The organism is Bacillus sp. RHFS10, from assembly GCF_016757475.1.
GTDB lineage: Bacteria > Bacillota > Bacilli > Bacillales > Bacillaceae > Bacillus > Bacillus subtilis_G.
In genome coordinates this window covers 976,862-1,034,532 of sequence record NZ_JAESPO010000001.1, presented here as the reverse complement: position 1 = coordinate 1,034,532, position 57,671 = coordinate 976,862, and the positions used below count along the sequence as shown (strand labels likewise).

Genomic DNA, 57,671 nt, shown 5'->3' with positions numbered 1-57,671 from the left:
TGGCCGATTTCAAATACAAGATTTTCTTTCATTAATGTGTTTACCTGTGATGAAACAGTTGATTTATTTAAACCAGTTCTTTCAGATAATTTAGCTCTTGAAATAGGTGAGTTCTTAAGTATTTCTTTTAATAATAATTTTTGATTTACTTTTTTGACAAAGGTTTGATCTGCGATATCCACTTCATCCACTCCATTTGTATAACCTATAAATTAAGTTGAAATTTTTATGTGTTCAGTATGAAACATGGTACATAGCGAATCTTACCCTTATTATATCTAATGTGTTCATAAAAAACGAAAAAAATATTGAAAATGCGGATGAGGTTATATAAGATGAAAATAAGTTAGTTTGTTTGAACAACAAACTAATAAACAATCTACTTACAATATGGCATAAAATGCGCCTGAATTTATTTTTAAGGGGGAAATCACATGGCTCAATCTCATTCTAGTTCAGTTAACTATTTTGAAAGCGTAAACAAAGTGGTTTACGAAGGGACAGATTCCACTAATCCTTTAGCATTTAAATATTATAATGCTCAAGAAGTAATCGGCGGAAAAACGATGAAAGAGCATTTGCGTTTTTCTATTGCTTATTGGCATACATTTACCGCTGATGGCACAGACGTTTTTGGAGCGGCTACGATGCAAAGGCCGTGGGATCAGTATAAAGGAATGGATCTGGCCAAGGCGAGAGTAGAAGCGGCATTTGAGTTGTTTGAAAAACTGGATGCACCATTTTTTGCTTTTCATGACCGAGATATTGCACCCGAAGGAAGTACATTAAAAGAGACGAATCAAAATTTAGATCGTATCGTGAGCATGATGAAAGAGTACATGAAAACCAGCAACGTTAAGCTATTATGGAATACTGCAAACATGTTCACGAATCCACGTTTCGTCCATGGTGCCGCGACTTCCTGCAATGCAGATGTGTTTGCGTATGCTGCAGCACAAGTAAAAAAAGGGCTAGAAACAGCAAAAGAACTTGGCGCCGAGAATTATGTGTTTTGGGGCGGCCGTGAAGGATACGAAACATTGTTAAATACCGATTTAAAATTTGAACTTGATAATTTGGCCAGATTTATGCATATGGCAGTGGATTATGCGAAGGAAATCGGGTATACAGGGCAGTTTTTGATTGAACCAAAACCAAAGGAGCCGACCACTCATCAATATGATACAGATGCAGCAACAACCATTGCCTTTTTGAAGCAATATGGCTTAGACAATCATTTTAAATTAAATCTCGAAGCCAATCATGCCACATTAGCCGGACATACATTCGAACATGAATTACGCATGGCAAGAGTACACGGTCTGCTTGGCTCTGTTGACGCGAACCAAGGTCATCCTCTTTTAGGCTGGGACACGGATGAATTTCCGACAGATTTATATTCCACGACATTAGCAATGTACGAGATCCTGCAAAATGGCGGCCTTGGAAGCGGCGGATTAAACTTTGACGCAAAGGTCAGTAGATCTTCTTTTGAGCCTGATGATTTAGTATATGCCCATATTGCGGGGATGGATGCATTTGCAAGAGGATTGAAAGTAGCTCACAAATTGATCAAAGAACGTGTGTTTGAAGATGTGATTCAACATCGTTATCGCAGTTTTACTGAAGGGATTGGCCTTGAAATTACAGAAGGAAGAGCTAACTTTAATACACTTGAGCAATATGCGCTAAATAATAAATCAATTAAAAATGAATCTGGAAGACAGGAACAATTAAAAGCAATATTGAACCAATACATTTTAGAAGTATAACAGATGAAAGAGAAGCTCCATACTGCCGTAAAAGATATAGCAGGATAGCCAAGTTACCTGAACTACCCGTCATGATTCCTTACCTCTTGATTATGGATATGACGGGTAATTTCTAAAATTCGGATTTATGTAGAGCGAATGGTTTTTAAAGGGTTAAGGAGTGAAAACATGAAGTATGTCATTGGAATAGATCTTGGAACGAGTGCTGTTAAAACCATTTTAGTTAATCAAAACGGCAAGATTTGTGCAGAAACATCCAAAGAATATCCGCTCATCCAAGAGAAGGCAGGGTATAGTGAGCAAAATCCTGAAGACTGGGTGCAGCAAACAATTGATGCATTGGCTGAATTGGTTTCTATATCTAACGTTCAAGCCAAGGATATTGACGGAATAAGCTATTCAGGACAAATGCATGGGTTAGTACTGCTTGACCAAGACAAACAGGTGTTACGTCGTGCCATTCTTTGGAATGATACCAGAACGACGCCTCAATGTAACAGGATGACCGAGGAATTTGGCGATCATCTTCTTGACATCACAAAAAACCGTGTTCTAGAAGGGTTTACATTACCAAAAATATTATGGGTGAAGGAACATGAACCTGAACTTTTTAAAAAAACTGCTGTTTTTTTGCTTCCGAAGGACTATGTGAGATTCCGTATGACTGGTGCGATTCACACCGAATACTCCGATGCAGCAGGAACTTTACTTTTACATATTACTCACAAGGAGTGGAGTGATGATATTTGCAATCAATTTGGTATTTCTGCAGCTATTTGTCCTCCGCTTGTTGAATCTCATGAATGTGTAGGATCGCTGCTTCCCAATGTTGCGGCGGAGACAGGGCTATTGGAAAAAACAAAAGTGTACGCTGGGGGAGCAGATAACGCTTGTGGTGCTATCGGAGCCGGTATTCTCTCTTCAGAAAAAACACTATGCAGTATTGGGACATCAGGGGTCATACTTTCTTGCGAAGAAGGCAATGAAAGAGATTTTAAAGGGAAAGTGCATTTTTTTAATCATGGAAAAAAGGATTCTTTTTATACGATGGGGGTCACGCTTGCTGCAGGATACAGTTTGGACTGGTTTAAAAGAACGTTTGCACCAAACGTATCGTTTGAGCAATTACTGCAGGGGGTGGAATCTATTCCGATAGGGGCAAATGGACTGTTATACACTCCTTATTTGGTTGGCGAAAGAACGCCGCATGCGGATTCTTCTATTCGGGGAAGCTTGATCGGAATGGATGGAGCTCACAAAAGAGAGCATTTTTTGAGGGCAGTAATGGAAGGCATCACCTTCTCTTTACATGAATCAATTGAGCTATTTCGCGAATCGGGTAAATCAGTTCATACTGTTGTTTCTATCGGTGGGGGAGCTAAAAATGAAACGTGGCTTCAAATGCAGGCAGATATTTTCAATGCGAGGGTGATTCAATTAGAAAATGAACAAGGCCCAGCCATGGGGGCCGCTATGCTAGCTGCCTTTGGGAGTAGGTGGTTTGAATCCCTTGAAGAAGGTGCAGAGCAGTTCATTCGTGAGGCTGCTGTATTTTATCCAAAGGAACAAAATGTTCAAAAGTATAAAACACTATTTGATTTGTATAAGAACATTTACACTCACACAAAGGATCTTAATTCGGCTTTGAAGAGCTTTCGAAAAGCCGAATGAAAAGTGCGGGACGTAAATAGTGTATTATGTTTACACACAACACCCCTCACGTTAACGCAAGGGGTGTTTTCGCTGTTTCTATATCATCCAACAAGCTTAAAAAGCACAATTGACTCTATCTATAAGGAGTTACTAGAACAGATAAAAAAATAGAATTTTATAAAACATCTACTAATCCCTTTTGATCATGAGACGCTGTATGTCTTAAATAAATTCAAGAAGATAAGCGTGCAGAAGCAGAAAAAACACACAACTAGGCAAGAGATCAGACAAGGAGAGCGGTTTACTTGGCGGAAACATTCCCTCATGATGAAGAGAACTTAGTTCTGGGTTAAGTGTTTTTTCCTTTGGATATTAAACTTTGTGATCGGTTTTGTGTACAAATTCATGCTGGAAACAAAGGGGCGTACATGTAAAGACCGCAAAGAGCATTTTCTTTCTCGACACGATAAAAATACCATGAAAAATCAGTTCTTAAGGTATAATCAATCATTAATTTGGCGCTTTACATCTCTCAGTTTATAGGAGGTTGGTTTCGGAAAAGTAAAATCCCCCGGTAGAGGAATCTTGGTCAGCATAAAGTATTTGCAAAAAACGCACGTAAAATCCTACACGTACATTACTGGAGTTGATACCTTGATAATCTCGCCATCTCTTATATAAAAACGAGGGATGCGGCGGCTTAATGTTGACACCACTTCGTAGTTAATCGTATTAAGCATGTCAGCAACTTCATCAACGGTGATCTCAGCTCCTTTTTGCTGACCGTAAATCACGACTTCCTCTCCTTGTTTACCTTCACCGTCCTCACCTAAACTAACCATGATCATATCCATTGTCACTCTCCCCGCCACTCGCACTCGTCTTCCGCGATGAAGAACAATTCCGCGATTGGAAAGTTCACGAGAATAACCGTCAGCATATCCGACCGGGAGTGTAGCGATGACTTCATCGGGTTCTGCGATGTATGTAGCCCCATAGCTAACGGTTCGGGGTTCTGTCCGCATGGTTTTCACATAAGCGATGCGCGCCTTTAAACTTAATGCAGGTTCAAGTAAAACGAGGCCTAGTTGTTTAATATAGTCTGAAGGATATAAGCCGTACATGCCGATGCCTAAACGAATCATATCAGCGCTATATTCAGGAAAAGCGATCGCCGCAGCCGTATTGTTCATATGCACGGTGGGCAATTCAATGCCTTGATTTTTTAAAAAGCTGAGAAAACTGATAAATTTATCGTGCTGTAGCTTGGTTAGTGTAGTGTCTGGTTCATCAGCTGTTGAAAAATGGGTATAGATACCTGCCCATCTTAGGAATTTACTTGCTGTTAATGCTTTCACTACTGCTAAAAGTTCTTCTTTTGTGCGTAACCCTAATCGACCCATACCGGTATCCACATTAATATGAATACCCAATCGGTCAGTACTCTCTTCGTTTTCCAATATCTTGTTCGCTTTTTGAATCCAATCAACCTGAAATGCTGTTAACTCAATATTCCAAGCCGCTGATTTTTTCACACAACTAAGGGATGTAAAACCAAGCACAAGGATAGGTGCTGTAATGCCCGCTTTTCGTAAAACGATTCCTTCCTCTACGCTGGCAACAGCGAGCTCACTCGCCCCGTGTTCCAGGGCATGGCGCGCCACTTCTACAGACCCATGACCATAACCGTTCGCTTTCACGACAGCCATAATTTTGCTCTTATTTGGAATATGACGGCGAATCGCTCGCAAATTTTTTTTTATGGCATCAAGATCGACTTCGATCCAAACTTCTCGGCAAAGCTTTGTCATCATCGCTTCCTTCCTTCTTATGGAATAGTAAAAACCGCATTTAGCCGCAAAAATAAATGTTAATTGTTGGATGCGTTCAATCTTATTTTATTCAACTTCATTTGAAATCATTCAACAGTAAATCCATGGTATACGAGAAGTTGATCATCGAAGCTGTACATGAATATTTTCTTTCAATGTTTTATAACCCAAATGTGAAACAATTCTGGTTTCCGAAAAAAATTCCATAAAACGGAAATATCCCCAGATAGACGTACTCTGGAAAAACAAGCAGGACACTTATATGAAGGTACTTATCCGGGCTAACTTATCTTGGAGGACGCGTATTGTTACTGAACATTGGATGCGACTTTAAATGAGAAGATCTGATAATTTGCAAAAGAAGATTGGTGTCAAACGGCAGTCAATTCCTTGTTCCATTAACCTAACATCAGAGTATATAATAAAATTCATATTCAGAAAATCGTTTAAGTGAGGGATAAACATGAAAAGGGGAGTTCATTTTCAAATACCGAATGAATATGGGGATTATTTATGGAGAATACTGCAGCCGTTAGAAATAGATAATTATATGTGGCAAACGAGTGGGGAATCCTATTTTGTTGTAGATGGAGAGCTCGATGATGAGGAGCTCTTTAATGATTACGCGATTGTTGAAGGGACTAACTTAGCGAATCGATTAAAAACCAATCAGTACTATACCATTTTCGTTGAACTGCAAGCATTCCCACTTGGAAAAACGGTTAATCAAGTCCAGACATACGAAGAGTTTGTTGGCAGTGATTGCGAACTTGTCCTTTTGATAGCAGATAATAGCTATGTCTCGATTTACTGTAAAAACAAAAATGCCATTGAAAAACTTTACTTCAATGCATTAAAGAATAATTTTGAAGACGTTCAATTTATAACTGATGAAAACGACACAAGAACAGGACTTACAGTATGATAGTTAATATTTTTAAAGGAGCTAATACATATGACAATGCAAATTAAAATCAAATATCTAGATGAAACACAAACAAGAATCAGTAAAATTGAGCAGGGAGATTGGATTGATCTTCGAGCTGCTGAAGATGTAGCAATTAAAAAAGATGAATTTAAACTTATCCCGTTAGGTGTAGCTATGGAATTGCCTGAGGGTTACGAAGCACATGTCGTTCCCCGTTCAAGTACATATAAGAACTTTAGTGTTATTCAAACAAATTCAATGGGTGTTATCGATGAATCGTACAAGGGTGACAGCGATTTTTGGTTCTTTCCTGCTTATGCATTGCGTGATACAGAGATTAAAAAAGGAGATCGGATCTGCCAGTTTAGAATAATGAAGAAAATGCCGGCAGTTGAATTGGTTGAGGTAGAGCATTTGGGGAATGAAGATAGAGGCGGGCATGGTTCAACTGGAACGAAGTAAAACAATAACCTTGGCTGATTTTTTGAAGGAGGATAATCATGGAGGTTAGCCAAGGTATATCTTATCGTATTCAAAAATCAATAATTTAATATGAAGGATTTAATTATAAACAAATTTTAAAACGAGAAGTTTTGAAAAAGTGAAATCGTAATAACTAAAGTTGATAAAGAACCTAAAGATGTCAAAGAAACAATTTTTCGAATGCTTTGCTTTTTTGAAGGTTTACTTAGTTCTTGAATAACTGCACCCCATAAAAGCATGGATGCTAAAATTATAGTACTCATATACATATCAATGCTCCCTTTCTTACAGTTTTAACATCGCTATCGATTTTACCATATTTAGGCTAGAGATGTCGATGAAGATAAGCATCTCTATAAAAGAATACTTTTATGAAAGATATTAAAGTATAAAGGAAAAAATAGTAATGACACTGATTTAAACCAAATTAAACGGTGTATGTATCAAACTGGCGGTAACTATAAGCTGCGTGACAGACTATGTTATGGAGAAATACAGTGTAAAAGAGGGGCTGACTCCTCTTTAAATACACAGTGATTGGAATAAGAACTCATTTTATCTGCACGTGCTTAGTATTTGCGTTAATATTGTTTTCGTAATAAATTATGCCAAGTAACTGAAAATGAAAGAAGGATATGAATAGTCATGACTCAATTCGATAAACAATACAATTCAATTATTAACGATATTATGAATAATGGAATCTCAGACGAAGAATTTAATGTAAGAACCAAATGGGACTCTGATGGAACACCGGCTCACACACTTAGTGTAATCAGTAAGCAGATGAGATTCGACAACTCAGAAATACCTATTTTAACGACCAAAAAGCTGGCCTGGAAAACGGCCATTAAAGAGCTGCTCTGGATTTGGCAGCTTAAATCTAACGATGTTACTGAATTAAACAAAATGGGCGTACCTATTTGGGATCAGTGGAAACAAGAAGACGGCACCATCGGAAATGCTTATGGATTTCAACTGGGGAAGAAAAACAGAAATCTAAATGGAGAAAAAGTGGATCAGGTCGATTATCTTCTTCAGCAATTGAAGAACAACCCATCTTCACGGAGACACATTACAATGCTATGGAATCCGGATGAACTAGACTCAATGGCCTTAACACCATGTGTATACGAGACACAGTGGTACGTTAAACAAGGGAAGCTCCACCTAGAGGTAAGAGCGAGGAGCAATGACATGGCCTTGGGGAATCCCTTCAATGTATTTCAGTATAATGTTTTGCAGCGCATGATTGCTCAAGTGACTGGTTATGAGCTTGGTGAATATATCTTTAATATTGGCGATTGCCATGTGTACACACGTCATATAGACAATTTGAAAATTCAAATGAAAAGAGAACAGTTTGAAGCACCTGAATTATGGATGAATCCTGAAGTTAAAGATTTTTATGACTTTACCATAGATGATTTCAAGTTAATCAACTATAAACATGGGGACAAGCTTTCATTTGAGGTAGCGGTTTAATGCTGCCTCTTTATTGATTAATAGGCAATCTTAATTTTATTAAGACATCTTGAAGATGAATTAAATTGAGCTAAAAGATATATATGCTATAGACTCATATGAAAAAGTAAAGTTAATCTTTTTTATTTAGAAGAAAGAAAATATCCTAATTTTGAAACTAAATACAAAGTAAAAGCGATCATTAAAGTTCTTGATATCACAATTCCATGAATATCCAGGTCATATCCAGCAGGTATCAACGCTTTTGTATTAAACATAAAATATTGATATTAGAAGAGCTATTATAACCAAAAGCATTCCAAAAGGACCTGTTTTTCCATATTTCATACTAATTTTCCACCCTATATTTAAATGATAAGCAAATACAAGAGCTGTAGAGTCTGTGATGATTTCTAATATAATCCGAGCTATGCACTGCATGCCGTTTTTTGTGTAATTGTCCTAATAAAACCGCCTGGCAATGCCGGCGGCCTTTTGCTGTTTCGTTTATTTATTAACAGAAATTGAAACGTTATTTCCTGAAACAGAAACAGTTGCGAAATCCTGCGTATCTACCACAGGAGTGACGGCTTTATTGTCGATTGTAATGTTGTTAAAGGCTGTCGAAAAGGTTGCTTTGATGGCAGAACGCTGACTTTCATACGAAACAGCCGCGGTAGCAAGAGTTTTCCATTTTGAGATTGTGCCGATATTGGTTCCTTGGATTTCTGTGATAATCCGGCCTGTATACCCGTCATTGTTCGTTCCCCAAAGGGTCATGCGTGTATTGCCGTTCAAATTTTTATAGATTGTCATTTGGACTGTGCTTCCAGGACGAAAACCTTTGGTATATGTGAATTTGTCTTTTCCTTCGATGTACGTTTCATCATTTTTGGATCCTACCTTCATGAGAGGCTTCCAGACGTTGTATTGTTTGCTGTACTGAAGCCCGAGATCTGCCTCAGTTCCGCTTTTTGCGCTAAATCCTGAATAAATATACGGAGTAGAGACCGAGTCATCATTTTTCACGGTGTCAGGAAGCTTGATTTTAGCTGTGAAAACGGCGCCAGTACTGTTCAGGTAGGCGCGGCCGCCGATTCCTTTAGGCAGCTGGGTAGCTGCTTTTGCGACCTGAGTGTCTGCCGCGGGTAAGCCAGGAATACCCGATGATAGTGTTCCGAAAAGAACTGCTGTTCCTATTGCACCTGCAATTAATACTTTTTTCAACACAATTCCCCCTTTTGATAATGGTTTCGTCATTTATTATACCTTATTTTGGAACTGGATTCGTGGATATAAATCGACAAAATATTTCATATTGGGATTGTTTAAGGAGAGAAACTGCTCCTCCAATCTGACACCTTTAACATTATGATAATGAAAGGACCAGTTCACAATCGTTTTAAACGATTTGAAATCTTCCTCAAAATAAAAGTACAAATGCTTAAAGAAACGATAATCAAAAGAATGCCAGCTATCGTTTCCCAGCCTTTGAAAAAGAGGTGATGTTTCATAAATGTCTGTCCTTGCAAAATGATAAAAACACAGATACCGACTAAAAAAAGAAAACAAATACTTAGAGTTGTTAACGCTTTACGTGAGTATGTTTTCATTTCGTCTTTAACATACAGCAATACGAAAACAAAGCAGCTAACATTGGCAATCGTTCTTATCACCTCAAAGCTTTTCATTGCAAAAGATATAAATAGACAAAGTAAAATGAGATAAAATACTATGTTTTTAGACAAAGAACCTCTCCTTTTATGTATGGTCCTCAAAGAGTTTACAAAAGTTTCTTTGCACCTGCAATACTTGGTAGCAGGAACAAATACACACTTATATAAACTAATTAAACTATGTACTAAATATTTAATATAAATTTAGACATCGTCATTAAGGAAAAATTCAAATTAAACCACAGCAAGCCAAACAAAAAAACCCGGCATTCAACCGGGGAAAAAGTGAAAATGAGGAGATGTTAATGGAATTTAGTAATGTTTCTTATGCTTTTTATACTCTACAACATAATCATAGTCTTTTTTGTCGTGGTCATAATATTTTTTGTCATAATCACAGTCGTAATCTTTTTTATCACGGTGATCGTAGTATTTTTTATCATATTCATAATATTTCTTATAATACGTTTTTTTGACCGTATAATACTCTTCTTTATATTTTTTGTAATAACCCATATATACTCCTCCTTTATTGTTCATACGCTTTATCATATGGCGAATTGATTGTGCGGCTTGGACAGTTACAATCATAGAAGGAAAAAAGGGCTGTCCAAAATCACTCAGAAAAATCCGATTTTTCATCGACCGCATCATTTATCTTATATTAGTTTATCTTCTATGTTTCTGAATCACTCTTTTTCTTACATTCTGAGTCAGTCTGCTGGTCGATTCTGATAAGGTTTATTCTGCACGAAGGGCGAAATGAAAACGAGGCCTTATGAAGAGGAGCCTGCCTCCCAGACTTTCTGAATAGGCGCCCCCAGAGTAATGTTTTCCGTAATATCTCGTAATGGATTTTCATGATTTTTATCCATTTCGTTTACCTCTTGACAGATGATGTTTTTTCAATTAAATCATATAATAACTAATAAGGTCATGGCCATCGCCATCGCTTTCATTATTTATTTGCAGTCAGTTCATGAACATTTCTGTCAAAGGGGGAGTTCTGCATGTATGAGAAAGAAAATACAGCGAGAGAGTGGAAAGTGTATATTTTCGTCTTTTTGTTTATGATTGTTTGTGCAGCTGCAATTGTTATTGGTGGAGAAAAAATCCGGTTCAACCAAATTGTTTTGCGAGGATTTGATGGGTTCATCAGTTTTGTTTTATTAGCCAACGTACTGTATTTCTGGAGGCGGAGCAAGGGGATCGCCTTTTTTTCAGGAGTTTTTGCTGTACTCAATTTCATGATGGTCATTTCTTTGAGTTAGAATCTAAAACAGGAGGTTTTTTATGCTTGGAAAAATCAAAGCAGCCATTGATAACAGTCCGGGAAAGCCGGCTAGGATTGTAGTCAGTGAAAAAACGTTTCAGCAACTGGAGAAAGAGATGCGTTTTGTTTACGTTTCTAAACCGAAAACGATAATGGGAACACCTGTGGAAGTGTCAGATCAGGCAGAAAGCTTCAAACTGGAATATTAATTGATTCCGAACTGAAAAAAGGCTCAAAATGAGCCTTTTTTTATCATATAGTTAAGATTCGTTATCATTTCAACCAAGCGCTTGCAAACACGGTTCAGTTTTTTATACTTAAGTGGAGTATTTCTGCTTTTTTAAAATGCTGAGAACATGGGAGGAAGCGATGCGCGAACATAAGAGCAACAGCTTTAAAACGCTGATAGAAATTTTAATTGTTTCAACAAGACTTGGGTTTACATCATTCGGAGGTCCCATTGCTCATCTGGGCTATTTCTATGAAGAATATATTCGCAAAAGAAAATGGCTTGATGAAAAAAGCTATGCCGATTTGGTTGCTTTGTGCCAATTCTTGCCTGGTCCGGCGAGCAGTCAAGTTGGGATTGGGATTGGTGTTATGCGTGGCGGGTTACTTGGCGGGATCGTTTCATTTCTCGGCTTTACGCTGCCCTCTGTTTTGGCACTGATCATATTTGCTCTTTTATTAAAACACACCAATATAGAGCAAGCCGGATGGATTCATGGTTTAAAGATCGTAGCGGTGGCAGTTGTTGCCCACGCTATAGCGGGAATGGCTCAAAAACTGACGCCCGATGTCAAACGAAAAACGATCGCATTGTTTGCATTGATTGTTTCACTTTTATGGCAAACCGCGTATACCCAAGCTGGCATTATCGTCATCTCCGCAGCGATTGGTTTTCTGGTGTTTAAAGAGTCTATCGACAAAAAAGAATCAGCTTTTCATTTTCCTATCTCTAAGACATTCGGAACCGTGTGTCTTTCATTATTTTTCGGATTGCTGGTTCTTCTGCCCGTCCTTCGAGAAACTGCGGATTTGCGTTGGCTTTCTATGTTTGACAGCTTTTACAGGGCGGGTTCCTTGGTTTTTGGCGGGGGACATGTTGTATTGCCCTTATTGGAACAGGAATTTGTACCAGCTGGAATGATCAGCAAAGAAGCATTTTTAGCAGGATATGGTGCAGCACAAGCTGTGCCGGGACCGTTATTTACATTTGCCGCTTATCTAGGTGCAGTCATGGGCGGCTGGCAAGGCGGAATGTTAGCTGCCATTGCCATTTTCCTGCCGGCGTTTTTGCTGATTTTAGGTACGTTGCCCTATTGGGATGTTTTGCGGAGGTACCCTAACCTAAAGGGAGCTCTTGCAGGCGTAAATGCAGCGGTAGTCGGAATATTAATTTCAGCTTTTTATTTTCCGATTTGGACAAGTGCGATTTTGAATCCAATTGATTTTGCGTTTGCGGCCGTATTGTTCAGTATGCTTGCTTATTGGAAACTGCCTCCGTGGGTTGTTGTGTTCACTGGTGTGATTGGCGGCTTTCTTCTGAACCTTCTTTAATCTTGATTTCTCTAAAGCGTGATGAAGATATTCATCATGCTTTTTTTATTGTCAAAAAAGAGGAACATAAAAAATAGATGTATGGGAAAAATAATCCTATTAGAGAGAAAGGAATTTACAGATGGATAATATGATATCAACACTTACTGACTGGACAGTATGGTTTCAAGCATTCGTTGTATTCCTCATTCCATATGCAATCAATAAAGTATTTACTTGGATTGAAAAATAAGAAGGTGCAATCATGAGGTGGCGGAACAATCAGCACAAAACACAGAAGCAGCATCAAGGCTCAGATCAATCTAAAGCTGAAAAGCCGGATCAAGAAGTGTTAACCGGTAACTTTGGGTGCGACATTGAGCTATTCAAAAGAAAAATCGGGCATAACGGAGACGTTCATATCCGGGAATTTGAGATCACTCATTTACATGTGAAAGCAGCATTGATCTTTGTTGATGGACTGTCTGATCAAGATTCGATTAATAAAGGAGTATCAGCGTTGCTGGTCATGAATCAGCCTAATCAGGTAAGAGAGGACATTTCTCAATCTGGAAAAGGCATTTTAAATTCGCAGGATATAAAGAATCAAATCGGATCAATCTGTAATGTCGTAGAAGCAGAAAAAATAAGTGATGTCGTGCTGGATGTTTTCATGGGTTCAACAGCGCTTCTTATCGATGGAATGCCGCAGGTCTTTCTTCTTGGAACCATAAAGAAACAAAATCGAAGCATTGAGGAGCCGCTATCTGAAGCGCTTGTCAGAGGGCCGCGTACGGGCTTTACAGAAGAGTTGAGTACGAATACAGCTCTTTTAAGGCAGCAAGGAAAAAATGATCAATTAACATTTCAGAGATTTGAAGTAGGGACAAGGCTAAAAAAGGATTTAATCATCGCTTATATGTATGACATAGCAGATCCAGAAGTGGTCGAGGAAGTAAAAAAAAGAGTGAAAGGAATTGAGATCGATCATCTGCCGGAATCTGGATATGTTGAACAGCTGATCGAGGATAATTATCTCAGTCCCTTTCCGCAAGTACAAAGTACAGAACGGCCTGATCGCGTCATCAGCGGATTAATGGAAGGCAGAGTAGCCATTCTGCTTGACGGCACCCCGTTTGCTTTGCTTGTTCCGGTCACTTTCAGCATGGTGCTTCAATCGCCTGAAGATTATTATGAACGGTGGTTCCCAAGTTCATTTATCAGATTACTGAGGTTCATTGCAGCAATCATCACGTTATTTGCACCGGCTTTATATATATCATTTATTTCTTTTCATCCAGGATTAATTCCAACCAAACTGGCAATTTCAATTTCCGGGACGCGTCAGGGTGTTCCATTCCCATCAATCATTGAAGCTTTATTTATGGAAATTGCGATCGAAATTTTACGAGAAGCGGGGCTTCGTCTGCCAAAACCCATCGGACCTGCGATAGGCATCGTTGGCGGGTTAATTATCGGGGAAGCAGCTGTGCAAGCGGGCATTGTCAGTCCTATTATGGTCATTGTTGTTGCGCTCACAGCAATCTCTTCATTTGCCATCCCGCATTACAGTACAGGCATCGCACTTCGGATGCTTCGGTTTGGCGCGATGTTTTGCGCGGCGGTGTTTGGGTTATTTGGAGTTATTATGTATTATCTGCTGTTAAGCAGCCATGTCGTAAAGTTGAAAAGCTTTGGTCTTCCATACGCAAGCCCAGCGGTCCCTTATTATGTGAAAGATTGGAAAGATTTTATCATCAGAATGCCTCTCTTAGTCATGAAACGCAGACCAAAAATCATGAATACAGATAATGCAAAACGGGTGAAATGACGACTTCGACAGGATGGTGATAATCTCATGTCCAGCCCAAAGAGTAAAATTACAACCGCACAAGCAACGGTGATCATTATTAATTATATGCTCGCTGCAGGAGTTCTCACGCTCCCTCGGACAGTAACAGAACAAACAAAATCACCTGATGGATGGATTTCCATTTTATTAGGCGGGGTTATCGCGATCATTGCCGGAATAGTCATCGTGAAATTAAGCCAGCAGTATCCTGAGGAGACGTTTTATGAATATGCTGGTCATATTGTAGGCAAATGGCTCGGCGCTTTAATCAGTCTCATTTTCATTACTTATTTTTTAGCTCTCGGTGCCTTCGAAGTGAGAGTCATGTCAGAAATTGTTGTGTTTTTTCTCCTTGAAGGGACGCCATCGTGGGCGATAGTCATGACTGTTCTTTGGATCGGGCTTTATTCAATTACACAAGGGCTCGATCCCATTGCCCGGCTTTTTGAAATGATCTTTCCGGTTACGGTCATCATCTTTTTAACCGTAGCGGTCATGAGTATAGGTATATTTGAGGTCAACAATTTACGCCCTGTATTAGGAGATGGAATCATGCCGGTTCTCAAAGGAGTGAAAACAACGGCCCTTTCGTTTACATGTTCTGAAATTATGCTTATTCTAGTAGCGTTTATGAAGAAGCCGAAAAAGGCGTTGAAAGCGGTTGTAATCGGGACAAGTGTTGTGACATGTTTTTATATTTTTACGCTGATTATGGTTATCGGTGCAATATCCGTTGACGGTGTTGTAACGAGAACATGGCCGGCACTTGACCTGATGAGAAGCTTTGAGATATCTGGTTTAATATTTGAACGATTTGAATCATTCCTGCTAGTCATTTGGATTATGCAGCTTTTTGCCACGTTCATTATCACTTTTTATGCAGCTTCTTTAGGAGTCTCGCAAGTTTTCAAAAAGAAACCCGTTTCATGTATGTTTTGGCTGCTTCCTGTTGTTTTTATTCTCTCTTGCATGCCCAAAAATGAAAATGATGTGTTTATTTTGGGCGATATGGTCAGTCATATGGCTTTGTATATATTTGGCGCTCTGCCGATTTTGCTTTTAGTCATATCGAAATGGAGGAAAAGAGGTGAAACGTAAAATCAAACATCCAGTGTCCGCTATTGTCATCGTATGTTTGTTTATGATTTGTGTAACAGGGTGCTGGAGCAGCAAGGAAATAGAAGAGCTTGGTCTCACATTTGCTATCGCAATTGATAAAGGAAAAGAAACAAATACTGAAAAAGAGTTAAAAGAAGAGGGAGGGAGCTATCCGAAACAAGACAACCTTACACTGACCTATCAATTTGTTAATGAAAAAGTGGTAGGTGCGGGACAAAACGGAGGGGGTGGCGGACAAGGAACGCAAAAAGCGTATCAAAATATAAGTGAAACAGGTGATTCGTTACAACAGATTGGGAGCGAGGTTGCGTTAAGAAGGGATCGTGAAGTGTTTAGCCCGCATTTAAAAGTGGTTGTCATGAGTGAAGATGTATTGCGTACATATCCTATCGACAAAATGCTGGATCAATTTTTTCGTGATAATGAAATCAGGCTGAGCTGTCTTGTTTTATCTGCAAAAGGGAAGGCGAGAGATGCCCTCCAACTGAAAGAGAGTGGTGAAATTCCGGCATTTCGGCTGACTGGATTAGTTGAGAATGAACATAAAGTTTCCAGAATACTTCGCCCTGTAACACTCGCGAAACTAATCGGTAAACTGCATTCCGGCAGCAGTTTTTTACTGCAAAATGCAGTCTCGGCAAATGGAGCGGTCAAGTATTCCGGATCAGCGGTAATTAACGGGAAGTCTAAAAAAATGATCGGCTTTTTAGATGAATATGAAACGGAGGGAATTGCTTGGATTGCCGGAGGAGGAAAAGGCGGAGTTGTAAAGTCCTATGATAAAAAGAGCCAGCAGATTATCGCGTACGATATCAATTATATAAAAAGTAAAATCAAGCCTATAATAAAAGGAACGGATATATCATTCCATGTCGATATTGAATCGGAAGGGGATTTGGTTGAAAACTGGAACACAAATGAGACGTTGGACACACAGTTTATAGAACGTATTGAAAAGAATATTGAAAACGAAGTGAAAAAAATAGTCGGTCATGTATTAAAAAAAATCCAGCAAGATTATAAAGCTGATGTTGCGGGTTTTGATGAATCATTAAGACTTGAACATCCGGACTTATGGAAAAAGGTGAAAAAGAACTGGGATGACACCTTCAGTAAGGCCGACATCACGTACAGTGTAAACACCACAATTACTCATTATGGAACGGTTAAGACTCAGTAATGGATCAAATAGATTTTTAAAAAGAAGAGAAAGAAACATCTCTTCTTTTTCTTATGCATTTTTCAGGATGAAGATACTTTTTTTGGGGTAAATGCATTTTTTAAAACAATCAATATGATAATATGAAATTGCTTAAAATAGAAGGGAGGAGGGGCTGTGAGACAGAAACCGATTTATGTAGAAATCGAAATGAGATCTGACCTGGATACGCTCTGGGAATATACGCAAACCCCAGCGCTGCATAAAGAATGGGATCTCCGGTTTTCAAATATCACATATTTGCCTAAGCAGCAATACGAAAAGCAGAAGTTTCTTTACGAAACAAGAATAGGCTTTGGGCTAAAGGTATCGGGTATAGGAGAAACAGTCGGTGTTTTCGACAAATATTCATCGGAAAGAGTTTCTTCACTGGCTTTTGGATCTGATCATCCGTTATCCCTGATTAGGCGGGGTAATGGCTACTGGAAGTATATACAGCGAGACAACGGGAACATAACGTTTTTAACACAGTACCAATACAAAACAGTCTACGGACTGCCGGGAAGATGGATCGATCGTTTATTTTTTCGGCCGCTGCTTGGCTGGGCGACTGCATGGAGCTTTGATGTACTAAGGCTTTGGATTGAGCAAAACAAACATCCGAAACACTCCATTCGATCGGCTATCGTCTATGTGTTCATATGCTTATTTTTTTAGTCTGTTTTGGTTTTATCAAGGCTTTACAGGTTTTGAAACAAGTATCTTTGCAGGAACAGCGAAGATAGGATGGGGTATTCTGTGGCTCATTCCATTAAAGAAAAAATGGATCATTCATGCAGTCCAGGCTTTTATCTATGCTGGATTCGTTTTTTTAGGTTCCGAGATATTATTATCAATTCTGTTGAGTGTGTTTTCTGCGGCAAGCGGCGTTCTTAATCTTCAGCTCCCTAGTGCCCGGCACACTAAACGAAAGAGAAAGAAGTGACATTGTGAATACGATTTATGAAAAAACAATCAAGAACTATTATTTGCTGCATCCCAAACTGCAAAAACGATATCAATTAGACGAATCTCATACATTCAGCGGGACAGGAACGATGTCAGAAATAAGCGGAGGCTCTTTTCTGGTCAGAATGCTGTTAAAGCTGGGTGTTTTTTTCAGGTGCTTCTTTTCAGAAAGAGGCAAAGACATCCCTTTTACGATACAAAATAGAACTTGTCTTATGAATCGGGAACATATCGGGATAGAATGGAATCGTACATTTTTCTTTAAAGGCAAAGAACGTTTTTTTGACGCGATCATGGTATACGACGAAAAAGAAGACAAAATACTCGATTTCTTCGGCAGACCTCATCTTCTGCTCTCTGTTTTAGTGTTAGAGGCATCTCTTGACGGTTCTCTTACAATTACATCGGGAAAGCAATGGCTGTTGATATGCGGAAAACGAATACCGCTGCCAAAATGGCTGACCGGTACGTCCGTTGTTTGCGAAACGTTTGATGAAAGCAAGAATTGCTTCACCATTCAAGTGCATGTGCAAAATACAATTCTCGGCACTCTTTTCTATTATAAAGGAACGTTTCAGGAAGAAGAGAGAGAATCATGTTAAAACGAAATGGCATGATCAGTACGCTTTATTTTATAGGGTTTCTTGCAGCGGAAACACCCCATCTATCAGTGGCAGAGGCGCTTGTTTTGTTATCCATCCTCTTTTTCGTTCCGGAGATTTTTCCTTTTGTCTTTCATCAATCGCCGCTTCGGGCTGCTCAATTTCTGGAATCTGGTTTCATACAGTGCTATCCGGCAGCAGCTTTCTTTGCGGTGCTGGCTCTTGTGACAGACATCGGGTGGTTCGCTCTGATCTGGTGGATCTACACTGTCTTTATGGCATTGTACGCGCTCCTTCGCTTGCGGGATACAAAGATACATAGAATCGAAGAGACCTCAGTTTTGTTCGGGCTTATCTATTTGGCGGGTGGAGGGTTTTGGTTTTTTGCTTATGCTGCACATTTGCAGATCATGCAATTTGGCCCGCTTATCATTTTGCTGACTGCAGTCCACTTTCACTATTCAGCTTTTCTGATCCCGATCTTTAACGGCTTGCTCGGAAGAATCGCCAGAAATAATCGGATGTTGTACAGTTGGATAACATGGGTGATTTTGTTTTCGCCCATTCTTATCGCGCTTGGCATCACATATTCAAAAACACTTGATGTCATTGCGGTTGGCATCTATATGGCGGCGCTTTATCTTCATGCATATTTGGTGTTTACCACAGCTTTTCGCAGCAAGACGGGAAAAATTCTTATTCGGCTTTCTTCTGCCGTTTTAATGTTAACGATCACTTTTTCGATGATTTATTCATTTGGTGTATTTCGGCAGGAAGTTACACTGAGCATCAATCAGATGATTTGGATTCACGGTTTTATCAACGCGTTTGCTGTGATACTGCCCGCTCTCATCGGATGGAGAATAGAAGATCCAAAGCCTTTTGATGCAGACAGTGTAAAGATATTCAGCCGGATCTATGGAAAAAGAAGGATTGGAAAAGTCTTTTTAGCTGAGATTCAAGCTGAAAATAACGCTCAATACAGAGGGCTTGTGGATGATATGAGAAGCCTTCGTTCAAAAGATTTTTCACCCGAAAAACTGGCGCCATTTATTTTATCGTTTTATGAACAAACCGTTGAGTATGATGTGAAAGCAAAAGTGACGTGGAGCACGTGGTTTCGGCCGCTTGCATTTGTTTACGAATGGTTCAGCAGAAAAACCGGCCAAATACATCTGTCGACGAACCCTGATTGGTATAAAATGTACAGCACGATAAAGGGTGTTCATTCGAAAAAAGACGGAAGAAAAAGAGTGCGTGCCTGGATCAGAACAAATGAAAAAAACGAAACCATTTTTACGGCTCTATATTCAGTGTATCGTTCAAATGAAGAGGGGTATATGAACATCTCTCTCCCGCTTCCATTCAGCAGCATGACAGGCATTTTAAAGCCTTATCATCATCATGAGAAACTGGTTTTGACAAGCAGGCGGAGAAAAAACGGAGCTGGAGATGAGGGAATTTATCTGCAAACCAGAGCGGGAACTTGTCCGCTTCCTTTATCTGAGACCTTTCTGATAGAAGCTTCGCATGACAACAGATTAACCGCTGTTCATCATATGTGGCTGTTTGGATTAAAATTTCTAACTGTACATTACATTATTACATATTGTCGTCCAAATGAAAGAACCTAACACAAAGAAATGGCTTCGTCTGACAAGCTGTTTGACGATTCGATCAGCTGCATTCCAATTCTGCGCCGCATCTTAACGGGAAAGGAAGTGACTAGTGATGTTTTATATCAGTTTATTTCTGATTCTTTGGCTGGCTGCTGGATTTGCAGTGGGAATGAAACAAGTGTATGTCGATCAGCTGTTTGGTAAAGATGTGATCGAAAGGCTGGAAAAAGAGAAGGGGGATCACAAGCGTGCTGACCGGTTTATCAAACATCGTGTTCTTTACATCGCAGCAGTAACATTAAGCGGGTTTATCGCTGTTTATCATGAAGTGAAAACAATCCCGCAAAGGCGAAAAATAAGAAAAATCGAAAAAAATATCATGAAACTGAATGAAGCAAAAAAAACGAAGAATCAATAGAAAATAAAAATGCACAGGCCAAAGAGCAGGTGCGTTTTTATTTTGGTTTGCTATGGGAATTGGGATACAGGCGGTGCCAATACCTTTTCATAAATTCAAAAATGAGAAGAACAGCGCCCGGGCTAATGGTATATAATATTGTGAATTTAACAAAAATTTAACAAGGAGGACGAGAGAATTCGTGCTAAAGCCTCAAAGAAACCGACATCCTGTTGATTTGGACTTAGAGGCGGAGTAGATGAAACCGGCCAAAGTATCCCTGCTCCGCCGTTTGCTCCATTCCTTGAAGCATGTTGATTGTAACATAGCCAAACGTTTCCCATCAACTCTTAAAATTGTAAAATTATTGATTGTTTTTGTGATGTTCATTCCGATTTCTTCAATTTACGCGGAAGATGTCTATCAGAATTTTGAGGAATTAAAAAACAATGAAAAGCCTTCAGATTACCGTATTGTTACGAAAGAAACCGGCAGTCCTGTCCTTATTTTAGCCATTCACGGAGGAGGTATTGAAGGCGGGACAAGTGAAGTAGCGAGAGAGCTCAACAAAGAGTCTTCGATGTATTTATTTGAAGGCTTAAAATCGTCAGGAAACTCTGTGATGCATATTACGAGTACGCATTTTGATGAGCCCCGGGCCTTGAGGATGACGGGAAGTCATGAATATGTCATTTCATTGCACGGGTATGCAGAAGAAGATCAGCAGATCGAAGTCGGCGGTACAGATCGCGTAAGAGCGGCAGATTTAGTTGAAGAACTGCAAAATGCCGGTTTTCCTGCTGTCTTGCTCAGTACAGACCATCCGCATGCAGGCGTTAGTCCGAATAACATTGCAAATAAATCAAAAACAGGTTTGAGTATCCAGATCGAAATGAGCACAGGTTTTAGAAAATCTTTGTTTGGCGTATTTTCTTTAAAAAGCAGATCTGTTACTCAAAATGAGAGGTTTTATGATTTTACCGAAGTGATGTCCCGTTTTCTGAAAAGTAACTACTGAAAAATAGGAGGCCATAAGCCGGCCTCCTATTCCTCATGCTTCTCATTGGTAACGTCAGGAAGCAATTCGTCTGCGGCTTCTGTTTGATATTGAAGGGTGTTATCCCTGGCTGTCAGTTCATTTCGGAAGGTTTCATCCAGCACATTCTTCAGCAAATACCGATGAAAAAAGTATTCAAAAACAGTAAGACAGACAGCGGAAAGAAGAGCGGCTGCAAACGGTGAGAAATCATTTCTTGTTTGGGTTAAAGCAAAGACCCAAATCATAACGAATGAAAGTCCAAAGTCAGCCAATGAAGCTATAATATTGTTTGTTCTCGGAAGGACGAGCATGTCACCGGAAAGGTATGAGACAAAACCTAAGAAAAGTGCAATAAACATCACACTTAGAAAGGATGCATAGTAGACCCTGTCCAATATTACATATAAAAGGGCGAGAGTGAAAGCAATCTTTGAAGAAAGTGCAATGAGATGTTTCATTTGATCACCTAAGTTGTTATTTTTAAGGAAAATCCTTTTCTTAATCGTTATCTTTGTTACAGTCATTATTTTAAACAATTCGATTTTGTTTACACTGGTATTTTTTTCTTGTTGCATGAAACCTTCTTGGTGCAAAAACGTACATATGGTTGATCAGCTTTAGAGGGGGAATTTATTGTGGAGATAAAAGGAATCAATCATTTGTTATTTTCTGTTTCCCATTTGGACACATCAATCGATTTTTATCACAAAGTGTTTGATGCCAAGCTGCTGGTAAAAGGAAGAACAACAGCATATTTTGATTTGAATGGCATCTGGCTTGCACTTAATGAAGAGCCTGACATTCCGAGAAATGACATTAAGGCATCATATACTCATATTGCTTTTACTATTGAAGATCGTGAGTTTGAGGAAATGTCAGCAAAATTAAAAAGGCTTCATGTCCATATACTGCCTGGAAGAGAACGAAATGAACGCGATCGAAAGTCTATTTATTTTACCGACCCAGACGGCCATAAATTTGAATTTCATACCGGAACCCTTCAAGACAGGCTTCGTTATTATAAACAAGAAAAAACGTATATGAAATTTTATGATTGAAACGGCCTCGAGATATCGCAAAGAACATATACATAAATGTGAATAAAGGTTAAAATATGGTAAATGGGGGTTGGTTGAAAATGAAGATACTGGCCTTAACGGCAGTTTTGACGTGTTTTTTTGGCATTGGCAGTACCCATGCGTCAGCATTAGATTTTGATCACAAAACAGACTTTATTTTAAATGACAGCACAAAGTCGTTTGTTCTGGAAAATATCAGTGATGTTCCGGCAATCGAATATTTTTTAGGCTATCAGTTTACGATCTTGGGAGCCAATAGTTGTTCAGTTGAGCTTAAACTTCAACGGATGGGGCTTACGGGGCAATATACCACGCTGAGCACGAAACAATTCAGAGGCAGTTGGTTTGATTTTAGTGCTCAGGATAAAGTTTCAATTGATCCATTTCATCGATACCGTATCTTTGCAGAAGAACATTCGGAAAACTGCACAAGTGTTCGAGTAAAAGGGAGTTATGGTATTCAATATTTTCATTTTGATTGAAGCTCACGATGATAAAGGTGAGCTGTTTTTTTACATAAAATAGAACTAACTAAACTATGTACTAAATTTTCACATAAATTAATTGCCGCGCTCTCTGCATAAATCTAATTCCGTATCATTCCACGACCTAGTAATGAAACGTTTTTAAGCAGATCACGTCTAATGTTTTAAACGGACAACATTTCGATAAAAAGTTTCCTAAAGGAAAGAAAATTTCTTGACTTCAACAATTGTTTGGTGGATAATTATGGTGTAAACATGATGTTCTTTTCCTCCTATTCAGGCTCGCACCTAAAATTCAGGGCGAGCCTGCTTTTTTTGATACAATAAACCCCCTCTCCATAAAGGAAGAGGGGGTTATTTCATCATCTGATAGTTCAATAGATTAATGGACGGTTCTGAACACGCCAATTACTTTCCCTAGAATGCTGACATTCTGTAAGATGATAGGTTCCATCGTTGGGTTTTCAGGCTGTAAGCGAATGTGAGTATCCTCTTTATAGAAACGTTTTACCGTAGCTTCATCATCTTCTGTCATCGCAACGACAATTTCCCCGTTGTTTGCTATGTTTTGCTGTTTAACGATGACATAATCTTTATCGAAAATACCAGCGTCAATCATACTGTCTCCCATAATTTCAAGCATAAACACATGCTCGTCCGGGGGAACCATACGGTCAGGAAGCGGAAAATATTCTTCAATATTTTCTATTGCTGTAATAGGAGATCCCGCCGTGACTTTCCCGATGACCGGTACATTAACGACCTGGCTTTGCGGAATGTCTACTTCTTCATCAAGAATTTCTATCGCTCTTGGTTTTGTCGGATCTCGTCTGATCAGCCCTTTTGTTTCCAAGCGGGCCAAGTGGCCGTGGACAGTTGAACTGGACGCAAGCCCGACAGCCTCTCCGATCTCTCTTACGGAAGGCGGATATCCTTTTGATTTAACCTCTGCTTTAATAAAACGGAGGATATCAAGTTGCCTTTTTGATAGCTTCGTCATTTTTCGCACCTCAAAACGTCGATTTTAAGAAGATTATAGCATGATTTTCCTTACAGTACAAACATAGGTTCGAAAAAACAATTGACAGAAACGTTTGTTCGTATATACTGAAATTATAAAAAGCGAACAAACATTCCTGTTGGAGGTTATGATCATGGGTAAAGAATCTATTATTTTTGTCGGTCTGTTCACAGTGATTTTGAGCGCGGTAATCCTTTTGCTGTCATATACAAGCAGCGGCCAGGAGCTTAATCAGTATGTTAAAATAGAAGTCCAGCAAGGCGATACACTTTGGTCTATAGCCGGCCAGGTAGCAGATAAAAAGAAAATAAACAAAAGTGAATTTATTGAATGGGTGGCTGATAAAAATCATCTTCAGACGTCTGATATCCAGCCGGGAGATGAATTGGTGATTCCATTGAAAAAGAAACATCAGGATGCATATGAATTGGCAACTGTAAGATAGAGAGGAAAGATAGAAAAAATGAAAGCACTCATTTATGCCCGCGTAAGCACAAATAAAGAACAGCAGGAGACGTCATTAAAGCGGCAGGAGGAGGAGCTTACGGCAATTGCGGCCGAGAACGGCATGGAAGTCGTCAAAGTGATTTCTGAGAAAGCTAGCGGATATGAAATGGATCGGGATGGTGTATTTGGGCTGCTTGATGAGATCAAGAATTCTGGAATTGATGTCATTTTGGTTCAGGATGAAACTAGGCTCGGACGTGGAAATGCAAAAATCGCACTGCTTCATTGCATCTATAGAGAAGGTGTGAAAGTCTATACAACGGCTCACAGAGGTGAACTGGAGTTATCGGAGGCTGACTCGATGGTGCTGGAGATCGTCAGCATTGTTGAAGAGTACCAGCGGAAAATTCACAACATGAAAATCAAGCGGGGAATGAAACGTGCAGTAAAAAACGGTTTCAAACCGCAAAAAAACCTGAAAAACCAACATGAAAACAGCGGAAAAGAAAGAATAGAGGTGCCCATCTCAGAGATCGTCCGCCTAAGAGCGAATAAACTGACGTTCGCAGAAATTGCGGCTACGCTGAGAGGATTTGGGTATGATGTATCTAAAGCGACCGTCCACCGGCGGTTTCAGGAATACATAGAGAATGACGAGACAGCCGATTGAATCAGTTGTAAAACTCTTTTTGATCTAGTACTATATAGACAAAATGCCATAAAGGAGTTTAACATGATTTCAAACGAAAAAATTGCCAGAATTAATGAACTTGCTGCCAAAGCCAAAGCTGGCGTTATGACAGAAGAAGAAAAAGCTGAACAGCAAAAGCTCCGTCAAGAGTATTTGAAAGGTTTTCGCTCTTCTATGAAAAACACATTAAAAAGTGTGAAAATCATTGATCCGGAAGGCAATGATGTTACACCAGAAAAACTAAAAAAAGAAAAAAGAAATAATAAACTTCACTAATAGAAGAGGAATACGGCAATAACGTATTCCTCTTTTGCATATACTATAGCAACACTTTCATGGGACAAATTTCAACAAGTTTCTCTCAAATTTAAGCTGAAACAGTTGAGAAAAAGTCGTCAGACATTTATGATGTAAGGGTACAACACATAAGGAAGGGGATTTTTATGGATACAATTGAAAAGAAATCAGTTGCTACCATTCGCACACTGTCCATAGACGCTATTGAAAAAGCAAATTCTGGTCACCCAGGGATGCCAATGGGGGCAGCTCCAATGGCATACACGCTGTGGACAAAATTTATGAACGTAAGTCCGGCAAACCCTGGCTGGTTTAACCGTGACCGTTTTGTTTTATCTGCTGGACACGGATCAGCACTTTTATACAGCATGCTTCATTTAAGCGGGTTTGATCTTAGCATCGAAGATCTTAAGGGATTCCGCCAGTGGGGCAGCAAAACACCTGGACATCCGGAATTCGGACATACTGCCGGTGTTGATGCGACAACAGGACCGCTTGGCCAAGGAATTGCCATGGCTGTCGGAATGGCTATCGCTGAACGCCATTTAGCGGAAACTTACAACCGCGACTCATTTAACGTGGTCGATCATTATACATACAGTATTTGCGGTGATGGTGATTTAATGGAAGGCATCTCTTCTGAAGCCGCTTCACTAGCAGGCCATCTTCAGCTTGGCCGTCTGATCGTATTATACGATTCTAATGACATCTCTCTCGATGGAGATCTCGACCGTTCGTTCTCTGAAAACGCAAAACAGCGTTTTGAAGCAATGAATTGGGAAGTTCTTTATGTTGAAGATGGAAACAACATCGAAGAATTAACAGCGGCTATCGAAAAAGCACGCCAAAATGAAAAGAAACCTACATTAATTGAAGTGAAAACAACAATTGGATTTGGTTCTCCTAACCGTGCCGGTACATCGGGTGTTCACGGTGCGCCGCTTGGTAAAGAGGAAAGCAAATTAACAAAAGAAGCTTACGCGTGGACATATGAAGAAGATTTTTACGTTCCTTCAGAAGTTTATGAGCATTTCGCTAAAGCGGTTAAAGAATCAGGCGAGAAAAAGGAAAAGGAATGGAATGCCCAATTCGCTAAATATAAAGAAGTTTATCCTGAACTCGCTGAACAGCTTGAGCTGGGAATCAAAGGAGAGCTTCCAAAGGACTGGGATCAAGAGGTTCCTGTTTATGAAAAAGGAAGCAGCCTGGCATCCCGTGCATCTTCCGGTGAAGTTCTCAACGGCCTTGCGGAAAAAATTCCTTTCTTTGTGGGAGGATCTGCTGACCTGGCGGGATCAAACAAAACGACAATTAAAAATGCCGGTGATTTTACAGCGGCTGATTACTCAGGCAAAAACTTCTGGTTCGGTGTTCGTGAATTTGCGATGGGCGCAGCCTTAAATGGTATGGCGCTTCATGGCGGACTTCGTGTATTCGGGGGGACTTTCTTTGTCTTCTCTGACTACCTGCGTCCGGCAATACGCCTTGCAGCATTAATGGGTCTTCCTGTCACATATGTCTTCACACATGACAGTATTGCAGTAGGTGAAGACGGTCCGACGCACGAGCCAGTTGAACAGCTTGCTTCACTCCGTGCGATGCCTAATCTTTCCTTGATCCGTCCTGCAGACGGCAATGAGACAGCGGCAGCATGGAAACTTGCAGTACAAAGCAATGAACAGCCAACAGCGCTTGTATTGACACGCCAAAACCTTCCTACGATCGACCAAACAGCTGAAGAAGCATTGGCAGGAGTAGAAAAAGGTGCATATGTCGTTTCTAAATCTAAAAACGAAACACCTGACGCTCTTCTCATCGCTTCAGGCTCCGAGGTGGGTCTTGCGATTGAAGCGCAGGCTGAATTGGCAAAAGATAATATCGATGTGTCTGTTGTCAGCATGCCTTCAATGGACCGTTTTGACAAACAATCAAATGAATACAAGAACGCCGTCCTTCCTGCAGATGTGAAAAAACGTCTTGCGATTGAAATGGGCTCATCATTTGGATGGGGCAAATACACAGGGCTTGAAGGAGACGTGCTCGGCATAGACCGATTCGGTGCATCCGCTCCTGGTGAAACCGTCATCAATGAATACGGCTTCTCAGTTCCAAACGTAGTGAACCGAGTCAAAGCATTACTCAATAAGTAAGTCTTTCAAAGAGGATGAGTCAAATCATCCTCTTTTTCTTGTTTATCCGACAAAAATAGTATTGGCTGTTTAACAGTAATAGACAATTCTTTCTTTTCTTCTTTTGTATAATAGAGTGCAAATGAAATGCTGCTGAAAAAGGGGATGAAAAGATGGAACGTCACTACTATACGTACCTGATAAAAGAGGAATTTGCCAATCACTATTTCGGGCGGGAATCGGTTATGTTTGAGCTGTTTCAAGACTATCATTGGACAAGCCTGACAAAGCAGCGGTATGAAATGACAGAGAAACAGATTCAATATATTACACAGCCAATCCCGATTTTACATATGCATCAGCGATTAAAAATGAATTTACACAACACGGATTACAGGCAGGTGGATTATATTTATAGATTAGCTTTACCGAAAGCAAAAGGCCACGCGACGTTTATGATGAAAGAGAACATGATAGAAATTGTGGCTTCGGGGAATTACGAGGCAGAAACGATATTCTTTGAAGTGTTGAGAAAAGTAAGCCCTTGCTTTCTGGCTATGGATTTCAATTCGAAGCGTTACGGCTGGCTAAATCCGGTGAAAGAAAGAAATTTTGTCTAAAACCGAAGAAAAAGAGATGTAAATGTTGTATAATAGCTTTTGGTTTAGTACACTTTAAACTAGACAACATGAAGGAGGAAATAAAATGACTTTATGGGTTGGCATCCTAGTGGGCGTTGTTGCATTGCTCATAGGTGTTGCACTCGGGTTTTTTATTGCTCGTAAATATATGATGAGCTATCTTAAAAAGAATCCGCCTATTAATGAACAAATGTTACGCATGATGATGATGCAAATGGGAATGAAACCTTCTCAAAAGAAAATCAATCAAATGATGAAAGCCATGAATAATCAAACGAAATAATACGTAAAGATTATGATATAGAGAAACATGGTTATAAAATAAAAAACCCTTATACGGGTTTTTTATTTTGCAATCATTCGTCACCCGCTACTGCTCGAAGGCGCTGCTTTTGATATTGTATGAGAAGATGGTCAAGCTCCTGACTGAGCTCTATCGTACTATGAGATGTCATTCCGTTCGCCATGACAATTTGCAGCAGCTCTGCTCTTTTTTTTTCGATTTCATTTAATAGATGCTCTCTAATCACAGGGATGTATCCTTTCATACATTAGATCTTCAAAGTAAATGTTTGTTTATATTATATCCATATTTATACTAATTTTCAAATGAGAAGGAGTACAATAACTCAATGTCAAATTAAATTATATAAGTTTTTTCTGAAAATAGAAATCCTTCAAGTGAAAGTGTTAAAAAAATGAAATGATTTTGTCATTTGAAGGAATGTCAAATCGTGAAGGGATGATGACATGGGAGACGTGAATTATTTTTTGACTTTCGGAGCGGGATTTCTATCCTTTATTTCGCCTTGCTGCCTGCCGCTTTACCCAGCTTTCTTGTCATATATTACAGGGGTCAGCATGGATGATGTGAAAACAGAAAAGCTGCTGCTGCAGAAAAGAAGTTTGTTTCATACTTTGTGTTTTTTGCTTGGCTTTTCAGTCATTTTTATCGCTTTAGGTTATGGAACATCTTTTATTGGCAGCCTCTTTAGGGATTATCACGATGCGATTCGGCAAATTGGCGCGTTGCTTATTATTTTGTTCGGTTTTATTACACTTGGCGTGTTCCGGCCTGAGGCTATGATGAAAGAGCGGAGAATCCATTTTAAGCATAAACCAAGCGGGTTTTTAGGTTCCATCTTAATCGGAATGGCATTTGCGGCGGGGTGGACGCCATGTACCGGTCCGATATTAGCAGCTGTGATCTCACTCGCAAGCACAAATCCAGGCTCAGCGGTGCCGTACATGATGTTATATGTACTCGGTTTTGCTGTTCCGTTTCTTTTATTGTCTTTTTTTATCACAAAGCTAAAGTGGATAAGAAAGAACCAGCTTTTGATCATGAAAGCAGGCGGCATCTTGATGATTGTGATTGGTGTGCTGTTATTCTTTAATTGGATGAGCCTGATTATTATTTTACTGTCGGATCTTTTTGGAGGATTTACTGGTTTTTAACGGCAAATTACTTTCGTACTACTACTAATCCTTTTGTTTTTGGTACAATAAGACTATTATCTGTGGAAATCGATTTTGGAGGGGAATATGACAAGAGTTTTAGTTGTAGACGACGCCAAGTTCATGAGAGTGAAACTCAGAGAGATCTTGGAAGAGGCAAATTACATAATCGCAGGCGAAGCGGCGGACGGCGAGCAAGCAGCGGACCTGTATAAAACACTGCGGCCGGACATCGTAACAATGGATATTACAATGCCAGTGAAAAACGGCATAAAGGCGCTTCGTGATATCTTAACCTTCGATCCTAAAGCGAAGGTCATCATGTGTACCGCAATGCGGCACCAAAGAATTGTAACAGAAGCGATTGAACTGGGGGCAAAGGACTTTATTGTCAAACCGTTCGAGGAAACAAAAGTGCTAGAAGCTGTCAGCCGCGTGATGGGACATTAAAGTCATTGGTTTTTTTATTGTTTTGGAGTATAGTATATAGTATCAACACTCCTAGAAACAAAGGAATGATAAATATGATGATTATAGTTTCATCGATTATTGCTGTGTTAATGGCTGTAGCTGTGATGGTGGTCAGAATAAAATCTTCTGATAAGCCCGTTTCACCGAAAAAAATCATTCTTCCGCCGATTTTTATGAGTACGGGAGCGTTAATGTTTTTATTTCCGGTATTTTGGGTAACTGGTGCAGAGTTTTTAGAAGCATTCACTTTAGGCGTGATTTTCTCTATTTTTCTAATCAAAACGTCTAAATTCGAAATTAAAAATAATGAAATTTACATGAAACGCTCTAAAGCATTTGTATTTATATTAGTCGGCCTTTTGGTGATCAGAATCGTGATGAAATCGATCTTGAGTACATCAATTGATTACGGCGCACTGAGCGGAATGTTTTGGATTCTGGCGTTCGGTATGATTATGCCGTGGAGAATCGCCATGTACTTGTCATACCGAAAACTTCATAATGAGCTGCAGTCTGCTAATATTCAAATGAATTAAAAAACCTTTCCTCCTGTCAGGAAAGGTTTTTTATTTAAGAAGGGTTTGATATGGTTCGAGATCGATTTTTTTGTCTCTGAGATGTCTTTTTAAGAAGGTATGGTCTCTTTTAGGAGTTGCGAGAATATAGCCTCTGATCATAAGCTTCTGATCAATCTTTGATACCTTTTCTTTTAATGCTAGCTCACCGATTTTACCTGCGATTTTGGCTTTTGCTGCATCTCTGAACAGCTCCGGAACCGGAGATACCAATTCATTAAGGAATTGTTTGTTTTCATTGCTCCACAAATGCCTGCTCTTTTCGATATAGTAATCCTGCCAATCCAGCTCTGACCTGCCGTCTTCTTTTGGTAAACGCTTTAAAAACTTTCGAAACATAAAAAAACCGCCGATTGATAATAAGACAATCATCGTGATCACCCAAAACAGAATAAACCACAAAAACCAGCCTTCCAGCATCAATCATTCCCCCTTATTCTAACCATATTGTATACGAAGAGAGATTAGAAGAACACAGTAAAAAAAGAATAGAAAAAAAGTGATAGACGTCTAGTCAAAAGAGATAGTAGATCATAATCTATTGTATAGTGAATCTTCTATTTGGCCATGGGAGAATCACTAGAGGGCATTTGACGATAAATGGACGGAAAAAAGTCACTTTCATAATAGGGGATGAAAGTGACTTTTCATTTTAGCTAAGAGGAAATTGAATAGAAAAAGAAGAATCATTTTCTGTTTCTTTATTGACGGCAACTGTGAGTAGTTGGTTTTCGCATTCGGTTTGAATGATTTTGTCATTTAAATAAAAAGGAAGCATCATTTGTTTTTCAAAAGTCTGTCCTGACGATTTGACCGTTAAGATGAACTCGCATCCAGACAGGGTAACCGTTACTTGTGTCGGCTGTAAAAAAGTCAGATCCGCTTCAATAATATACTGCTGACTTGTTTCATATAAATCAATAGGCAATGTTTCGTCGTACCAGGCGAAGGGATCTTCAAATAATTGCCGAAGCCATTCATCCATACCATCGAAATCATTAGCGTCATTCCGTTTAGAATGGGTCATGGAAGCATTCCTCCACATATCAACCTTGCTTGACATCATATGCGGCGAATCAGAAATGGGTGAACGCATAAAAAAACAGACACTGAGGTCTGCTTTTCTTACATATCGTGGCTTGAATTGTGCTTTTGTCTTGTGTGGTTCCGGTTTTTCACTTTTTTGCTTCCGCTGAGAGGCTCCGGCTGGCCCGGATTGTGTCCTTTAGGGGCGTTTTTATGCATATCTTTACTAGTATTTTTATTGGTCATAAAATGAGAACCTCCTTAAAAGAGTTCGATGTTATTGATTGGTTTTTCTTTTTTTATTATTTTGGCGTTCCGCTTCAGTCAGTACAAGCTGGTCGTTTTCGATATAGCCTGCGCCTTTGCCTTGGCTTTTTGCGTCATTCATGCCGTTAATGACGTGATTCGCTTTTCGTTTGACCATCATTATCACCTCCATCATAATATGGCTTCTTTTGTTTCGTTCTATGAGAGATCATAAACAGCAATAATTACCGGTACGTTTGTCTGATAAGCCGAACTTATTGTATTTAATAAAAACATTGATATTTACTTATGTATGATTTTGCTTTAATATGAAATTGTGAGAAAATTGTGATGGGATTTATGTTCATCTGAGAATGATCTGATCTGAAGGGGGATTTTGGAGAATGGCAAACGAGCAAAAAACTGCAGCAAAAGACGTTTTCCAAGCGAGAAAAACGTTTACTACAAATGGGAAAACTTATCATTACTACTCTTTAAAAGCATTGGAAGATGCAGGGGTCGGGAAGGTTTCGAAGCTTCCTTATTCCATCAAAGTTCTTTTAGAATCAGTATTGCGTCAAGTTGACGGATTCGTGATCAAACAAGAGCATGTGGAAAATTTGGCAAAATGGGGAACTGCCGAATTAAAGGAAATCGATGTTCCGTTCAAACCATCTCGTGTTATTTTACAAGACTTCACAGGGGTTCCGGCAGTAGTAGACCTTGCTTCACTGCGTAAAGCTATGGCAGCTGTCGGCGGAGATCCTGATAAAATTAATCCTGAAATTCCTGTTGATCTCGTTATCGACCACTCTGTTCAGGTTGATAAAGCAGGCACAGAAGATGCGTTAGCTATTAATATGGACTTGGAATTCGAAAGAAATGCCGAGCGCTATAAATTTTTGAGCTGGGCAAAGAAAGCGTTTAATAACTATCAGGCAGTGCCGCCTGCAACAGGTATCGTGCACCAAGTAAACCTTGAGTTCCTGGCAAGTGTCGTCCATGCCATTGAAGAAGACGGCGAGCTTGTCACGTATCCTGATACGCTTGTCGGAACAGATTCACATACAACAATGATTAACGGAATCGGTGTTCTCGGATGGGGTGTCGGCGGAATTGAAGCTGAAGCAGGAATGCTTGGACAGCCTTCTTATTTCCCTGTTCCTGAGGTAATCGGCGCGAAACTTGTCGGCAAGCTTCCGAACGGAACAACCGCTACTGACTTGGCGTTAAAAGTGACTCAGGTGCTGCGTGAAAAAGGCGTTGTGGGCAAGTTTGTTGAATTCTTCGGACCGGGAATTGCTGAATTGCCGCTTGCGGACCGTGCAACAATTGCGAACATGGCTCCGGAGTACGGCGCTACATGCGGATTCTTCCCAGTAGATGAAGAAGCGCTCAACTACATGCGTCTGACAGGCCGTGATCCTGAACATATTGATGTTGTCGAAGCATACTGCAGAAGCAATGGCTTGTTCTACACTCCTGATGTTGAAGACCCTCAATTTACTGATGTGGTTGAAATTGACTTGACCCAAATTGAAGCAAACTTATCAGGTCCAAAACGCCCTCAGGATTTAATCCCGCTTTCTGCTATGCAGGAAACGTTCAAAAAACATTTAGTCAGCCCTGCGGGTAACCAAGGATTCGGTTTAAATGCTGAAGAAGAAGATAAAGAAATTAATTTTAAACTCCTTAATGGCGAAGAAACAGTGATGAAAACGGGTGCGATAGCCATTGCTGCGATTACAAGCTGTACGAATACATCGAACCCGTACGTTCTGATCGGTGCCGGACTCGTAGCGAAAAAAGCGGTTGAATTAGGACTTGAGGTGCCTAATTACGTGAAAACGTCACTTGCACCGGGTTCTAAAGTCGTTACAGGATATCTTGTGAATTCAGGCCTTCTTCCATACATGAAAGAGCTTGGTTTTAACCTCGTTGGGTACGGATGTACAACATGTATCGGAAACTCAGGGCCGCTTTCACCAGAAATCGAAGAAGCGGTTGCGAAAAATGATCTGCTGATTACATCTGTCCTTTCCGGAAACCGTAACTTTGAAGGACGTATTCACCCGCTTGTTAAAGGCAACTATCTTGCTTCACCGCCGCTTGTTGTGGCATACGCGCTGGCTGGAACGGTGAACATTAACCTGAAAACCGATCCGATCGGTGTAGGCAAAGATGGTCAAAACGTTTACTTTAACGATATTTGGCCGTCAATGGATGAAATTAATTCACTTGTTAAGCAAACTGTTACGCCTGAGCTCTTCCGCAAAGAGTATGAAACGGTATTTGACGACAACAAGCGCTGGAACGAGATTGAAACGACAGATGAAGCGTTATATAAATGGGATAATGAGTCAACCTACATTCAGAATCCGCCATTCTTCGAAGAAATGTCTGTTGAACCAGGCAAGGTTGAACCACTCAAAGGTTTGCGTGTTGTCGGTAAATTCGGCGATTCAGTCACAACGGACCATATTTCTCCTGCAGGAGCAATCGGAAAAGACACGCCTGCCGGTAAGTACTTGCAAGAGAAAGGGGTTTCTCCTCGTGACTTTAACTCCTACGGCTCCCGCCGCGGAAACCATGAAGTCATGATGAGAGGAACATTTGCCAACATCCGCATCAAAAACCAAATCGCGCCGGGTACAGAAGGCGGATTTACAACGTACTGGCCGACTGGTGAAGTAACATCAATCTATGATGCGTGCATGAAATATAAAGAAGATAAAACCGGCCTTGTTGTATTAGCTGGAAAAGACTACGGTATGGGATCTTCACGTGACTGGGCTGCAAAAGGAACAAACCTTCTCGGCATCAGAACGGTCATTGCTGAGAGCTTTGAGAGAATTCACAGAAGCAACCTTGTATTTATGGGTGTTCTGCCGCTTCAATTTAAACAAGGTGAAAATGCGGAAACACTCGGCTTAACCGGTAAAGAAGTGATCGAGGTAGATGTTGATGAAAGCGTACGCCCTCGTGATATCGTTACAGTAAGAGCAATTGATGAAGACGGAAATGTAAAAACATTTGAAGCACTTGTCCGCTTCGATAGTGAAGTTGAAATTGATTACTATCGCCATGGCGGCATCCTGCAAATGGTGCTTCGCGATAAAATGAAGCAGTCCTGATGAATCAATAGGAAGAGAAGGCATTTCGCTTTCTCTTCTTTTTATGACAAAGTGTGCTGCGGAGGTGGCATATGATGAAAAAATGGCTCGCAAGGATCCTGCTTATTATGCTTGCCAGCTATATGGGATGGAATTTGTATCAAACATACACCAAAAAAGAAGTGGGAATAGAAGAGGGACAGCAAGCTCCAGAATTCACTTTGAAAACGCTATCGGGAGAGAAAAGTTCCTTACAAGACACAAAAGGCAAAAAAGTCCTCCTCAATTTTTGGGCAACTTGGTGTAAACCGTGCCGGCAGGAAATGCCAGCGATGGAACAGCTGCAAAAAGAATACGCAGACGAACTTGCAGTTGTTGCTGTTAATTTCACTTCAGCTGAGAAAAGTGTGAAACAGGTTCAGGCGTTTGCTGATACGTATGAATTAACGTTTCCTATCCTGATTGATAAAAAAGGGATCAATGCTGACTATAACGTGATGTCATATCCAACGACGTATATCTTAGATGAAAAAGGCGTTATTCAAGATATACATATCGGCACCATGACAAAAAAAGAAATGGAACAAAAACTGGATCTTGATTAGATTCAGTTTTTTTATGTTCTGAATGCTTACAAATTTTCAGAATTGGAAAAAATAAATGAATATGCGGAGGTGAGAAGAGTGAAGAAGATGAGAAAACGTTCTTTTCATGAGCTCGTCATGGAAAATAAAAAAGAGCTGATGACCAATACAGAGTATTTAAATCAGCTTGAGGAAAAGCTTGAACAGCGATTTAAGCAAAAATAACCTTTAATTTGTATTCATGTTTACCCCTCCTTTTGAGAATCCTATCTATTGAGGAGGGATAGACATGGGAAACAACAAGAAAAACGGTCAGCCTCAATTTGCTCCAAGCCACTTGGGTACGAAGCCTGTAAAATATAGAGCCAATAAAGGGGAAAAAATGCAGGATAAGTCCGGACAGCAGCCGATCATCATGCAGACAAAAGGTGAGTAGCGCAAAATTGAGTATATTTCTAGGAGGTCCATCCAAATGACAAATAACCATAAACAATACCAGCACCCTAATCCTGATGATCGTTCTGATAACGTAGAAAAGCTGCAGGATATGGTTCAAAATACAATTGAAAACATGGAAGAAGCAGAAGCATCAATGGAGTTTGCTTCAGGAGAAGATAAGCAGCACATCAAAGAAAAAAATGCTAGACGCGAACAGAGTATCGAAGCGTTTCGCAATGAAATTCAAGACGAATCCGAAGCGAGACAAAACGGATACCGCTCTTAAAAACCAGGGAAACCTGGTTTTTTTCTTTCTGATTTGATTATGGTAAAATGGGGCTAAATTGACGTTAAGGGAGCAGAATAATTTTGCAGGTATCAAAAAAAGAAATAGAAGTGCGTTATGCAGAGACAGATCAAATGGGGATTGTCTATCACGCAAATTATCTTGTGTGGATGGAGGTCGGCAGAACGGCCCTCATAAAGGATTTAGGCTTTTTATACAGTGATATGGAAAAGAGAGGCGTCCTCTCACCAGTCGTTGATATCAATATATCCTATAAAAAGCCGCTTCATTATGGAGAAACCGCGGTTGTGCATACATGGATAGAGGACTACAACGGCTTTAAAACCGTCTATGGTTATCATATTTATAATCCGGCCGGCGAGCTTTCCATCGAAGCCACCTCATCTCATATTTGTGTTGATAAAGAAAGCTTTAAGCCTATTCAGTTCCGCAAAGCTTTCCCTGATTGGCACGCAGCGTATGAAAAGGCCAAAAAATAGGGAAGTGAACGAGATATGGCGTTTGGAGTGAAACGGGAAGAACTCAACCGGTGGAAACAAGCAGTGAAAAGAGGAGACATTGCATTTTTAACCCATTACTGGCTGGATGACCGGTTTCCAGAAGCAAAGACCGTGACAAAAGCCGGCTGTGCAGATATTGATAAACTGATTCAATGGGGAGCGGCGTACGGTTTAAAAAAAGAATGGATACATAAGAAAAGTGAATTTCCTCACTTTGATCTCCTGGGTAAGACACAAAAATATATTTTGGAACAAGAGAACCTGACCGATCATCTTAAAAGATTTCATTTGTAAAAAAAGGAACGCACATAACGTGCGTTCCTTTTTTATTGATATTCAAAAACAGGTTCATCAGCATCCTCTGAATAGCTGACTAGAAGGTCATGGTTATCGAAGTACCATAGATCACTTTCTTCAATAAAGAAGGTAATGCCGCCGGCTTCTGCAGTGGCTCCAGCCTCTTGCGGGGCATCTTTCGCAACACCGAGGGAAAATCCCTTTTGAACGTTGCTGCAGCCGCCGTAGCGGACGAAAAAGCGAACCTGATCTCCGCTTTCTAAATCCAGCTCTTCTTTATACCAGTTCAGTGCGTCTTCGTTAATTGTCATATTCATAACAGAACACCCCTTTGTACTTCATTTGAATTTTCTCTATTATAAACGTATTAGGCTATTCTGTGTCAAAAGAGAAGGTTTTTACGTTTATAACCATTTCACTTTAGGTTCTGTTTTATTGATAATTCGTTTAATGTTTGCCCGGTGTCTGTATATCACAAAAATAGTGAGCAGGGCAACAACAATCAATAAATACCTATCATGGACAAAGAGACTATATATAACAGTATAGATCCCTGTTAACATTGATGACAGGGAAACAAATTTAGTCAAGTATAAAAAGATGAAAAATACCGCGATCATCGTGATAAATAACAGAGGTGCGTAAAATAGCAAAACGCCTCCAGACGTTGCCACGGCTTTACCGCCTTTAAATTTGGCGAATATAGGAAACACATGGCCTAAAACTGCAAAGACTCCAATAAGAAGCGGATGAATATCAACATGCATGAGATAAGGCAATGCAGTTGCCAGCGTCCCTTTCAAAATATCTCCGGCTATGACGACGGAACCAGCTTTTACGCCCAGCGTACGGAACGCGTTGGTTGCGCCTAGGTTGCCGCTTCCGTGTTCCCGAATATCAATTCCCTTGGCAAGCTTGCCCACAATTAAGCCAGATGGAATGCTGCCTATCAGGTAGGCCAAAATAATCAATAAAGCAATAAACATCTACATTTCTCCTTTTTCAAAGTCCCTTCTTTCTATTTTAACATGAGATGTCATGATCTGATGACAAGTTTTTTGTAAAGTTTGCTTACACATCCACACAAATGTGCACCATATTTTGATTTCTTTCATTTTGATCGTGTAAAATAGATGAAAAAGGAGTGGTACAGAATGCAAAACCCTTCCAAAGCGGAATTGAAAGAGATTCTTGATAGAAGCAAGCGAATAGCGGTAGTGGGGCTTTCGGACCGGCCGGATAGAACGTCACATATGGTTTCAAAAGCGATGCAGGATGCGGGCTATGATATCATTCCCGTCAATCCTACAATTGATGAAGCTCTGGGTGTCAAAGCCGTTTCATCTTTAAAAGAGATTGACGGCCCAGTTGACATTGTCAATGTATTCCGGCGCTCTGAACAGCTGCCAGGCGTTGCGGAAGAGTTTTTGGAGACAGATGCTCCGGTATTTTGGGCACAGCAAGGGCTGGTCAACGAAGAAGCTTACAAGATGCTAAAGGAAAAAGACAGAACGGTTATCATGGATCTGTGTATAAAAGTGGCGCACGCAGTAACAAAATAGATGCAGAACCGCAAAAATCCTTGTGAATTCAAGGATTTTTGCTTTTTAATTTTAAGATATTGTTTGCGTATTACGGTGAAACAGATACAATAAAGCTTGAACAGCTTTTTTTGAACACCTTGTCCAGCTGGGTTTCGGCCGTTCGATTTGCGAAGGTCTGCTGCTTTATATATAATAAACAAACATACGTTCTCGTTTCGTAAAAACAGCACTTTGCCCGATGTTTTGTGAACTGATTCGTTAGCTTTATGTTGCGATCACAAACATATTGGTTATAATGGGGAGTCCAAGGCAGTACCGGCTTAAGGCGAGGTTTATAAAAAATACTTTTTACAATTGATGCGCATTACTGAAAAAAGAGAAAGACAATGTTAGTTTTTGAAAGGGGTTTGTACGTTTGGCTAGAAAACAGCAATTTGATTACAACGAAGATGCCATTCAGGTGCTCGAAGGCCTTGAGGCCGTCAGGAAAAGGCCGGGTATGTATATTGGTTCTACTGACGCGCGGGGCTTACACCACTTGGTTTATGAAATTGTAGATAACTCTGTCGACGAGGTGCTTGCCGGCCATGGAGATCACATTATCGTCAAAATACATAAAGACAACAGTATTTCTGTACAGGATAGAGGCCGCGGCATGCCGACCGGAATGCATAAGCTCGGCAAACCAACCCCTGAAGTGATTTTAACGGTGCTTCATGCCGGAGGAAAGTTCGGCCAAGGCGGTTATAAGACAAGCGGAGGGCTGCACGGGGTTGGTGCATCAGTCGTAAATGCTTTATCTGAATGGCTGACGGTTACCATTGAGCGGGACGGTTTCATTTATCAGCAGCGGTTTGAAAATGGAGGAAAACCGGTTACATCCCTCGAGAAGATCGGCAAAACAAAAAAGACAGGAACGCTTACGCACTTTAAGCCAGATCCAACGATGTTCAGTGCAACAACTTATAATTTTGAAACGCTTTCTGAACGATTAAGAGAATCTGCGTTTTTGTTAAAAGGATTAAAAATTGAGCTGATTGATGAGCGGAATGACCAGCAGGAGGTCTTTTATTACGAGAACGGCATAGAAGCGTTTGTCGCTTACTTAAATGAGGAAAAAGACGTCTTGTCTGAAGTGGTCTCGTTTGAGGGCGAGCATCATTCAATAGAAGTGGACTTTGCGTTCCAGTTTAATGACGGCTATTCTGAAAACATTCTGTCATTTGTTAATAACGTCAGAACAAAAGACGGCGGTACTCATGAGTCAGGTGCAAAAACAGCGATGACACGCGCTTTTAATGAATATGCGAGAAAAGTGGCTTTGCTGAAAGAAAAGGATAAGAACCTTGAAGGCACTGATATAAGGGAAGGGCTTTCAGCCATTATCTCTGTTCGCATTCCCGAAGAGCTTCTTCAGTTTGAAGGACAAACAAAAGGAAAGCTCGGTACAAGCGAAGCGAGATCAGCAGTTGATGCGATTGTTTCAGAGCAGCTTGCTTATTTTTTAGAGGAAAACCGGGATACCGCAACGCTCCTTGTCAAAAAAGCAATCAAAGCGAGTCAGGCACGCGAAGCGGCACGCAAAGCCCGTGAAGAAGCAAGAAGCGGCAAAAAACGCAAAAAATCTGAAGCGACATTAAGCGGAAAGCTGACGCCCGCCGGTTCAAGAAACCCGGCAAAAAATGAATTGTATCTCGTTGAGGGCGATTCTGCAGGCGGATCAGCCAAGCAGGGAAGAGACCGCAGATTCCAAGCGGTTCTGCCTTTACGCGGTAAAGTCATTAATACGGAAAAAGCGAAACTTGCTGATATCTTTAAAAATGAAGAGATCAATACGATCATTCATGCGATCGGCGGCGGAGTCGGAGCGGATTTCTCAGTCGATGATATCAACTACGACAAAATCATCATTATGACCGATGCCGATACTGACGGCGCTCATATTCAAGTGCTGCTTCTCACTTTTTTCTATCGCTATATGAAACCGCTCATTGAGCATGGCAAGGTGTTCATTGCACTGCCTCCTTTATATAAGGTCAGCAAAGGAAGCGGGAAAAAGGAAATCATTGAATATGCATGGTCTGATGAAGAGATGGATGATGTCCTGAAAAAAGTCGGCAAAGGCTATACCATTCAGCGATATAAGGGACTTGGAGAGATGAACGCAGACCAGCTGTGGGAGACGACGATGAATCCGGAGTCCCGTACGCTTGTAAGGGTCAAAATCGACGATGCGGCACGCGTAGAGAGACGTGTCACGACGTTAATGGGAGACAAAGTGGAGCCGCGCAGAAAGTGGATTGAGAAAAACGTCGCTTTCGGCTTAGATGAAGAAAGCAATATTTTAGAAAATGAAAACTTATCGGTCGCTGAGGAGGTTTAATGATTGTCACAGCCAGAATTATTTCATGATTTACCATTAGAAGAGGTGATCGGGGACCGTTTTGGGCGCTATAGTAAATATATTATTCAAGACAGGGCGCTTCCTGATGCAAGAGACGGCTTAAAGCCGGTACAGCGCAGAATTCTGTATGCGATGCATACAGATGGAAATACGTTTGATAAAAACTTCAGAAAAGCGGCCAAAACGGTCGGTAACGTTATCGGTAACTATCATCCGCACGGTGACAGCTCGGTTTATGAAGCAATGGTGCGGATGAGCCAGGATTGGAAAGTGCGAAATGTGTTAATAGAAATGCATGGGAACAACGGAAGCATCGACGGAGATCCTCCGGCAGCCATGCGTTATACAGAGGCGCGATTATCTCCGATCGCATCTGAGCTTCTGCGGGATATTGACAAAAATACGGTTGAATTTGTGCCGAACTTCGATGATACAAGCAAGGAGCCTGTCGTACTCCCGGCGATGTTCCCTAACCTATTGGTCAACGGATCTACCGGGATATCAGCGGGATATGCGACTGACATTCCCCCTCATCATCTCGGAGAAGTCATTGATGCTGTTATTAAACGCATCCAAATGCCATCTTGTTCTGTTGATGAACTCATGGAAGTCATAAAAGGGCCTGATTTTCCGACAGGCGGTGTTATTCAAGGTGTTGACGGCATAAGAAAAGCTTACGAAACCGGAAAAGGAAAAATCATTATCCGCGGAAAAGCTGAAATAGAAGGAATCAGAGGCGGACGTGAACAAATCGTCATTACTGAAATTCCTTATGAAGTAAACAAAGCCAACCTTGTGAAAAAAATGGACGAGTTCCGCATTGATAAAAAGGTTGAGGGCATCTCAGAGGTTCGCGATGAAACGGACCGTACAGGGCTGAGAGTGGTTATTGAACTGAAAAAAGAAGCGGATGCCAAAGGCATTTTGAATTTCTTATATAAAAATACCGATTTGCAGATCACATATAACTTTAATATGGTGGCCATTCATAACCGCCGTCCGATGCTGATGAGTCTGCCGGCTATTTTAGATGCATATATCGGCCACCAAAAAGAAGTCGTCACAAACCGTTCCGTTTACGAGCTTCAAAAAGCAAAAGACAGGCATCACATCGTAGAAGGTCTCATGAAAGCTTTGTCCATTTTGGATGAAGTCATTGCAACAATCCGTTCTTCAAGCGACAAACGTGACGCTAAAAACAATTTGATAGCGAAATATGAATTTACAGAGCCTCAGGCTGAAGCGATCGTGTCATTGCAGCTATACCGTTTAACCAATACAGATATCACAGCGCTGAAGGAAGAGGCTGAAGAGCTAGATGAAAAAATTGAAGAGCTCGAATCCATTCTGAGCAATGATAAAAAGCTGTTAAAAGTGATCACAAACAGCTTAAAAGCACTGAAAAAGAAATATGCAGACACAAGACGCTCTGTGATTGAAGAAAAAATTGAGGAAATTAAGATTAACCTTGAAGTCATGGTTGCCTCTGAAGATGTATATGTGACCGTTACGAAGGATGGTTACTTAAAACGGACGAGCCAGCGCTCATATGCCGCTTCCAACGGTCAGGATTTCGGAATGAAAGATACGGATAGGATACTGCATCAGTTTGAAATGAATACGACAGATGTGCTGCTGCTCTTTACGAACAAAGGAAGCTATATCTATTGCCCGGTTCACCAGCTGCCTGATATCAGATGGAAGGACATGGGCCAGCATTTTTCAAATGTGATTAGCATTGATGGTGATGAAACGATTGTAAAGGCCATACCGATAAAAGAATTTGATCCAGCAGCGTATCTATTGTTCTTTACGAAAAACGGAATGGTGAAAAAGACAGAGCTCACCCATTATAAAGCACAGCGTTATTCTAAAGCGCTCGTGGCATTAAATTTGAAGGGTGAAGATGAACTGATCGATGTACATGTGACAAATGGGGAAAGCCAGATCTTTATGGCCACTCACCTTGGATACGGCCTATGGTTTGGAGAGGACGAAGTAAATGTAGTTGGTGCGCGTGCGGCAGGTGTCAAAGGGATTAACTTAAAAGAAGATGACTTTGTGGTCTCCGGAGAGATCCTTCAAGAATCTGATTCAATTGTATTGTTCACACAGCGGGGAGCGGTAAAACGCATGAGTCTCGCCGAGTTTGAAAAAACGTCCCGTGCAAAACGAGGTGTCGTGATGCTAAGGGAACTGAAGAAAAATCCTCACCGTGTCGTATCGGTGTTCGCTTGTCGTCTTGATCAACGACTTATGGCGGAAACAGAAAAAGGCGACAGAAAAGAACTGCAGGCAAAAGACTTGCGGACAAACGACAGATACAGCAATGGCTCTTTCTTTATTGATGAAGAGGAATCAGGCAAAGTCACAGCTGTTTGGCGCCTTCAAACAGAGCAATAATATAAAACCCGCTCACATTATGTGAGCGGGTTTCGTTTGTTTTTCAATTAGCTTTCTTGGCTGGTGAAAAGATCTGTAAAGGCATGAACAAATTCGATTCCTTGCCATACAAATAAATTCAGCGCTGTGAAAGAAAATAAGCCTATAATCACCATTCTTAAGATAAACAACATGTTTAACAGCCTCCTCATATTTTCGTTATATAATCGGGTGATGTTGAACATGAAGTTTGCCAAAATAAGACGATTGATAAAATTTGGCCAGTATAAAGCTTTTTTTTCGCTGGCGCCTGCGGGAGTATCCCGTATCTTTGCTTTCAGCGGTCAGAAGCCGAACAGCCATTGCCCATAAAGCAGTCAGCGCAAATGCTCCTGTGATGGATTTCTTCTCATCATCAGCATTTTGGCCGGCTTTCATCTCATGCAATTCCTGCTGGTCGGCTACGGCTTTATAATGATGGCCGATATCAAAGGCGTGGGGAAGTGAGAACAAATGAAAACTGGCAATCGCCAAGAATAAGATGGACGCTTTCAGTATCGTTACTTTTTTCAAATGATCTCCCCCCCTTTAATATTACTGAATATTTTTATAATAATACCCTAACCCATCCTGAAAGTAAACCTGATTTATTAAATTTAAAAATAAAGTTTACTTTGTTAAGTATATATCTTTTTGCTTATTTTTGAAAGAGCAACTTCATTTATTAGTGTATGTATACCCGGTCTGAGACGTGAATAAAAACATATTTTAAATGATATGTTTGTTGTTTAGGATTTATGCCTCTATTTATCAGAGAAATTCTTACTTTTCAAAAGAAATACGATTTTTAATGAAGCTTATAAGAAGTAATTTTTTATTCATAGGAAAATAATAGAGAGGGGGACCGAAGGAGGGAGTATCAATCTAGGACAATAATCTTCACGAAAAAACTTCCTAATTCGACATATTGTGATATAATAAGACTTATCATGTTAAAAAATCTAACATCAAATTTGAAATTACTATGAATTGATGAATACGGGAGGTCAATATGGAGTCTTTTTTCAACAGCTTAATCAATATTCCAAGTGCTTTTATCTGGAAATATTTATTTTATATTTTAGTAGGACTTGGGTTATTTTTTACACTTCGTTTTGGTTTTATCCAATTCCGTTATTTTATTGAAATGTTCAGAATAGTGGGAGAGAAGCCTGACGGAAATAAAGGCGTTTCATCTATGCAGGCATTCTTTATTTCAGCCGCATCCCGAGTCGGTACAGGGAATTTGACGGGTGTTGCCTTAGCAATTGCGACAGGCGGACCGGGCGCTGTCTTTTGGATGTGGGTTGTAGCTGCTGTAGGTATGGCTTCAAGCTTTGTTGAGAGCACGTTAGCCCAGCTTTATAAAGTGAAGGACGGAGACGATTTCCGCGGCGGACCGGCCTACTATATTCAAAAAGGCCTTGGTGTCAGATGGCTCGGCATCGTATTCGCTGTCTTAATTACCGTATCATTCGGTTTAATTTTTAACGCTGTTCAATCCAATACAATTGCAGGAGCGTTAGAAGGCGCTTTTCATGTGAATAAAATAGTTGTGGCCATTGTTCTTGCTGTTTTAACGGCCTTTATTATCTTCGGCGGTTTAAAACGTGTTGTCGCTGTGACACAATTGATTGTTCCAGTCATGGCTGGGCTTTATATTCTCATTGCTCTTTATGTTGTATTCACAAATATTTCTGCATTCCCAAGCGTTATTGCGATCATTGTTAAAAACGCTTTAGGAATTGAACAAGTTGTCGGCGGAGGACTGGGAGCGATCATCGTCATTGGTGCACAGCGCGGACTTTTCTCTAACGAAGCAGGAATGGGTAGCGCGCCAAACGCTGCTGCTACTGCTCATGTTTCACATCCGGCAAAGCAGGGCTTTATTCAGACATTAGGCGTGTTTTTCGATACATTTATCGTATGTACGTCTACAGCGTTTATCATTTTACTGTACAGTGTAACACCAAAAGGTGACGGCATCCAGGTTACACAGGCTGCTCTGAGCCACCATATTGGAGGCTGGGCTCCTAGTTTCATAGCTATCGCAATGTTCTTGTTCGCCTTTAGTTCAGTTGTCGGAAACTACTATTATGGCGAGACAAACATTGAATTTATTAAAACAAGCAAAACATGGCTGAACATTTACCGTATCGCGGTTATTGCTATGGTTGTCTTTGGGTGTGTAGCAGGGTTCCAGATTGTTTGGGATATGGCGGACCTCTTTATGGGGATTATGGCGTTGATTAACTTAATTGTGATAACGCTCTTGTCAAACGTAGCTTACAAAGTGTATAAAGATTACGCGAATCAGCGTAAACAAGGACTTGACCCTGTATTTAAATCGAAAAACATCCCGGGTCTTAAAAACACTGAAACTTGGGAAGATGAGAAACAAGAAGCATAAAAACACGGCTGCATTCACTTCAATGAATGCAGCTTTTTATTTGCCGAAAAGAAGCGGAATATTTTGATTTGATAAAATAATGATGTGTAAAGTCCTGATTATACACTTTTATCTTTGATCCACATGTATCAGCTTGTATCTGAAACAACACAAAAAGAGAAATTAGACAGGCTTTTAAGCCGGCTAAAAACAAGAAATTAGGTTGATAGACAAATATAAGAAAGCTTTTTACAATGAGTTCGTGGTAAAAAAGCGAAAGGGAGGAGAGCGGTGAGTTACTAGGCATATTTTTTACATATTGATTTGAAGGAGGAATATCATATATGAAACGTTCAGTCTCTATCTTAACCGTATGTTTATTCATTGCATTACTAGCGACCGGCGGCTTGGCGGCTCCAGAAGCATCTGCAGCAGGGACAAAGACGCCGGTATCCATAAATGGCCAGCTTAGCATAAAAGGCACACAGCTAGTCAATCAAGATGGCAAAACGGTGCAGCTGAAGGGGATCAGTTCACACGGATTGCAATGGTTTGGCGATTTTGTCAATAAAGACACCTTAAAATGGCTGAGAGACGATTGGGGCATTACGGTTTTCCGAGCGGCGATGTATACGGCAGACGGCGGTTATATTGATAATCCGTCTGTGAAAAACAAAGTAAAAGAAGCGGTTGAAGCGGCAAAAGAGCTTGGGATATATGTCATCATCGACTGGCATATCTTAAATGACGGCAACCCAAATCAAAATAAAGAGAAGGCAAAAGAATTCTTCAAGGAAATGTCAAGCCTTTACGGAAACACGCCAAACGTTATCTATGAAATTGCGAATGAACCAAACGGCGATGTGAACTGGAAGCGTGATATTAAACCGTATGCGGAAGAAGTAAGTTCCGTTATCCGTAAAAACGATCCCGACAACATCATCATTGTCGGTACCGGTACATGGAGCCAGGATGTGAATGATGCTGCAGATGATCAGCTTGCGGATAACAATATCATGTACGCGCTTCATTTTTATGCCGGCACACATGGCCAGTTTTTACGGGATAAGGCAAACTATGCCCTCAGCAAAGGAGCGCCTATTTTTGTGACGGAGTGGGGGACAAGCGATGCTTCCGGAAATGGCGGAGTATTCCTGGACCAGTCACGGGAATGGCTGAATTATCTCGACAGCAAGAACATCAGCTGGGTCAACTGGAATCTTTCTGATAAGCAGGAATCGTCTTCAGCTTTAAAGCCGGGAGCATCTAAAACAGGCGGCTGGCCGTTGTCAGGTTTATCGTCTTCAGGAATATTTGTAAGAGAAAGCATTCTCGGTACCAAAGATTCGACGAAGGACAGCCCTGAAACGCCGGTTCAAGATCAACCTACACAGGAAAAGAGCATCTCTGTGCAATCCAGAGCAGGGGATGGAAGTGTGAACGGAAACCAGATCCGCCCGCAGCTTCACATCAAAAATAACGGCAACTCCACGGTTGATTTAAAAGATGTCACTGTCCGTTACTGGTATAACGCGAAAAACAAAGGCCAAAACTTTGACTGTGACTACGCGCAGATCGGATGCGGCAATGTGACCCACAAGTTTGTGACGTTGCATAAACCTAAGAAAGGCGCAGATACCTATCTTGAACTAGGATTTAAAACCGGAGCGCTTTCATCGGGAGCAAGCACAGGGGATATTCAGCTTCGTCTTCACAATGATGACTGGAGCAATTATGCACAAAGCGGGGATTATTCCTTTTTTCAATCAAATACGTTTAAAACAACGAAAAAAATCACATTATATAATCACGGAAAACTGATTTGGGGAACAGAGCCCAAATAGTTCAGCTTTTGGCGGGCATCAGCAATGATGTCCGTTTTTAGCACCTTATACAGCAAAATAAGGAGGATTACGTTGTGGATGACATATTGAAACAGTATATGGTGCTGTTCAAACATATGAATGATGTGATAAATGGCCCGGACTATCCGGGTAAGGAAAAAGATATTCAAAATCAAAAAGAACAGATCGAACCTTACGAGACACAGCTGCAGCAACGTTTTTCTACGGATTATGACTACGATGAATTTGCTGATTCAGCTATTAAATGTGCATATGGCGATATGACGCTGGAAGATTTAGAAGCCGTTTATTATGAATTAACAACACCATTTTATGATTGAGTTTTAAGAAGCGTAAAATTTCATTTTCTATCTCACTAACTCAAGTATACTTTTATTCTGAGACAGAAAATAATTTATTTTGTTTACTTCCTAGAATATATATTATGTAAACTAACGAAAATTCGAATGACATCATTTTGATTTTTAGCTCCCTTTTATGTACAGGTACAGGGACATAAACAAGGGTCCATTCTAATTTATCTACAGTTTCACCCATTTGTTTGTAATATCAAAAAACCTTTACGTCCTCAATAAATTAAATCGGTCATAAAGGTTTTTCAGTTAGGAGTTGTTCGTCTCATTCATTTTCTATCCAATCAATAAAGCCTTCAATAATTACACTTCCATATAGTTGAAATCTTCATCATTCTAAGGAAATTTACTAATCTGTATTTTACGGCTAGTTCTTTGACATGCGTTTATCAGCAATCTCTCGGTTATGTCACCTTGTTGCTGGTCTTCTTGATCAAGTCCACGCCATCATATGCCAGATTTTCAACACTTGCAGCCTTCTGCAGTATGTAATGATCAAAAAAGTTCTTCGTATAGTCTGTAACAAGATTTCGCATCTCCATAGCATCCCGTTCGCCTCTGCTGAGCTCCTCATAAGCACTGGTAAACACAATGTCGCAGTAATCTAAATGCGCAACACGATCAACAGAGAAATAATAGGTTTCCATGCTATTGTTAGCGCCAATTATCGCATTCATGTTATAGTTAGGTTCACAAAAAAGCAGCAAAAAGGGTTTCTTAAGGTCGCTGTCGAGAAGGCCGAACGCACCGCTATCCAAGCCAATCCCGCAGGCGAACCGGTCGTCGTCCCGGCAAACAATCGCCGTTGTAGGCCCTCCGTAAGAATGTCCGACTATGCCCATGCCGATATCAAGCAACAATCTGCGTTTAAAGATGGAATTCAGCTCTCCAGAGTCCAGTTTGTAAAGATAATCGGCTACATACCTTACATCTTCTGCCTGTAATTCACTATACTCTGTTAACTTGTCAAGTATCGGCAGTTGAAGCACGTTACGGCACATCTCAATGGCAGTTTCATCGTCAGGCCGCATTTCCATCTTACCAGCCAACGCCCGCATCTCCTGATCTTCAGAAAACGCCATAATGACATCCGAAAAATCCTTTGATACATTAAACAGGCGCCCATCTTTACGCTTATACATCGTGCTATTCTGATGCCCGATGCTTACCACAACATATCCCATGCTTGCCAAGTCTGTACATATCACTGTACCCCATTCTGGAGAACCGCCCCCGCCGCAAACATAGAATAACACCGGATAGCGTTTTTCCTTCCAGGAGAGAGCAAGGTCGTCGTAACAATGAGTTTTGATATCGATAGAGAAAAAATCCTTTTCCTTCAGATACTCAGTGACAAGTGGCTGGTCATGAACCATTTCGTAGACTTCAGGAAACATGTACGTTGATGGAGTCTTCCCTTCGCTGCTATCAGATGGATAGTACATAAACGCGGTCAATTCTCTTTTTGAGTGATCTGATGCCGTGTACTCAAAATCCATCTGGGTTCGGCCGACAGTATAGCCGCCAATTGGTTCTGGAAATGCGTCATAAGTTTTCATTCTCGTTTTCCCCCTTAATTAATAAAAGTGGCGAATGTGAAATACAAACATTGCTCTATAAGCGCTTTTCAAAACTGTGAAACTATTACATCCTATCTTCAGTGAATCATATCTACTCCCTGACTTTCTTGTGATCGCTAACAATTTCAGAATATTTATGATCTTCAAGCAGCCCATGACCCATAAAGTCAGCAAAGTACTTACTTAATCTTATGTTGCAGCTTAGAGTCCTTAATATCGAATTCCCTAAAAAACATGACTAAATGAAACTGCATTGACTCAAACATAAAAGATATCAAGTCGTCGTCAATATCAGGTCGGAGATATCCATCAACCCTCAATCGGCGTAAAATTCCTTGATTAAGGGGATGACTCGCCCTTTAGCACATTCAGATATATTTTAAGCGAAATGTTCTCAGGAATGTATAAAAATGTTTCAGTTAACATTTTTTGCCATCGAGAAGTATCTAAACTCTTTGGATCAATGTCTGGTTTTTCATAAAATCTGCTTCTAGCTATTTAACCACACCTCCAAATTAGGATCTATTAATGCTTTATCAAAGTTGGCGTATAATACAGCTAAAATATAACAATGAAAAACTGATGTCTCCCGCATGTAAGGCTTTAATGCTGTATGCTTCAGACGCAAGACACGAAAAAAGCGATTTTCCGATCGGAAAATCGCTCAATTTCAACGTGGTACGCTTGCCTTAGGTGCCTTTAACGATTTACGACAAATGTTGTCACGCTTTGAGCTGGAAGATGGGCCCAAAAATGATTGTCCGTTACTTTAAGATTCGTCCCAGGTTGAAGATTGCTGTTGCTGCTGGTGATCCATCTAGATACCTGAGAAGCAGATCCATTCTGCAAAACAAAGTTTTGGTTAACTCCTGTGTTGCTTTTGTTAATGGCAACAATAACGACCTTGTTGTCACCTTTATAGGCTGACACGTAAACGTTCGGATTAGGATTTTTCGTTGCATCAATCCTTACATATCCAGGGCGCACAAACTTTGAGAAATGAGCCATATTGTAGCCACGTTTGCTGATCGTGCCATCTTCTTTCATAGGACCATATGATCTTCGGATGTACCACCAAACATAAGCTTGAAAATCCCCTTCAACCATCGAATTGTGAATATGTTGTGAAACATCCAAGGCCTCGGGCCATCGATCCGCCGAGTTGTTATCACTGTTCGGATAGTATACTTCCGTCATCCAAAGGTCCTTCCCCGCTCCTTTTTGTTTAAAAAGAGGATAAGGGAATTGACTGACCTGAGTCCCATACAGGTGGGTTCCGAGAATATCCATATTGGCAAGAGCCTGAGGATCGTTCAAGATTGGGTCAGACAAATTCTTCAAGTATTGAAATGACTCAGGTGCAATGACACGGGCATTTATCGAGCCTGCGTTTTCTCTCATAAAGCGAAGTATTTCTTGCGGCGTCCACCACGTCCACTCGTGAGCGTAATCAGGCTCGTTTTGGATGGAAATCGCATACAGATTCACTCCATTACTCTTCATGAAGGTAACGAAATCGTTAAGGTGCTGCGCGTATGCGGCGTACTTATCGTATCTTAGGCGTTTAGCTGATGTGTCACCATTATGATTGAAGGTCTCAACCATATTGCTTGGAGGATTCCAAGGAGAAGCGAAAACGATTGCCCCGTGTTTGATCGCGCTCTTTGCAGTCTCTACTTCTTTGTACCAATTATTTCTATTTTCATCTACATGAATTCTTAAGATTGAAAAGCCTAACTGATTCTGTCCATTGCCAAAAGCAGTTTCTCTTTGAGCAGCAGTTAAATCTCCAACCCAAGCCGGGTGGTTCATTCCTCCAAAACCGCGAATCACTTGTTTTTCTGCAGAAATATTAACTGTTACATCATTTGCCGCAAAGACCTCAGCAGCGCCTGGGCCCATTAACATTACTGACAGCATAGTGAAACATACCAATAGTAGACAAATTGTTTTTTTGACGCTCGACATCATTTTTTCCTCTCCTTCAATGTCTTTTACCGTATTAGAAAAATGTGTTCTGTCTGCTTTTATATCGCAAGCAAGCGGTGCCATAACTGGTGTTATCTTTGCGTAAACTGCCAGTAATCAACATTAAACAAGTTTCCTGTACCAGTTCCGGTAAATACAAAGAATACGTTGTGAATACCGGATGCGCCGGTTACCGCAGTTTCTATTTCTCTCCAGGATTGCGTTCCGCCTGTGGGAGGTACATTCAGGGTTCCTGCAAGCTTGCCGTTTGCGCTATCGAGACGCACTTCTATTTTTCCGCCTCCAGCAGATGCTACATTTGCTTTAAACGTCCTGGCACCGCCTGACCCGAAGTCTGCATTTCCTACAGCAATCCAGTCTCCGTTATGAATGTTTGTGACATGTTGATTATTGACTGGCCCGCCGGGTGCTGAGGATGCCTCTGTCAAAATCCGTCCGTTCCAGGCAAACGTTTCCGCTTCTACCCGGTTATATGGATTCAAGTTGGAAAGCTGTGTTACGCCTGCATAATTTGCCGCAACCTCTTGAAGGGATCCATCTGCATTATGCACCAGCTTATTAATATGGGGAGAACGGTATCCTTTGCCGGCCCCGAACAGAGCGGAACTGACAGTTTGAGCATGGTACACCACATACCACTCGTTTTTTAAATTGAAAACAGCATGATGGTTGTTTCCGCCGCCTCCGAAAAATGCACCCGGGTTTTTCAGGAAGTGCCCTCTATACGTAAAGGGACCCATGGGACTTGAGCTGGTCATATAGCCGATCTCACCTGGGGGTTTATCGGCCGGATGCGTGCCCCCGAAATTGATGCAATAGGAATAATAATATTTTCCGTTATGCTTATGCATTCCCGAATCTTCAAACATAAAAGGCGCATCAATCGTAGATGCACTTCCAACAACACTGGTCATATCAGGCCCTAATTTCATGACTCTTGCTGTTTTAGGATTGGCCCATTGCCCCTGCGTGGGATTTGAACCGCCCGGAACGCCTCCGCCGGCATATAGGTAACCGGCACCATCATCATCTACGAATACTGCCGGATCAAAAAGCCATACAACACCGGACATTCCTGGCGTATTTGGCGTTACCAGCGCTTTTCCGATCGGATCTGTCCATGGGCCGGTCGGGCTGTCTGCGGTGAGAACCCCGATACCTCCGCCACCGTTTGCGAAATAAAGGAAAAATTTATCCTTACCATTGATCTTTTTCACCGCGGCTGACGGGGCCCATGATGCTCCTGCCCATTTGGCAATCCCCCGGCCGCCATTCGCCCCATTGGCACCCGCTACGGGAATCGCTCCGTGATCTGTCCAGTTCACCATATCCGCTGAAGATATGACGAATATTTTATTCAAATTGGCAAATGAATTATCCTTAATCGTTCCGTCGCTATTATATTCATAGTCATCGCTTGACATATAGATGTAGACTCTTCCGTTATAGGTCAGCGCAAACGGATCTGCTCCCAAATGATGGTCTATAAGCGGGTTTGAATTCCCTGTATGTTTTGCAATTGTAGTACTGGCAGCATACGCAGACTCCGCAGATAAGCAACTTAATAATAAAGCAAGGACCCATAAACATACGCTACACTTTTTACTCATAACTTAACACTCCTCCTTTTTCTTTAAAATGGGGGTCTTTTAACATTTGAGGACAAATTGTAGACCGGCAGCAAAAGCAGACTCCGCAGATAAGCAACTCAATAATAAAGCTAGAACCCATAAACATAGGCTACACTTTTTTCTAATAACTTGACATCCTTCTTTTTCCTTAAAATGGAGGTTATTTTTTACCATTTGATGACAACTGGTCATGAAGAACGCATAAATTGGACGATTTCTAGAGTAAGCCTTACAAACACAGGAGTATTGCTCTCGCCTTTTTAATAAAAAACGCCGCTGACTGCCAGGCCAGCGGCGTTTTACACTTGATCATTTACATTTTGTCAAACTTTGCATCTCCCGCAAACGATCCCATTGACAGTTGTTCATCAAGAACCAGTCCTTGATGATGCCGTTCTTCAATCCTTTTGATAATAGATCGAATTGCATCCACATTTTCTTCGATATTATGAGGTTCAAAGATCGTCACGTGGTCTCCTTTTAATTTGTACTCAAGGTAATGCTGTACAGTTGATTGCGTCCATCCTCTATCAGTCAAATCGCCACACAACAAATGATGTATGTTGCTGTTAACGGCGCCGGAATTGATCAGTTCATTGTGATACGCAAGGTAGCTTCTGATTTTATCCTTAATCGAAGGAATGGTTAATATGTCACGGTAGTAGTCCGGAATAATATCCATATTCAGATGGACGATCTCTTCAATTTCCGTTTCTGATGAATGCGTAACCGAAACAGTGATTTTAGAATCAAGCATGATCACATCTGATACGACGCGCTCTCGCTTCTCTAAGGCTTTGGCAACCTCAAAAGCCAAATTCGATCCCGAAGAATAACCAAGCAGAACAAAAGGCCCTTGTTCCTGAATGCCTATCATGCTTTCTGCATACAGGTCAACGATCTCTTTCTCATAAGACGGCTCTTCTAAGAAATCAGCCGCATAGACTGTGCAGCTGCCATCAAGTCTTTTTGCCATTTCATTATAAACTAGTCCATACCCAATTAAAGGTGGGAAACAGAACACAGGGATTGAATCTTCCTGGTTCAGCTTGACGAATACGTTATCCGTCTTGGACTCGAAGACCGTGGCTTGAATGGCGCGTGCCATTGTTTCGATGGTAGGAAAATCGTATACGGCTTGATAATGCATGTTGAGCCCCATATCGGCGTTAATTTGATGAATCAGCTGCAATACTTTAAGTGAATGGCCGCCCGCGTCAAAGAAATTATCTTTAATACCCGGGTCAGTGAGACCTAAAATGTTCTTCCAAATCTCGGCCAGCTGCTTTTCAATTAACGTTTCGGGTGCTGCGTATTCGTTTCCGGTGAGCCTATTTCTCTCAGGAGCCGGCAACGCTTTTCGATCAATTTTTCCATTAGCGGTTATCGGCATCTTCTCTACTTGTACAAAATAGGCTGGGATCATATACGCGGGCAGTTTGTTCAGCAAATGCCGCTTCAGCTGCGCTGTATGTAATGATTCATCCCCGGTTAAGTAGGCGCACAGCTGCTTGGATCCCTCTTCTTCAATCGCGATGACGACCGCTTCTTTGACAGATTCCAGTTGCAATAAAACCGCTTCGACCTCGCCAATTTCAATCCGGTAGCCCCGGATTTTCACCTGATGATCCATTCTTCCCACATACTCGATATTGCCGTCGGGAAGCCATCGGGCGACATCTCCCGTTTTGTACATTTTTTCGCCTGCGGCAAACGGGTGTTCAACAAATTTCTCGGCCGTTAATTCCGGGCGGTTCAAATATCCTCTGGCTATGCCGGCCCCGCTAATGTATATTTCTCCGGGAACGCCGATCGGCACTGGCTTCATCCCCGCATCCAGCACATAAATATTCATATTGGCCGCGGCCGTACCGATTGGCACCGATTCTCGTCTGTCTTTCTGCGGATCAAAGGAATAAATCATACATCCGACGACCGTTTCCGTTGGCCCGTATTCGTTAAAGATTTCAATTTGATCTTGAAATCGCTCGCTGATGCTCCGTGCCAAACTCACGCTTAAATTGTCGCCGCCTACAATCAGTTTCCGGATCCTGCATTCATGTGGAATGTCCATTTCATTTAATAACTGCAAATGAGCCGGAGTCAGCTTAATAATATCTACTCTGGAATCCTGTACAATAGATGAAAGCAAGGCAGCTCTGTCTTCTCCTCCGAAGACTATGATGGCATTGCCGCTTACGAGCGGTGTAAAAATAGACGTTATCGTTAAGTCGAAAGCGATGGAGGAGTACAGTGGGAAGTTGGTTTTTTCCCCCTTGACATATACGCTGTCAGCCCACCAAATATAATTGGTTAAGCCGCGATGCTCGATTAATACGCCTTTGGGCATGCCTGTGGATCCCGATGTATAGATCACATATGCTAAATCCTTCGCATCGCTGATCCGTTCAAGATTGGAGTGCTCTTCGTGATAAGAGCTTTCCTCATCCAATAGAACGATCGTGCCCGCATGTGTAAATCGCTGCCGAAGATGGTACTGTGTCAAGACGATCTCGGCTTTGGAATCTTCTAATATATACTGTATGCGGTGCTTCGGATAATCCGGATCAATAGGTACGTAGGCGCCGCCGGCTTTTAATACAGCCAGTATTCCCACAACCAGATCGATGCTATGTTCGCTGATGATGGCTGTGAGCCGGTCTGCCCTTACACCCTTGGCCCTTAACGTTCGAGCCAATTGATTAGCCCGTTCATTGAGCTGCCGATACGTTAGTTTCTCATCTCCAAAAACAATCGCCACCTGCGCCGGCGTTCGCTCAGCTTGTTCCTCAAACAATTGATAAAGCGTCTTTTCCTTTGGATAATTCGCGGCCGTATCATTAAATGCCTCTATAAGAAGCGAACGTTCATCCGCCGTAAGTATATCCAGGTCCTGGACGCGAATCGCCTGACTGTTCACCATTTGCTTAATGATTTGCATAAAATGCTCTTCCATCCGCTTGACGCTTGTATGTTCATAGACGTTGCCATTGTACACAAAATGAATTTCGATATTCCCCGCCGGCATGACAATAAAATTGAAATCGTAATGGGTGTGCTCTTCCATATGGAAGTTAATAATGTCCAGTGTGTCACGTTTCGGTTTCATATGCTCCATTTGTTTCTCTACCGGATAATTTTCAAATACCATGATATGACTGATCAGCTGCTGCTTTTGTTCGGTCTGAGCCTGAATTTCATACAACGGAAATGTATCATACGCCTGAGAAGCCAATGCCTGCTCCTGGCTCATTTTCAACACTTGTTCCACAGTCATTCCAGGCTGAGCGGTAATACGTACGGGCATGGTGTTGATAAATAAGCCGACCATGGATTCAATACCCGGAATTTCTGCCGGGCGGCCGGATACGACCGACCCGAAAACGACATCTTGACTGTTGTTGTATCTTTGCAGCAATAGGCCCCACGCGCTTTGAATAAACGTATTCACGGTGACGTGATGCTTGCTTGCAGTCTGCCTGATTTCTTCTGATAGCTGCTTTCCGAGCCGGCATGCAAGACTTTGTTTTTGATATCCCTCGGCTTGGTTTGAGACAGGTTCTTTCAGTAAAACGGTTTGTCCTTCATAACCGTCCAAATATTTTTGCCAATAGGCTGAAGCGTTGTTATGATCCTGGTCTTCCAGCCATTCGATATATCGGCTGTACGGGGTGACGGCTTCCCGCTCGGGTTTTCTTCTATCAAGGAGCTCATAATAGGTTTCGAACACTTCTTTCGTAACAAGAGGCAGACACCAGCCATCCATTAAAATATGATGAAAGCTCCATATCAATCGGGCTTGATCATTCTCTGTACGAAGGATTGATACGCGCATTAACGCATCTCGGGTAAGATCGAATCCTCTTTCCTTATCTTTTTGTACAAAGTCGGCAATAAATTTGCCGCGTTGTTCATCTTCCATGTTTCGAATATCTTCAACGGTTATTTCGATCGGTTTTTCTCGAAAGACAAACTGCAGAGGCTGATCTTTCCATTCGGTGTAAAAATGAGTCCGAAGAATCTCATGTCTGTCTGCCAGCTGCAACAAACTCATCGTAAATGCTTCGATATCCAAATCGCCTTTAAGATTAAAAGAGGCTTGTTCAAAGTAAGCTCTGGAAGCCGAATCGATTAAGCTGTGAAACAGCATGCCCTTCTGCATGGGGGTTAAGGGATATATATTTTCAATGTCGCCAATATGCTGTGTTTGATGAGCAAATTGATCTAATTCCGCGATTGTTATGTCTTTCAGCGAAATATCGCTTGGCGTCAGCT

General features: G+C 40.9%; 58 protein-coding genes and 4 pseudogenes (2 of these 62 running past the window's edge). 41 read left to right on the top strand and 21 right to left on the bottom strand.

Translation table 11 applies throughout. The annotated features are described in order from the left end of the window. Window positions 1-182: the beginning of a transcriptional repressor XylR gene (xylR, locus tag JMN17_RS05175; RefSeq protein WP_202327641.1), read on the bottom strand. The gene continues 970 nt to the left of window position 1, outside the view; the window shows 182 of its 1,152 coding nt (coding positions 1-182); it begins with the start codon at window positions 180-182; its stop codon lies beyond the left edge, outside the window. Between the two features lie 252 nt (window positions 183-434). Here xylR and xylA point away from each other — a divergent pair, with 252 nt between their 5' ends. The 3 genes and pseudogenes from xylA to JMN17_RS21670 form a co-directional block, all read left to right on the top strand. Then, entirely contained in the window at window positions 435-1,772 is a 1,338-nt protein-coding gene (gene xylA, locus JMN17_RS05170; RefSeq protein ID WP_202327640.1) for a xylose isomerase, read from the top strand. 168 nt (window positions 1,773-1,940) lie between these two features. Further along, the gene (gene xylB / locus JMN17_RS05165) at window positions 1,941-3,443 is read left to right on the top strand and encodes a xylulokinase (protein WP_202327639.1); all 1,503 of its coding nucleotides are present in this window, start codon (window positions 1,941-1,943) and stop codon (window positions 3,441-3,443) included. Window positions 3,444-3,773: 330 nt separating this feature from the next. Next, a pseudogene (locus JMN17_RS21670) lies at window positions 3,774-3,968 on the top strand (hypothetical protein); the annotation flags it as partial. An 83-nt stretch (window positions 3,969-4,051) separates the two neighbouring features. On the opposite strand, the gene alr reads toward JMN17_RS21670, so the two are convergent. Then, complete coding sequence (alr, locus tag JMN17_RS05160) at window positions 4,052-5,236, bottom strand: alanine racemase (protein ID WP_202327733.1); 1,185 nt, start codon at window positions 5,234-5,236, stop codon at window positions 4,052-4,054. Window positions 5,237-5,720: 484 nt separating this feature from the next. Between alr and JMN17_RS05155 the strand changes: the two genes are divergently transcribed. From JMN17_RS05155 to JMN17_RS05145, 3 genes are all read left to right on the top strand, one after another. After that, window positions 5,721-6,182: a DUF2691 family protein gene (locus tag JMN17_RS05155; protein ID WP_087993901.1), complete on the top strand. Its 462-nt coding sequence runs from the start codon at window positions 5,721-5,723 to the stop codon at window positions 6,180-6,182. Between the two features lie 30 nt (window positions 6,183-6,212). Further along, window positions 6,213-6,647 (top strand): dUTP diphosphatase DutA, encoded by a 435-nt coding sequence (dutA, locus tag JMN17_RS05150; RefSeq protein ID WP_087993902.1) that lies wholly within the window; start codon window positions 6,213-6,215, stop codon window positions 6,645-6,647. 666 nt (window positions 6,648-7,313) lie between these two features. Further along, a complete protein-coding gene (locus JMN17_RS05145) occupies window positions 7,314-8,153 on the top strand; it encodes a thymidylate synthase (RefSeq protein ID WP_202327638.1) in 840 nt (279 codons plus the stop codon). A 122-nt stretch (window positions 8,154-8,275) separates the two neighbouring features. Here JMN17_RS05145 and JMN17_RS22000 read toward each other — a convergent pair. From JMN17_RS22000 to cotC, 4 genes and pseudogenes are all read right to left on the bottom strand, one after another. Beyond that, window positions 8,276-8,480: pseudogene (locus JMN17_RS22000) on the bottom strand (hypothetical protein). 159 nt (window positions 8,481-8,639) lie between these two features. After that, on the bottom strand, window positions 8,640-9,362 hold the full coding sequence (locus JMN17_RS05140; RefSeq protein WP_202327732.1) for a YrpD family protein: 723 nt from the start codon (window positions 9,360-9,362) through the stop codon (window positions 8,640-8,642). A gap of 161 nt (window positions 9,363-9,523) precedes the next feature. Then, complete coding sequence (locus JMN17_RS05135) at window positions 9,524-9,880, bottom strand: YoqO family protein (protein ID WP_148961730.1); 357 nt, start codon at window positions 9,878-9,880, stop codon at window positions 9,524-9,526. A 240-nt stretch (window positions 9,881-10,120) separates the two neighbouring features. Then, on the bottom strand, window positions 10,121-10,324 hold the full coding sequence (gene cotC, locus JMN17_RS05130; protein WP_087991446.1) for a spore coat protein CotC: 204 nt from the start codon (window positions 10,322-10,324) through the stop codon (window positions 10,121-10,123). A gap of 494 nt (window positions 10,325-10,818) precedes the next feature. Between cotC and JMN17_RS05125 the strand changes: the two genes are divergently transcribed. The 11 genes and pseudogenes from JMN17_RS05125 (at window position 10,819) to JMN17_RS05075 (ending at window position 21,394) form a co-directional block, all read left to right on the top strand. Then, window positions 10,819-11,079, top strand: a complete 261-nt coding sequence (locus JMN17_RS05125; protein WP_087991445.1) for a hypothetical protein — start codon at window positions 10,819-10,821, stop codon at window positions 11,077-11,079. A 22-nt stretch (window positions 11,080-11,101) separates the two neighbouring features. Beyond that, entirely contained in the window at window positions 11,102-11,290 is a 189-nt protein-coding gene (locus JMN17_RS05120; RefSeq protein ID WP_087991444.1) for a hypothetical protein, read from the top strand. Window positions 11,291-11,450: 160 nt separating this feature from the next. Further along, window positions 11,451-12,641: a chromate efflux transporter gene (chrA, locus tag JMN17_RS05115; protein ID WP_202327637.1), complete on the top strand. Its 1,191-nt coding sequence runs from the start codon at window positions 11,451-11,453 to the stop codon at window positions 12,639-12,641. A 241-nt stretch (window positions 12,642-12,882) separates the two neighbouring features. Next, on the top strand, window positions 12,883-14,451 hold the full coding sequence (locus JMN17_RS05110) for a spore germination protein (protein WP_202327731.1): 1,569 nt from the start codon (window positions 12,883-12,885) through the stop codon (window positions 14,449-14,451). Window positions 14,452-14,478: 27 nt separating this feature from the next. Next, window positions 14,479-15,570 (top strand): spore germination protein, encoded by a 1,092-nt coding sequence (locus JMN17_RS05105; protein ID WP_087991441.1) that lies wholly within the window; start codon window positions 14,479-14,481, stop codon window positions 15,568-15,570. Beyond that, window positions 15,560-16,771, top strand: a complete 1,212-nt coding sequence (locus tag JMN17_RS05100; RefSeq protein ID WP_202327636.1) for a Ger(x)C family spore germination protein — start codon at window positions 15,560-15,562, stop codon at window positions 16,769-16,771. The genes JMN17_RS05105 and JMN17_RS05100 overlap by 11 nt, the downstream gene beginning before the upstream one ends. Window positions 16,772-16,927: 156 nt before the next feature. After that, window positions 16,928-17,735 (top strand): annotated as a pseudogene (locus JMN17_RS05095) (hypothetical protein). 4 nt (window positions 17,736-17,739) lie between these two features. Then, window positions 17,740-18,360, top strand: coding sequence for a DUF4166 domain-containing protein (locus JMN17_RS05090; protein WP_087991438.1), 621 nt, complete (start codon window positions 17,740-17,742; stop codon window positions 18,358-18,360). Next, entirely contained in the window at window positions 18,354-19,994 is a 1,641-nt protein-coding gene (locus tag JMN17_RS05085) for a YndJ family protein (RefSeq protein WP_202327635.1), read from the top strand. The genes JMN17_RS05090 and JMN17_RS05085 overlap by 7 nt, the downstream gene beginning before the upstream one ends. A gap of 94 nt (window positions 19,995-20,088) precedes the next feature. Next, window positions 20,089-20,404: pseudogene (locus tag JMN17_RS05080) on the top strand (hypothetical protein). A gap of 231 nt (window positions 20,405-20,635) precedes the next feature. Then, window positions 20,636-21,394, top strand: coding sequence for a poly-gamma-glutamate hydrolase family protein (locus tag JMN17_RS05075; protein ID WP_087991435.1), 759 nt, complete (start codon window positions 20,636-20,638; stop codon window positions 21,392-21,394). A 26-nt stretch (window positions 21,395-21,420) separates the two neighbouring features. Here the strand turns inward: JMN17_RS05075 and JMN17_RS05070 are convergent, their stop codons facing one another. Then, on the bottom strand, window positions 21,421-21,873 hold the full coding sequence (locus tag JMN17_RS05070; protein WP_087991452.1) for a YndM family protein: 453 nt from the start codon (window positions 21,871-21,873) through the stop codon (window positions 21,421-21,423). A gap of 177 nt (window positions 21,874-22,050) precedes the next feature. On the opposite strand from JMN17_RS05070, the gene fosM reads away from it, so the two are divergent. Both fosM and JMN17_RS05060 read left to right on the top strand, forming a co-directional pair. Then, window positions 22,051-22,473, top strand: coding sequence for a FosM family fosfomycin resistance protein (gene fosM, locus JMN17_RS05065; protein WP_087991434.1), 423 nt, complete (start codon window positions 22,051-22,053; stop codon window positions 22,471-22,473). Between the two features lie 80 nt (window positions 22,474-22,553). Continuing rightward, window positions 22,554-22,976, top strand: a complete 423-nt coding sequence (locus tag JMN17_RS05060) for a hypothetical protein (RefSeq protein WP_414958333.1) — start codon at window positions 22,554-22,556, stop codon at window positions 22,974-22,976. 385 nt (window positions 22,977-23,361) lie between these two features. Here the strand turns inward: JMN17_RS05060 and lexA are convergent, their stop codons facing one another. Beyond that, window positions 23,362-23,979 carry a transcriptional repressor LexA gene (gene lexA / locus JMN17_RS05055; RefSeq protein ID WP_087991432.1) on the bottom strand — a complete coding sequence of 206 codons (618 nt, stop codon included), beginning with the start codon at window positions 23,977-23,979 and terminating at the stop codon, window positions 23,362-23,364. A gap of 148 nt (window positions 23,980-24,127) precedes the next feature. Here lexA and yneA point away from each other — a divergent pair, with 148 nt between their 5' ends. The 6 genes from yneA to JMN17_RS05025 all read left to right on the top strand — a co-directional run bounded on the left by yneA (window position 24,128) and on the right by JMN17_RS05025 (window position 28,488). Continuing rightward, complete coding sequence (gene yneA, locus JMN17_RS05050; protein ID WP_087991431.1) at window positions 24,128-24,445, top strand: cell division suppressor protein YneA; 318 nt, start codon at window positions 24,128-24,130, stop codon at window positions 24,443-24,445. An 18-nt stretch (window positions 24,446-24,463) separates the two neighbouring features. Continuing rightward, the gene (locus JMN17_RS05045) at window positions 24,464-25,117 is read left to right on the top strand and encodes a YneB family resolvase-like protein (RefSeq protein ID WP_087991430.1); all 654 of its coding nucleotides are present in this window, start codon (window positions 24,464-24,466) and stop codon (window positions 25,115-25,117) included. A gap of 63 nt (window positions 25,118-25,180) precedes the next feature. Continuing rightward, window positions 25,181-25,414, top strand: coding sequence for a DUF896 domain-containing protein (locus JMN17_RS05040; protein ID WP_087991429.1), 234 nt, complete (start codon window positions 25,181-25,183; stop codon window positions 25,412-25,414). A 167-nt stretch (window positions 25,415-25,581) separates the two neighbouring features. Next, window positions 25,582-27,585 (top strand): transketolase, encoded by a 2,004-nt coding sequence (gene tkt, locus JMN17_RS05035; RefSeq protein ID WP_202327634.1) that lies wholly within the window; start codon window positions 25,582-25,584, stop codon window positions 27,583-27,585. A 152-nt stretch (window positions 27,586-27,737) separates the two neighbouring features. Then, entirely contained in the window at window positions 27,738-28,184 is a 447-nt protein-coding gene (sirA, locus tag JMN17_RS05030) for a sporulation inhibitor of replication protein SirA (protein ID WP_087991427.1), read from the top strand. Between the two features lie 85 nt (window positions 28,185-28,269). Further along, on the top strand, window positions 28,270-28,488 hold the full coding sequence (locus JMN17_RS05025; protein ID WP_003221221.1) for a YneF family protein: 219 nt from the start codon (window positions 28,270-28,272) through the stop codon (window positions 28,486-28,488). A 73-nt stretch (window positions 28,489-28,561) separates the two neighbouring features. Here the strand turns inward: JMN17_RS05025 and ynzD are convergent, their stop codons facing one another. Beyond that, window positions 28,562-28,735 (bottom strand): aspartyl-phosphate phosphatase YnzD, encoded by a 174-nt coding sequence (gene ynzD / locus JMN17_RS05020; RefSeq protein WP_087991451.1) that lies wholly within the window; start codon window positions 28,733-28,735, stop codon window positions 28,562-28,564. 220 nt (window positions 28,736-28,955) lie between these two features. Here ynzD and ccdA point away from each other — a divergent pair, with 220 nt between their 5' ends. The 3 genes from ccdA (at window position 28,956) to JMN17_RS05005 (ending at window position 30,670) form a co-directional block, all read left to right on the top strand. Then, entirely contained in the window at window positions 28,956-29,663 is a 708-nt protein-coding gene (gene ccdA, locus JMN17_RS05015; protein WP_202327633.1) for a cytochrome c-type biogenesis protein CcdA, read from the top strand. Between the two features lie 87 nt (window positions 29,664-29,750). Further along, a complete protein-coding gene (locus JMN17_RS05010) occupies window positions 29,751-30,113 on the top strand; it encodes a response regulator (RefSeq protein WP_087991425.1) in 363 nt (120 codons plus the stop codon). 65 nt (window positions 30,114-30,178) lie between these two features. Further along, the gene (locus tag JMN17_RS05005) at window positions 30,179-30,670 is read left to right on the top strand and encodes a CcdC family protein (protein ID WP_087991424.1); all 492 of its coding nucleotides are present in this window, start codon (window positions 30,179-30,181) and stop codon (window positions 30,668-30,670) included. A gap of 30 nt (window positions 30,671-30,700) precedes the next feature. On the opposite strand, the gene JMN17_RS05000 is transcribed toward JMN17_RS05005, so the two are convergent. The 4 genes from JMN17_RS05000 to sspO all read right to left on the bottom strand — a co-directional run bounded on the left by JMN17_RS05000 (window position 30,701) and on the right by sspO (window position 32,159). After that, window positions 30,701-31,129 carry a DUF2621 domain-containing protein gene (locus JMN17_RS05000; protein ID WP_202327632.1) on the bottom strand — a complete coding sequence of 143 codons (429 nt, stop codon included), beginning with the start codon at window positions 31,127-31,129 and terminating at the stop codon, window positions 30,701-30,703. A gap of 232 nt (window positions 31,130-31,361) precedes the next feature. Further along, window positions 31,362-31,754, bottom strand: coding sequence for an outer spore coat protein CotM (gene cotM / locus JMN17_RS04995; protein ID WP_202327730.1), 393 nt, complete (start codon window positions 31,752-31,754; stop codon window positions 31,362-31,364). An 80-nt stretch (window positions 31,755-31,834) separates the two neighbouring features. Next, window positions 31,835-31,981, bottom strand: a complete 147-nt coding sequence (locus JMN17_RS04990) for a small acid-soluble spore protein P (protein ID WP_003221237.1) — start codon at window positions 31,979-31,981, stop codon at window positions 31,835-31,837. Window positions 31,982-32,012: 31 nt separating this feature from the next. Then, a complete protein-coding gene (sspO, locus tag JMN17_RS04985) occupies window positions 32,013-32,159 on the bottom strand; it encodes an acid-soluble spore protein SspO (protein WP_003244839.1) in 147 nt (48 codons plus the stop codon). A gap of 226 nt (window positions 32,160-32,385) precedes the next feature. Between sspO and acnA the strand changes: the two genes are divergently transcribed. From acnA to JMN17_RS04950, 7 genes are all read left to right on the top strand, one after another. Continuing rightward, window positions 32,386-35,115, top strand: a complete 2,730-nt coding sequence (acnA, locus tag JMN17_RS04980) for an aconitate hydratase AcnA (RefSeq protein WP_202327631.1) — start codon at window positions 32,386-32,388, stop codon at window positions 35,113-35,115. Window positions 35,116-35,186: 71 nt separating this feature from the next. Beyond that, window positions 35,187-35,699, top strand: coding sequence for a redoxin domain-containing protein (locus JMN17_RS04975; RefSeq protein ID WP_087991421.1), 513 nt, complete (start codon window positions 35,187-35,189; stop codon window positions 35,697-35,699). Window positions 35,700-35,777: 78 nt separating this feature from the next. Beyond that, window positions 35,778-35,903 (top strand): FbpB family small basic protein, encoded by a 126-nt coding sequence (locus tag JMN17_RS04970; RefSeq protein WP_003244964.1) that lies wholly within the window; start codon window positions 35,778-35,780, stop codon window positions 35,901-35,903. A gap of 64 nt (window positions 35,904-35,967) precedes the next feature. Then, complete coding sequence (locus JMN17_RS04965) at window positions 35,968-36,114, top strand: acid-soluble spore protein N (protein ID WP_010328560.1); 147 nt, start codon at window positions 35,968-35,970, stop codon at window positions 36,112-36,114. A gap of 36 nt (window positions 36,115-36,150) precedes the next feature. Further along, the gene (gene tlp, locus JMN17_RS04960) at window positions 36,151-36,402 is read left to right on the top strand and encodes a small acid-soluble spore protein Tlp (RefSeq protein ID WP_087991420.1); all 252 of its coding nucleotides are present in this window, start codon (window positions 36,151-36,153) and stop codon (window positions 36,400-36,402) included. Window positions 36,403-36,485: 83 nt separating this feature from the next. After that, a complete protein-coding gene (locus tag JMN17_RS04955; protein ID WP_087991419.1) occupies window positions 36,486-36,902 on the top strand; it encodes a YbgC/FadM family acyl-CoA thioesterase in 417 nt (138 codons plus the stop codon). Between the two features lie 15 nt (window positions 36,903-36,917). Further along, window positions 36,918-37,217, top strand: a complete 300-nt coding sequence (locus JMN17_RS04950; protein WP_087991418.1) for a hypothetical protein — start codon at window positions 36,918-36,920, stop codon at window positions 37,215-37,217. A gap of 32 nt (window positions 37,218-37,249) precedes the next feature. Here the strand turns inward: JMN17_RS04950 and JMN17_RS04945 are convergent, their stop codons facing one another. After that, a complete protein-coding gene (locus tag JMN17_RS04945) occupies window positions 37,250-37,537 on the bottom strand; it encodes a HesB/YadR/YfhF family protein (RefSeq protein WP_087991417.1) in 288 nt (95 codons plus the stop codon). An 87-nt stretch (window positions 37,538-37,624) separates the two neighbouring features. Further along, window positions 37,625-38,206, bottom strand: coding sequence for a glycerol-3-phosphate 1-O-acyltransferase PlsY (plsY, locus tag JMN17_RS04940; protein WP_087991416.1), 582 nt, complete (start codon window positions 38,204-38,206; stop codon window positions 37,625-37,627). A gap of 168 nt (window positions 38,207-38,374) precedes the next feature. Between plsY and JMN17_RS04935 the strand changes: the two genes are divergently transcribed. From JMN17_RS04935 to parC, 3 genes are all read left to right on the top strand, one after another. Then, complete coding sequence (locus JMN17_RS04935) at window positions 38,375-38,782, top strand: CoA-binding protein (protein WP_087991415.1); 408 nt, start codon at window positions 38,375-38,377, stop codon at window positions 38,780-38,782. A gap of 397 nt (window positions 38,783-39,179) precedes the next feature. Further along, on the top strand, window positions 39,180-41,147 hold the full coding sequence (gene parE / locus JMN17_RS04930) for a DNA topoisomerase IV subunit B (RefSeq protein ID WP_087991414.1): 1,968 nt from the start codon (window positions 39,180-39,182) through the stop codon (window positions 41,145-41,147). Window positions 41,148-41,150: 3 nt separating this feature from the next. Beyond that, on the top strand, window positions 41,151-43,571 hold the full coding sequence (parC, locus tag JMN17_RS04925) for a DNA topoisomerase IV subunit A (RefSeq protein ID WP_087991413.1): 2,421 nt from the start codon (window positions 41,151-41,153) through the stop codon (window positions 43,569-43,571). A 47-nt stretch (window positions 43,572-43,618) separates the two neighbouring features. Here parC and JMN17_RS21880 read toward each other — a convergent pair whose 3' ends face one another. Together JMN17_RS21880 and JMN17_RS04920 are read right to left on the bottom strand one after the other, a co-directional pair. Then, window positions 43,619-43,744 carry a hypothetical protein gene (locus JMN17_RS21880; RefSeq protein ID WP_277986964.1) on the bottom strand — a complete coding sequence of 42 codons (126 nt, stop codon included), beginning with the start codon at window positions 43,742-43,744 and terminating at the stop codon, window positions 43,619-43,621. A 25-nt stretch (window positions 43,745-43,769) separates the two neighbouring features. Next, window positions 43,770-44,123 (bottom strand): hypothetical protein, encoded by a 354-nt coding sequence (locus JMN17_RS04920; protein WP_087991412.1) that lies wholly within the window; start codon window positions 44,121-44,123, stop codon window positions 43,770-43,772. 478 nt (window positions 44,124-44,601) lie between these two features. Here JMN17_RS04920 and JMN17_RS04915 point away from each other — a divergent pair, with 478 nt between their 5' ends. From JMN17_RS04915 to JMN17_RS04905, 3 genes are all read left to right on the top strand, one after another. Next, complete coding sequence (locus JMN17_RS04915) at window positions 44,602-45,999, top strand: alanine/glycine:cation symporter family protein (RefSeq protein WP_148961703.1); 1,398 nt, start codon at window positions 44,602-44,604, stop codon at window positions 45,997-45,999. Between the two features lie 323 nt (window positions 46,000-46,322). Next, entirely contained in the window at window positions 46,323-47,822 is a 1,500-nt protein-coding gene (locus JMN17_RS04910; RefSeq protein WP_202327629.1) for a cellulase family glycosylhydrolase, read from the top strand. Window positions 47,823-47,896: 74 nt separating this feature from the next. Further along, the gene (locus JMN17_RS04905; protein ID WP_087991409.1) at window positions 47,897-48,163 is read left to right on the top strand and encodes a YnfE family protein; all 267 of its coding nucleotides are present in this window, start codon (window positions 47,897-47,899) and stop codon (window positions 48,161-48,163) included. Window positions 48,164-48,600: 437 nt separating this feature from the next. On the opposite strand, the gene JMN17_RS04900 is transcribed toward JMN17_RS04905, so the two are convergent. The 4 genes from JMN17_RS04900 to JMN17_RS04885 all read right to left on the bottom strand — a co-directional run. Continuing rightward, window positions 48,601-49,755 (bottom strand): alpha/beta hydrolase, encoded by a 1,155-nt coding sequence (locus tag JMN17_RS04900; RefSeq protein WP_087991408.1) that lies wholly within the window; start codon window positions 49,753-49,755, stop codon window positions 48,601-48,603. 720 nt (window positions 49,756-50,475) lie between these two features. Continuing rightward, window positions 50,476-51,747, bottom strand: coding sequence for a glycoside hydrolase family 30 beta sandwich domain-containing protein (locus tag JMN17_RS04895; RefSeq protein ID WP_202327729.1), 1,272 nt, complete (start codon window positions 51,745-51,747; stop codon window positions 50,476-50,478). An 89-nt stretch (window positions 51,748-51,836) separates the two neighbouring features. Further along, window positions 51,837-53,375 carry a glycoside hydrolase family 43 protein gene (locus JMN17_RS04890; RefSeq protein ID WP_087991406.1) on the bottom strand — a complete coding sequence of 513 codons (1,539 nt, stop codon included), beginning with the start codon at window positions 53,373-53,375 and terminating at the stop codon, window positions 51,837-51,839. Between the two features lie 334 nt (window positions 53,376-53,709). Beyond that, a protein-coding gene (locus tag JMN17_RS04885; RefSeq protein ID WP_087991405.1) for a non-ribosomal peptide synthetase crosses the window boundary here: on the bottom strand, window positions 53,710-57,671 show its 3' portion. Its footprint extends 3,856 nt past the window's final position; the window shows 3,962 of its 7,818 coding nt (coding positions 3,857-7,818); its start codon lies off the right edge, out of view — the gene reads right to left on this strand; it ends in the stop codon at window positions 53,710-53,712.

Bases quoted from the DNA above. Each gene is read 5' to 3' on its own strand.
- xylA (WP_202327640.1), top strand. From the start codon at position 435: ATGGCTCAATCTCATTCTAGTTCAGTTAACTATTTTGAAAGCGTAAAC.
- xylB (WP_202327639.1), top strand. From the start codon at position 1,941: ATGAAGTATGTCATTGGAATAGATCTTGGAACGAGTGCTGTTAAAACC.
- alr (WP_202327733.1), bottom strand. From the start codon at position 5,236: ATGACAAAGCTTTGCCGAGAAGTTTGGATCGAAGTCGATCTTGATGCC.
- JMN17_RS05155 (WP_087993901.1), top strand. From the start codon at position 5,721: ATGAAAAGGGGAGTTCATTTTCAAATACCGAATGAATATGGGGATTAT.
- dutA (WP_087993902.1), top strand. From the start codon at position 6,213: ATGACAATGCAAATTAAAATCAAATATCTAGATGAAACACAAACAAGA.
- JMN17_RS05145 (WP_202327638.1), top strand. From the start codon at position 7,314: ATGACTCAATTCGATAAACAATACAATTCAATTATTAACGATATTATG.
- cotC (WP_087991446.1), bottom strand. From the start codon at position 10,324: ATGGGTTATTACAAAAAATATAAAGAAGAGTATTATACGGTCAAAAAA.
- JMN17_RS05125 (WP_087991445.1), top strand. From the start codon at position 10,819: ATGTATGAGAAAGAAAATACAGCGAGAGAGTGGAAAGTGTATATTTTC.
- JMN17_RS05120 (WP_087991444.1), top strand. From the start codon at position 11,102: ATGCTTGGAAAAATCAAAGCAGCCATTGATAACAGTCCGGGAAAGCCG.
- chrA (WP_202327637.1), top strand. From the start codon at position 11,451: ATGCGCGAACATAAGAGCAACAGCTTTAAAACGCTGATAGAAATTTTA.
- JMN17_RS05105 (WP_087991441.1), top strand. From the start codon at position 14,479: ATGTCCAGCCCAAAGAGTAAAATTACAACCGCACAAGCAACGGTGATC.
- JMN17_RS05085 (WP_202327635.1), top strand. From the start codon at position 18,354: ATGTTAAAACGAAATGGCATGATCAGTACGCTTTATTTTATAGGGTTT.
- JMN17_RS05075 (WP_087991435.1), top strand. From the start codon at position 20,636: ATGAAACCGGCCAAAGTATCCCTGCTCCGCCGTTTGCTCCATTCCTTG.
- JMN17_RS05070 (WP_087991452.1), bottom strand. From the start codon at position 21,873: ATGAAACATCTCATTGCACTTTCTTCAAAGATTGCTTTCACTCTCGCC.
- JMN17_RS05060 (WP_414958333.1), top strand. From the start codon at position 22,554: ATGAAGATACTGGCCTTAACGGCAGTTTTGACGTGTTTTTTTGGCATT.
- lexA (WP_087991432.1), bottom strand. From the start codon at position 23,979: ATGACGAAGCTATCAAAAAGGCAACTTGATATCCTCCGTTTTATTAAA.
- yneA (WP_087991431.1), top strand. From the start codon at position 24,128: ATGATCATGGGTAAAGAATCTATTATTTTTGTCGGTCTGTTCACAGTG.
- JMN17_RS05045 (WP_087991430.1), top strand. From the start codon at position 24,464: ATGAAAGCACTCATTTATGCCCGCGTAAGCACAAATAAAGAACAGCAG.
- JMN17_RS05040 (WP_087991429.1), top strand. From the start codon at position 25,181: ATGATTTCAAACGAAAAAATTGCCAGAATTAATGAACTTGCTGCCAAA.
- tkt (WP_202327634.1), top strand. From the start codon at position 25,582: ATGGATACAATTGAAAAGAAATCAGTTGCTACCATTCGCACACTGTCC.
- sirA (WP_087991427.1), top strand. From the start codon at position 27,738: ATGGAACGTCACTACTATACGTACCTGATAAAAGAGGAATTTGCCAAT.
- JMN17_RS05025 (WP_003221221.1), top strand. From the start codon at position 28,270: ATGACTTTATGGGTTGGCATCCTAGTGGGCGTTGTTGCATTGCTCATA.
- ccdA (WP_202327633.1), top strand. From the start codon at position 28,956: ATGGGAGACGTGAATTATTTTTTGACTTTCGGAGCGGGATTTCTATCC.
- JMN17_RS05010 (WP_087991425.1), top strand. From the start codon at position 29,751: ATGACAAGAGTTTTAGTTGTAGACGACGCCAAGTTCATGAGAGTGAAA.
- JMN17_RS05005 (WP_087991424.1), top strand. From the start codon at position 30,179: ATGATAAATATGATGATTATAGTTTCATCGATTATTGCTGTGTTAATG.
- JMN17_RS05000 (WP_202327632.1), bottom strand. From the start codon at position 31,129: ATGCTGGAAGGCTGGTTTTTGTGGTTTATTCTGTTTTGGGTGATCACG.
- cotM (WP_202327730.1), bottom strand. From the start codon at position 31,754: ATGTGGAGGAATGCTTCCATGACCCATTCTAAACGGAATGACGCTAAT.
- JMN17_RS04990 (WP_003221237.1), bottom strand. From the start codon at position 31,981: ATGACCAATAAAAATACTAGTAAAGATATGCATAAAAACGCCCCTAAA.
- sspO (WP_003244839.1), bottom strand. From the start codon at position 32,159: ATGGTCAAACGAAAAGCGAATCACGTCATTAACGGCATGAATGACGCA.
- acnA (WP_202327631.1), top strand. From the start codon at position 32,386: ATGGCAAACGAGCAAAAAACTGCAGCAAAAGACGTTTTCCAAGCGAGA.
- JMN17_RS04975 (WP_087991421.1), top strand. From the start codon at position 35,187: ATGATGAAAAAATGGCTCGCAAGGATCCTGCTTATTATGCTTGCCAGC.
- JMN17_RS04965 (WP_010328560.1), top strand. From the start codon at position 35,968: ATGGGAAACAACAAGAAAAACGGTCAGCCTCAATTTGCTCCAAGCCAC.
- tlp (WP_087991420.1), top strand. From the start codon at position 36,151: ATGACAAATAACCATAAACAATACCAGCACCCTAATCCTGATGATCGT.
- JMN17_RS04950 (WP_087991418.1), top strand. From the start codon at position 36,918: ATGGCGTTTGGAGTGAAACGGGAAGAACTCAACCGGTGGAAACAAGCA.
- JMN17_RS04945 (WP_087991417.1), bottom strand. From the start codon at position 37,537: ATGAATATGACAATTAACGAAGACGCACTGAACTGGTATAAAGAAGAG.
- plsY (WP_087991416.1), bottom strand. From the start codon at position 38,206: ATGTTTATTGCTTTATTGATTATTTTGGCCTACCTGATAGGCAGCATT.
- JMN17_RS04935 (WP_087991415.1), top strand. From the start codon at position 38,375: ATGCAAAACCCTTCCAAAGCGGAATTGAAAGAGATTCTTGATAGAAGC.
- JMN17_RS21880 (WP_277986964.1), bottom strand. From the start codon at position 43,744: ATGTTGTTTATCTTAAGAATGGTGATTATAGGCTTATTTTCTTTCACA.
- JMN17_RS04915 (WP_148961703.1), top strand. From the start codon at position 44,602: ATGGAGTCTTTTTTCAACAGCTTAATCAATATTCCAAGTGCTTTTATC.
- JMN17_RS04910 (WP_202327629.1), top strand. From the start codon at position 46,323: ATGAAACGTTCAGTCTCTATCTTAACCGTATGTTTATTCATTGCATTA.
- JMN17_RS04900 (WP_087991408.1), bottom strand. From the start codon at position 49,755: ATGAAAACTTATGACGCATTTCCAGAACCAATTGGCGGCTATACTGTC.
- JMN17_RS04895 (WP_202327729.1), bottom strand. From the start codon at position 51,747: ATGATGTCGAGCGTCAAAAAAACAATTTGTCTACTATTGGTATGTTTC.
- JMN17_RS04890 (WP_087991406.1), bottom strand. From the start codon at position 53,375: ATGAGTAAAAAGTGTAGCGTATGTTTATGGGTCCTTGCTTTATTATTA.